The sequence below is a fragment of the Pseudomonas extremorientalis genome (assembly GCF_024584605.1).
In the GTDB taxonomy this organism is placed as follows: Bacteria; Pseudomonadota; Gammaproteobacteria; order Pseudomonadales; family Pseudomonadaceae; genus Aquipseudomonas; species Aquipseudomonas extremorientalis.
In genome coordinates this window covers 4643084-4700408 of record NZ_CP089519.1, presented here as the reverse complement: position 1 = coordinate 4700408, position 57325 = coordinate 4643084, and the positions used below count along the sequence as shown (strand labels likewise).

Sequence of the window (57325 nt, the reverse complement as noted above, 5' to 3'; positions counted from 1 at the left end):
AGGAAGTCAAAGGCACCTACACCGGGCCGAAGAAGGTCAAGGCCTCGGGCAAGGCCGTTGGCGTGAAGAAGAAAAAGACCGACGCCAAGGGCGACAAGAAGAAAACCGGCGCCAAGTCGCCCACCAAGCGCAAGATCGCCAACCGGCCTAAGACCGACAACCTGTCGCTCGTCAGCAAGGACGGCATGGCACCGCTCAAGCGCCGCAAGCCGCAAGCCCCGGCTGCCGAATAAAGGCGCGGGTGATGTGAAAAAACCGGACGATTGTCCGGTTTTTTTATGCCCTCAGTCTTTGGCTTTGGCGGCGGCTTCCTTGAGTTCCTTGAGCCGGGCGTCGATCAACTGGCATTTGTCGGGGAACTCCGCGCTTTGCGTATCCAGGTCCATCTTCTGCAGTTCGTCGTTGATCTCCTTGGCCTTGGTCGGATTTTGTTCGGTCAGCCTGGTCACTTCCTGAGCCAATTGCTCGCGCTTGCTCGTGGCTTCGTCGGGCGTACAGGCCCAGGCGGGCAGGGCGCTCAACAGCGCGGCCGCGACGGCCAGGTTCATCAGGGTTTTCATGGGCACACCTCCTTGGCGGATATGAGCTGTTGAGGCCGCGAACGTCTGGAAAGTTCAGAGAAATGACGTCCGTCTATTCGGCTGAACGGTGACCGACAGGGCGTGTCACACCTTTAGACAGGCTATTTTCCACCCGCCTGCAGGAGGAATCAGGATGACGACTTACAACTGGGATCTGATCGAACGTCTGCTGCATGAAGTGCAGAACGGCGAGGGCAGCTTCGCCCCACGCAAATACGCCGAGCAGGAAGCGGCCGAGAAGGCCACCGCGGGCGAGCCCACCGGTAACCTGGACGCGCTCAAGAAGACCGCGGCAGATTATGAAGCGCTGTTGTTCAAGCGCGGCTTCATCGAGTCGCGCCCTGAAGAGGAGGGCGGCAATGGTGAGAATTTCATCCTGACTCCGCTCGGCGCGCAGCTGTTGGCGCTGATCGACAGTTCGATCCCGGGCAATGATCACCCGCGCCAGGTGCTGGACGAACAGGCGGATGCGCTGGACCCAACGACCTTTGCCGAAGTGGCCTCCAAGGCGCAGATCGCCTGACCCCCTACGCTCCGGCACCGAGTACGGTGCCGGGCGAAACTGTCAGATCGGTAATCTGCCGCTAAGCTGGCTGACAGCCGGCCCTGCCTAATCTGCTGCCATTCAACCCATGGAATTGAATCGGCATGCACTCCACCACTACCCGACGAACCTTCGTCAAAGGCCTGGCCGCCGGCGGCTTGCTCAGCGGGCTAGGGCTCTGGCGCAGCCCGGTCTGGGCGCTCACCAGTCCCGGCCAGCCCACCGTGCTGGCGGGTACCGAATTTGATTTGTTCATCGACCAGATGCCAGTCAACCTCACCGGTCGCAACCGTACCGCGCTGACTATCAACGGCAGCCTGCCTGGCCCCTTGCTGCGCTGGCGCGAAGGCGACACGGTCACCGTGCGCGTGAAGAACCGCCTGGCCGAGCCGACGTCGATCCACTGGCACGGCATTCTCCTGCCGTCGTCCATGGACGGTGTGCCGGGCTTGAGCTTCAAGGGCATCGAGCCGGGTGGGGTGTTTGTCTACCAGTTCACGCTCAAGCAGCACGGCACCTACTGGTACCACAGCCACTCGGGGTTTCAGGAGCAGCAGGGCGTGTATGGCCCGTTGGTGATCGATCCCATGGAGCCCGAGCCCTTCACTTACCAACGTGACTACGTGGTGATGCTGTCGGACTGGACCGATGAAGACCCGGTTGCGCTGATGAAAACCCTCAAGAAACAGTCCGACTACTACAACCTGCACAAACCCACCGTGGGCGATTTCGTGCGGGATGTGGGCAAGCAGGGCTGGTCGGCCACCGCCGCCGATCGCCTGATGTGGGCGCAGATGAAGATGAACCCCACCGACCTGGCCGACGTCAGCGGCGAGACCTACACCTACCTGCTCAACGGCCAGCCACCGGAACGCAACTGGACTGGCCTGTTCCGGGCGGGCGAGACCCTGCGCCTGCGCTTCATCAACGGCTCGGCGATGAGCTATTTCGATGTGCGCATCCCGGGGCTGAAAATGACGGTGATCGCCGCCGATGGCCAGCCGGTGCAGCCAGTGAGTGTCGATGAGTTCCGCATTGCCGTGGCGGAGACCTTTGATGTGCTGGTCGAACCTACCGCAGCCGCCTACACCCTGTTTGCGCAGTCGATGGACCGCAGTGGTTACGCCCGCGGCACGCTGGCCCTTCAAGCGGGAGCAATCGCGTCGGTGCCGGCGCTGGACCCGCGCCCCTGGATCACCATGGACGACATGGGCATGGGCGGCATGGACCACGGCGCCATGGCGGATATGCCGGACATGGCGGGCATGGATCACCGCGCCATGTCGATGCAGGCCCATCCGGCCAGCGAGCAAGGCAACCCGCTGGTGGACATGCAGGCCATGAACCCGGTGCCCAAGCTCGACGACCCCGGCATCGGCCTGCGCAACAACGGCCGGCGTGTCCTGACTTACGCCGACTTGCGCAGCACCTTTGAAGACCCTGACGGCCGCGACCCCAGCCGCACCCTTGAGCTGCACCTCACCGGGCACATGGAGAAGTTCGCCTGGTCGTTCAATGGCGTGAAGTTCTCCGACGCCGAACCCTTGCAATTGACCTATGGCGAGCGGGTCCGGCTGGTGCTGGTCAACGACACCATGATGAGCCATCCCATTCATCTGCATGGCTTGTGGAGTGATCTGGAGGATGAAAACGGCCAGTTCCAGGTGCGCAAGCACACCATCGACATGCCGCCGGGCTCGCGGCGCAGCTACCGGGTAACCGCCGATGCGCTGGGGCGCTGGGCCTATCACTGCCACCTGCTGTACCACATGGAAATGGGCATGTTCCGAGAGGTGCGCGTGCATGAGTAAGGACGCAAGCATGAGCCATCGTGTTTTACTCGCCTTTATCGGGCTGGCGTTCGCTCCGTTGGTGCAGGCCGACGAGTTCCAGGGCATGAGCCCGGCGACACCGGCGCTCACCGAGAGCCGGACACCGATCCCGGCGCTGACCGATGCTGATCGCGCGGCGGTGTACAACGCCCCCGGTGGGCACAGGGTTCATGACAGTGGCGTCAATTCGCTGCTGCTGATCAACCAGTTGGAATGGCAGGGCGGTGACGGTGCAGGCGCGCTGAACTGGGATATCAAAGGCTGGGTTGGCGGCGATATCGACCGTCTGTGGCTGCGCAGTGAAGGCGAGCGCAGTGCCGGCCGCACTGAAAGTGCCGAGGTCCAGGCCCTGTGGGGGCACGCCATCAGCCCGTGGTGGGACCTGGTGGGCGGCGTGCGCCATGACTTCAAACCGGGCGACGGCCAGACCTGGGCGGCGTTCGGCGCCCAGGGCATGGCGCTGTACAACTTCGAAGCCGAAGCCACGTTGTTTGTCGGTGAGGCGGGTCGTACCGCTGCTCGCCTGGAAGGCGACTACGACATCCTGCTGACCAACCGGCTGATCCTGCAGCCCACCGCTGAACTCAACTTATATGGACGCAACGATCCGCCGCGCGGCGTCGGTTCGGGCCTGTCGGACAGTGAGCTGGGTTTGAGGTTGCGTTACGAAGTACGCCGTGAGTTCGCGCCCTATGTGGGCGTCAGCTGGAACCGCAGCTACGGCCAGACCGCGCAATACGCCCGGGATGAGGGCGAAGACATCAGCCAATGGCGCTGGGTGGTCGGTGTGCGTCTGTGGTTCTGACGGTTTACCCATCCTATAACTCACTCGCCGCCATGAGCGGCCTGGAGCCTTGCATGTCATTGTTGAAAACTACTGTGCTGTGCGCCGGACTGATCACCAGCCTGGCGGTATCAGCTCATCCGAAGCTGCTGTCGTCCACACCATCGGATGGGGCCAAGGGGGCGCCACCCGCCGTGATTGAACTGCGTTTCTCGGAAAACCTGCTGACGCAGTTTTCTGGCGCCAAACTGACCATGACCGATATGCCCGGCATGTCTCACTCGCCGATGCCGGTGAAAGCCAGCGTCGCGGCCAGTACCGATCCCAAGGTGATGCTGATCAAGCCGGCGTCCGCGCTGACGGCGGGTACTTATCGGGTGGATTGGCGCGCGGTGTCGTCCGATACGCATCCGATCCTGGGGAATGTGATGTTCAGCGTCCAGCCATGAGTGAGGCGGTCTCGATATTCCTGCGTTTTGCGCTTTATCTGGATTTGATGCTGCTGTTCGGCCTGGGGTTGTTTGGCCTCTATGGCGACCGCCGCCTATTGAATCTGCAGCCGCTGTTGCGACTGGCGGCGTGCCTGGGCGTACTGCTGTCGGTGGCGTCGCTGCTGGTCATGACCCAGGCCATGAGCGGCGCTGAAGATTGGCAAACGCTGTGGCCGCACCTGCAGATGATGCTCTGGCAGACCGAGCTGGGCTGGACCTGGAGCTTGCGAATGGTGGCGTTGGTGCTGGTTGCGCTCAATACCGGACTGGCGCCGCTGTTCGGCGCGATTGCGCTGGTGACGCTGGCGTGGGCTGGACACGGCGTGATGCATGAGGGTACGCAGGGGTTGTGGCACGTCCTCAGCGACAGTGCGCACCTGCTGGCGGCGGCGGGTTGGGTCGGCGCGCTGGCTGCATTCGGGTTGGCGCTGAGGAGTACCTCGTTACCGGCGCTCCAAAGGCTGGCCCACGCGCTGGCGGCGTTCGAGCGGATGGGCATGCTGTTCGTAGCGGTGCTGATCGGCACGGGCGTGGCGAATTATCTGTTTGTGGTCGGGCCGAACCTCGATGGCATCACCGGGGGCACCTACGCGCTCCTGTTGTGCGTCAAGTTGGGCGTGTTCGGTGTGATGCTGGGGCTGGCGGCGCTCAATCGCTCGCACTTCACGCCGTTGCTGCAACGCGCCCTGGCGGCGGGCGCCACTACCGTGGCAGTCAAAGCACTGCGTCGCAGCATTGCGCTGGAGTCTGCCGCAGTGGTGTTGATCCTGGCGCTGGTGGCCTGGCTGGGGACGTTGGCGCCCGGTTAGGACTGCGCGCTCTTCAAGCATTTAAGTGCCTGGAAATCACTGCGGACCTTGTCGATTTTCTGCGTGAGTTTCTGCCGTTGTTGCAGCGTACTTTCGGCCATCACATCGACAATCAGGCTGCGCGCCGCCGCTTCCGTCCGGGCATAGGCCGTTCTGTACTCCGGGGTCCACAGGCTTTCGCGGTCAACCAGCAACTGCTGGATCTTCTGCGGGAAATCGGCACTGCGGCGTTGTTGCACGGCGTCGATAAATTGCGCCTGCCAGCGGGCGCGGTTGCCGATCCATTCCCGGTTCTGCTCGCCCAGGGCGATGGACCACGCGGTTACGCGGTTCTGCTGGCTGGCGCTGAGCGGGCCTATCCAGGCGTCCAGGCGTTTATTCATGCGTTCGGCGCGCTCCTTGATCTGCTGTGCCAGGGGCGGCTTGAGGTATTCGTCCTGGCGTTTGCGCAGGTCCTTGGCCAGCGCGTCGTTCATGTCCTTGACCTGCTGATCATCCAGGCCCTGTAGCAGTTGGATGGCGGAGGGGGTGATCTCGTGGGCGATTTCGTTGATGGCCTGCTTGGCCTCGACGGTACGGGCCTGCAAGGCAGCGTCGGTGACCTGATTGTCATCGGCCATCCGCTGCAGGCGGTCCAGCCAATCCAGGTAACCCGGCAATTGCGTGGTGCAGTGCCAGGCCAGGTGCTGCTTGAGGGTGTCGTTGAACCAGCTCTTCTGCCCGGCGTTCATGTCCAGGTAGTCGTTGAGGGTCCAGGGGATGATCACGTCCAGGTTGCGGTAGGCCAGGCCCACGCGATTGCAGCCGGCGAGCACCAGGCTCAGGCTCAGTAATAGCACCAGTAGTTTGAGCCGACGCAGCATGGGCGGGTCCTTCGCAGAGTGGGTTATCACATGTGAACCCGCGGCGGTTGCAACAGTTCAGCCCATCAATAAAACGACCGCGCAGCCTTCAGCGTCAACAGGCCATCGCATTGCGAATTGTGTCCGGAGTAGGCCGAGCAATCCCCGCCGCTGAGGCTGGAGTCGCTGTAGATCAGGTTCAAGTCAACGCCCATCCACTCCCGGGAGAATTGCACCGACCAGTCGCTGAAGCTGCGAATGGAGCCGCCGTCCACCGAAACCGGAGTGCCCAACTGATGGGTGGTGTATTTCATACTGACGCCGATGCCAAACGGCTGCGTGCCACCGAGGTCGGCGAACAGGGTGCTGTCCTGGCGGTCCGGGTCGTTGCTGAAGGACGCCCCGAAGCGGTTGCCCAACAGGTTCAGGCCGCCGTAGAACTCCTGGCTGTCGAGGGGGCTGAGCTTGGGGTAGCTGTAGTGGATCAGGCCCACTTCGTAACCCAGGGTCTGGTCGAAGGGGTGTTTGAAACCCATGTAGGAATCGACTTCGAGGTTGCTGGACGAAGACAAGCCCATGTTGGGTGAAAACTGACCGAAATACAGGCCACTGTCGTGGCTCAGGTCCAGCCCGCCATGGAACGAGTCGCTGCCGGGGGAGGTGGGCTTGACCAGGCCCTGGGCCATGCTTCGGCTGGGCGTGGTGCCCAATTTCAGGTCGAAATCGCCCAATTCACGCTGGAAGACCTGCGCTTCGGCGAGGGGGCTGGCAACCAGGGCAAAGACCAGGAAGATGCAGGATTTGAACATGCTTCACTCCATGAAAAGCGAGGAGCAGTGACGGATGAAATCGGGCAGATGCCCGTGCTAGACGTGTGCAAGCATACCGGCGAATGGCAGGCGGTGAGGCCCGTTCGTCGATTAGAGGTATAGCGGGGGGACTTGGGGCTCTAGTCCTAGCGCCTTGAGAGTCAAGACGCTTAGGGACCAGGGGTATTGCGCGGTATTACTTTTTACCCAGGCTGATCTGCTTGGACGGGCCGAAAGTCTGGCCGCTTACGCCTTTGGCAATTTGCTGGATTTCGCCGCCGGACTTGAGGAACGCCGCAATCTGGCTGTTGATCGACTCGCTGGTTTCAACGGCGGGAGCTGGCTTTGCTTTGCTGTTGGATGCTTTTACGCGCATGGCGGCCACTAACCTGTAGAAAATTAACTTGGCCAGGCATCGTACAGGAATGACTTGACAATTGCTTGGTAAATATCCCCCGGGAATAAGTGTCGGGTGTGGAAATAGCCAAAGTTTATCTTTGAGATAAGCCTCTAACTTACTGTTTTAACTCGAAACCACGGGGATGGAGGGCGTTCGGCAGCGTGGGAAAATTCAGTCCAGTGATCGGACGAGCGGGGCTGTGCCATTGGAAGGCCACGCCCGCCCGCGATTTTTCAGGCGCGCGCGCGTGGCGAGTGCAACTCGGGTAGAATGCCGCCCACGTAATGAGGGGTTTGGACATGGCTTTAGTCGGGCGCTACAACAGCTTGCAAGTGGTTAAACATACTAACTTCGGTTTGTACCTGGACGGTGCGCAAGATGGCGAAATCCTCTTGCCCAATCGGTATATCCCCAAAGATATTCCCAGTGAAGATGAAGACTGGCTCAACGTTTTCATTTATCTGGACAGCGATGACAAACTTATCGCCACGACTGAAAAACCCAAAGTTCAAGTCGGTGAATTCGCCAGTTTGAAAGTGGTGGAAGTCAACAGTATTGGCGTGTTCCTCGACTGGGGGTTGCCCAAGGATCTGCTGCTGCCGTATTCGGAAGAAAAGCGCCAGCTGACGGCCGGTGAATACTGCGTGGTGCATGTCTATCTCGACAAGCACACCAAGCGCATCACCGCCACCGCGCGCCTGGATCGCTATCTGGACAAGACTCCGGCCAACTACCAGGTGGGCCAGGAAGTCGACCTGCTGGTGGCCGAAGCCACGGACATGGGTTTCAAGGCGATCATCAACAACAAGCACTGGGGCCTGATCCACAAGAACGAAGTGTTCAAGTTCCTGCGCCCGGGCAAGGAAGAAAAAGGCTTTATCAAAGAGATCCGTGCCGACGGTAACATCAGCCTGAGCCTGCAACCGGTTGGCCAGGAAGCGGCCTCCAGCCTGAACTCGAAGATCCTTGCCAAGTTGCGTGAAAACAACGGCACGTTGCCGGTCAGCGACAAGAGCGACCCGGCGGTGATCAGCAACTTGTTCGGCGTGAGCAAGGGCAACTTCAAGAAGGCCATCGGTGCGCTGTATAAGCAGGGCCAGATTGTGATTCATGCCGATCGCATTGAACTAAGCTGAGTGCGTTCTGCTCTTCTGTAGGCGCCCATTGGCGTCTACAGAGGCCGCCTCAATGAATAAGAAAACGCTGTTCGCCTACCTCGGCACGTTGCTCGCCTTCCTGATCCTGGACGGCCTCTGGCTCGGCGTCATCATGGGGCCCACCTATAAGTCCCTGTTGGGTCCACTGATGCTGGATCAACCTCGGCTGTTGCCGGCAACGCTGTTCTATCTCCTTTATGTGCTCGGTTGCGTCGTGTTCGTGGTCTTGCCCAGCGCAAGCTGGCAACGCGCCGGCCGCCTGGGCGCCTTGCTCGGCCTGGTCGCCTACGGCACCTATGACCTGAGCAACTGGGCCACGCTGCAAGGTTGGTCCGCTCGATTGGCGATCATGGACATGGCCTGGGGGACGTTCCTGACCGCCGCATGCTGTACGGTGGGCTACCTGTGTGCACAACGAGTGCAACGCTGATTGTGTACAGGATATCTGTGCACCGTTGCTGAGCGTGGCGCCGCCCTATAGCCCGTTATCAGTCCCTTTGGAGCACCGTGCCAGAGGGATTGCGTTCAATTGGCACGCATTCTGCTGACTATCTCGTATACAAACCATGCCGCCTCCCGTATGCACCCCGTGACGGAAGCGCAGGCCGGTATTTCGAGGAGCCCAGCGATGACCGAACAATTGCCCAAAGGCTACAGCCCACGCCTGTACAACCAGGACTTGGGCCCGCTGCCGCAAAAGTGGAACTGGTACAACATCTTCGCCTTCTGGATGAGCGACGTGCACAGCGTCGGCGGCTACGTGTTCGCCGCCAGCTTGTTCGCCCTGGGGCTGGCCAGTTGGCAGGTGTTGATCGCCTTGCTCGTGGGGATCTGCATTGTGCAGTTGATCGCCAACCTGGTGGCCAAGCCAAGCCAGCAGGCTGCGGTGCCTTATCCGGTGATCTGCCGGCTGGCGTTTGGTGTGTTTGGCGCGAATATTCCGGCGGTGATTCGCGGCCTGATCGCCGTGGCCTGGTACGGGATTCAGACGTACCTGGCGTCGAGTGCCTTGATCATCGTGGTGCTGCGCTTCTTCCCACAGATGGCGGTGTATGCAGAGCCGCATTTTGCAGGCCTGTCCTACCTTGGCTGGTTTGGTTTCCTCAGCCTGTGGGTGTTGCAAGCGGCGGTGTTCTGGGCGGGCATGGAGTCCATCCGCCGTTTTATCGATTGGGCAGGGCCGGTGGTGTACGCGGTGATGTTTGCCCTGGCCGGTTGGATCGTGTGGAAGGCCGGTTGGTCGAACATCAGTTTTACCCTGGCGGAAAAATCCCTGTCGGGCTGGCAGGCGTTTGGCCAGGTCGTTGTGGCGACGGCGCTGGTGGTGTCGTACTTCTCCGGGCCAACATTGAACTTCGGTGACTTCAGCCGTTACTGCCGCAGCATGCAGGACGTACGACGCGGCAACTTCTGGGGGCTGCCGGTGAATTTCCTGGCGTTTTCCCTGGTGACCGTGGTGATTGTCTCGGGCACCTTGCCGGTGTTTGGTGAAATGCTGCATGACCCGATCGCCACCGTGTCGCGCATCGACAACAGCATGGCCGTATTGCTCGGGGCCTTTGCCTTCGTCACCGCGACCATCGGCATCAATATCGTCGCCAACTTCGTGTCCCCGGCGTTTGACTTCGCCAACGTCGCACCGAGCAAGATCAGCTGGCGCGCCGGCGGGATGATCGCTGCCGTGGCGTCGATCTTCATCACCCCGTGGAACCTGTTCAATAACCCGCTGATGATCCACTACACCCTGGACATCCTCGCGGCGTTTATCGGGCCGCTGTTCGGGATCCTGCTGGTGGATTTCTATTTGATCAAAAAACAGCAGATCGACGTGGATGCACTGTTCGATGACAGCCCCAGCGGGCGCTACTACTTCGACGGTGGCGTGAACTGGACGGCGGTCAAGGCATTGGTGCCCGCGACGCTGGTGGGCGTCGCGATCACCTTCACCCCGGCCTTGCAGGGCATGGCCAATTTTGCCTGGTTTACCGGGTGCTTCCTGGGTGGGCTGTTTTTCCTGGTACTGGCGCGGCGTGAACAGGTGCGTGTGCCTGCGCCGCTGGTTGTCGGCTGATCAACACCGAGCCCGCCACCAACAAGCCTGCCCCGGCGACCACCAACGCCGGTTGCAGGCCACCGCTCAGGTGGCTGCTGACCGACGCCAGCAACGGCCCGCTCAATTGGCCGATGGCAAAGCTGGCGGTCAACAGCCCGGTGCTGCGCTGGTAGCCATGGGGCGCGACGTCCCGCAACCGGGCCATCACCAACTGCATGCAGGCCAGGAACGGCCCGCCACACAGCAAGACCCCCAGTGCCAGGCCCCAGCCATTGCCCAGCAAGCAGGCAAACACCCCGGCCGCTTGCAGCCATAGCGTGGTCATCAGCCAGCGGCGTGTGGTGTTCGGGTCCTTGCGGCGCAGGGTCGCCACCACCACACCGATCGCGGCGGCCAGGCCGAAGCACGGCCAGAACAGGTCGGCCTGCCAGGCGCCTTTGAACTGCGCGTTGGCCATCTGTGACAGGAACGTCGCCGGGATGATGTAGCCCAGGCCGAACAGTACGTAGATCCAGCACAAATGCGCGATGCTGCCATTAATGCCTGCGTCGGAGTGGCCGCTAAGGGGGGCGGCGGCAGACGGCTTGGGCAGGAACGGCAGAATCGCCAGCAACATCACCAGCGCCACTGCGCCATACACCAGCCACAACGTTGCGGAGCTTTGCCCCAGCAGATTGGAGCCCAGCGCCAGCAAGCCCGTCAGCAAAATCCCCAGTCCCGGACCGGCAAACACCAAGGCACCCAGGCGCGGACGTCCGGCGGCAATCGCCAGTGGCTGGCTCAGGCTGGTGATCATCACCAATGCCCAGGCACTGGCGACGCCGGTGCCAAAGCGCAGCAACAGGTGTGGCCAAAAGCCATGGGCCCAGTACGACGCCAGGGTCAGCAGCACGCACAGCCATAAGCCGCCATACAACCGGCCACGGACGTGGTGATGGCTGCGCGCGAAGATCGAATCTACCGCGCCGACGAAGTAGCCCAGGTAATTGGCGGCGGCGATCAGGCCCGCACCGGTCAAGTCGATCTGCCCCTCGCTGAGCAGGTGCGGCATTTGCGGGGTGAGGGCGAAGCGGCCAATCCCCATCGCCATCATCAAGGCGACAAAGCTGGCAGTTAAGCGAATCAAGGGAGACATGGTCACATTTCCTGCGGCTAAGCGAATACCTTCAGGCTAAGGTGGATTGACTTTCTGTAGAATTGAATAATAGTGAGCAACTTGTTCAGTTTTGGAGAAAGTCATGGAGTTCAGTCAATTGCGCATTTTCCAGGCCGTGGCGGAAGAGGGCTCCATTACCCGTGCGGCTGATCGCTTGCACCGGGTGCCGTCGAACCTGTCGACGCGCCTCAAGCAAATGGAGGAGCAGCTCGGTGTAGAGCTGTTCGTGCGTGAACGCCAGCGCTTGCAGCTTTCTCCTGCGGGCAAGGTTCTGCTGGACTACAGCACCCGTCTACTGGCCCTGCATGATGAAGCCCATGGCGCCGTGCAAGGTGGGCAACCGGCTGGCGATTTCGTATTGGGCAGCATGTACAGCACGGCCGCGGTGCATTTGCCGAAGCTGTTGGCGGGCTATCACAAGGCTTATCCGATGGTGAACCTTCAGGTGCAATCGGCGCCCAGCGGGGAGTTGCTCGAAGGGTTGATCACCGGTCGCCTGGATGCGGCCTTTGTGGACGGCCCCATCACCATCGCCTCCCTGGACGGCATCGCCCTGTGCGAAGAACGTCTGGTGCTGATTTGCGAAGCCGATCATCCCCCCGTGCGTGGGCCTCAAGATGTAGCGGGGCGCTCGGTGTTCACCTTCCGTCGCAGTTGCGCCTACCGCACCCGCCTGGAGACCTGGTTCTCCCATGAGCGCGTGGCCATGGGCCGGGCGATTGAGATCGAGTCCTACCAAGGCATGCTCGCCTGTGTGATCGCCGGGTCGGGCGTGGCGCTAATGTCCGAATCGATGCTCGACAGCCTGCCTGGCAAGGACAGCGTGTCCGTTCATCCGCTGACAGGGCCTTTTGCCACTGCGACCACCTGGCTGATGTGGCGAAAGGGTATGCTCGGCGCTAACCTCAACGCATGGATCGACCTCCAGCAAGCCGGCAAGGCTGCGGTGGTGCAAGACACGCGCGCCATTGCTTGAGCGATCCGTCAGGATTTTGATGAATTCAGTAATAGTTCGTTGTGGTTTCGTTCAAGCAATACGTAGGACTTAGGGCTACTATCACTGTAGGAAAGGGCGACAGAATTTGCGCCTACTCGCATTACCCTCAAAGGGGGCAACCATGAAAGAGAAAATTCAAAACTGGCTCCATGACCTGGGTGTTGCACTGGGCTTGATCGAGCCTCCGCTGCAGCCGGTGCCGATTCGCACAGATGACGAGCAGCGTCGTCCACGTCGGCGATAAAACGCGACCTGTAAATCGCCTCAGAATCCATGTGGGAGCGGGCTTGCTCGCGAAGGCGGTGTGTCAGTCAACATTTTATGTACTGACACACCGCCTTCGCGAGCAAGCCCGCTCCCACAGTCGTTTTGTACCAGGCCAAAGAAATGTGCGACAGCTAACGTCGCCCCGTTTTAGGGTGAGCATCCGCCTCTCTTCAAGCGTTTTGACTAATGGTCAGAATCGGACTACCTGTCAGTCGGAATCAGCTGGCTTATCTAATTCTAGAAATACCCATAGCTTGAAATTCAAGCGCCTCTTCATAGCGCCCCAACGTTGTTGAGTGCCTCTTTTCGAGGTGTCAGTCAGAGTTGTTGGAGACAAAGCTATGTTGCTCTCTTCAGTTCCTCCGGTCGCCGCGTCACTCATCACCACAACCGATTGTGTTTTACAGGCTGCGCCTGTGTCGAAAAGCTGGAGGGCCGACGCGCCCAGAAACGTCGTGTTTCTTTCGCCGGCATTGACCAGGCAGGCGCTGCTGATACAGATCGCGCTCCTGCGTCCAACAACCATCATTGTTGGAGACCAACCCATCGATGCAGATGTCCTGGAGCAATGGCGTACCTCCCACCCCTTTGGAAACCTCTGTTTGATCCGCAGGGGTACGAGTTTGGACAAGATACGACAGGACCTGTGTGAATCCCACGCCATTCAAGTACTCAACACCCCAGGGGTGAATGCGCCGCATGTGGCCGCCTATATCCTGCGTTGGCTGAGACTGGCTGATGGTTCCATTCCCCGTGACGTGCGTGTACTGGGATACGGCAATGTGGGGAAAGAACTGGTCAACCTGTTGCTTGATCGAGATCCCGATGTTCGGATCAGAGTGCTGGTCCGGCCAGGTCGAGCGTCGGATACTCTCGGTAATGCCGCCTCCGACAGTCGAGTGTCATTTGTCGTGGACTGGTTCGAGGCCTTGGAGGGCGCCGCCGCTGTCGCTGTATGCGTATCCCTCAATGACGAGTCCGTTCATCGCCTCGATCGGGTCCTCATTCAGTGCCTGCACCGACAAGCCCGCCTGATCTGTGTCGCCAAGCCGGACGTCTTCAGCGACGGTGCGTTGCACGCCCTGGCCGAGGCTGAACATATTCAGCTGGTATTGGACTATGGGCCTGCGACACTGGATGAGTTCCGACAACGCACACAGAGGCTCGGCTGTGAGGTCTTCACTTGGTACCGGCCTGCGACGCTGACCACCCAGGCGTCAACTACCGAGGCCTGCCACCGCGACCTTGACTATGCCGTTTCAATACAACTGAGTTTGATGGCCTTGCGCGGTCTGGTGAGGCGTAAACTTGCACAGTCATTGACGCTCCCTTCTCTGCCCGCAGCGGCCAGTGCGCCGCGTGTTTCAATCATCGGCAGAGGCATTAATGGCCTGTTCCAGGCCGTGATGCTCCGGTTGGCGAATTATCAGGTCACGGTGTATGGGGGAAATCAGAAGAGCGATGGCGCCAGTCATAAGCCTGTAAACATGCGCCATATGTCGGCAACGGAGACGACTGCAAAGCCACTGCATAACGACTATCTACTTCCCGCCAATCAATATTTGGCTGTTGAGTGCAACCGTGCAGGTATCGAGCTGTTTGAAAAGTTTCTGGCTGACAACCCAACGCTGGCACCATTCGCGCGGGCTCGGGTAGTACGCGCTTATATGGACGACGCCAGCGGGGTAGAGACTGCGATACGCGAGCAACGCGATATAGAAAACAGACCTTGGCCGAGTGGCAAGCCAGGAGGTGAGCTCACAGAAATCAGTCAGCAGACGTTCTTGGAGACTTTTGGCGTTCCCGGGGTCGGTCGCGCTATTGAGGTGTCGGGCTACGATTTGGATTTTATCGATTTAAAGCATGAAATAGAGGTGCTGTTGCTGAACTCTGGAGTTCAGTTCATGCCCGGGCACCTGACTCCGATGCAAATTGGTGAGCTAAGCAGAGAACACTTCGTTGTTACTGCTATGGGGGTCGAGGAGTCAGAGATAATCGCCATCACTGGTTGGTTTTTCAAGCTGCGCGCAGTGGGTCATGAAGGCGCCGGGATACGCGGGCTCAAACTGCAGTACGATTTACCAATCGGGGTTATGAATTGCCGATTGGACGGAGACTGCATTCTTGTTTCCGGCGGGCAGGTTCCTCCTGATTCGGCGCCAGAACGCAAAGAGCAGATATTGGGGGCATGCTTGGCGGCTGTTTCTCGGCACTTTCCACAGTCCTACCGAAGGGCAATCGAACGTGGTGATTTACAAGTTATCGAATGTGCCAGGCCCGGCACCTCGGATGGGCTTTCGATAGTGCATTGGTCGGCCCACCACCACATCGCAGCCGGAGGAGCCTACGCCGCCGGCACAACGCAAGGACTGTTATGGGCCTCCCTGGTCCAGGAGATCATCCAGGCAAACCAGAACCTGGCGGTTGAATGAAAAAAACGGGCGCGACATCCGACGTCGCGCCCGCTGAAGAAACCCCTCTAAACCCCGCTGTCTCTCAAACCGCGCTGGCCGCCACGCCCTCTGGTCGACGCGACAACAAACTCACCACCACAAAGCTCACCAGCCCCACCGCCAGGCTGTAATAGATCGGCGTGTTCGAATCCAGCCCATCCTTGATCATGAATACCAGCGCGGTCACAAAGCCCAGCGTCATGGAAGTAATTGCCCCGGAGGTGGTGGCGCGCTTCCAGAAGATCGCGCCGATCAGCGGGATCAACATGCCGCCCACCAGCAGGTTATAGGCCAGGGTCAGGGCGCTGATCACATCGCTGACTACCAGTGCGATGCCGAGCACGGCAACACCGGTCAGCATCGTGAACAGGCGGTTGACGGCCAGGCTCGACTGTTTGCCGCCACGCAGGCGCGGCAGCAGGTCTTCGGTCAGTACGGTGGAGGCAGCGAGCAGGCCGGCGCTGGCGGTGGACATCATCGCCGCCAGTGCTGCGGCAATCACCAGGCCACGGATGCCATCTGGCAGCGAGGCTTTCACGATAGCGGCAAACGCATTGTTGACGTTGTCCAGGTCCGGGATCAGCACGTGCGCGGCCATACCGATCAGCGCACAGGCCAGGCCGTAGAGGATGCAGTAGAAACCGGCGAAGGTGCCGGCGTACTGGGCGACCTTTTCATCACGGGCGGTGAACACCCGCTGCCAGATGTCCTGGCCGATCAGGATGCCGAAGAAGTAGATCATGAAGTAGGTGATGATCGTGTCCCAGCCGATGGCGGTGAAGCTGAAGCTCGACGCCGGCAGCTTCGCGACCAACTCATCCCAGCCGCCGACGCGGTACAGGCAGATCGGTAGCAGGATAAACATCAGGCCGACGGTCTTGATCACGAACTGCACGATGTCGGTCAGGGTCAGCGACCACATGCCGCCGATGGTCGAGTACACCACCACCACGCCACCGCCGAGCAGCACCGAGATCCAGAACGGCAAGCCGAACAACACCTGCAACACAGTGCCGATGGCCAGGATCGACGTCACGCCGATCATCAGTGCATAAGCCAGCATAATCACAGCGCTGGCCTGGCGGGCCATGGGGTTGTAGCGTTTTTCCAGGACCTGGGTCACGGTGAAGATCTTCAGCTTCAACAGCGGCTTGGCCAGGAACAGGTTCAGCGCAATGATGCCCATGCCCAGCGCGGCACACAGCCAGAAGCCGGAAATGCCATGCACATAACCCAGGCGCACGGTGCCGACGGTGGATGCACCGCCCAATACCGTGGCGGCCATGGTGCCCATGTACAGCGACGGGCCCAGGTTGCGCCCGGCCACCAGGTAGTCTTCGTGGGTCTTGGCGCGGCGCATGCCGTAGTAGCCGAGCACGAGCATGCCGGCGGCGTAGATGAGTACGACGAATAAATCCAAAGCCATGACGGCGGTTCTCCGATTATCTTTTTTATGGGCGATCAGGCGGCGGGTTGCAGCGCCGGTTTAACGCGCGCATCCGTGCGCTTGCTGCGAGGGTCGGCGGGCCCGTAGACGGCCGCCGGTTCCGGGAACACACGCAGCAAGGTCAGGTACACCACCGAGGCCAGTCCCAGCGTCACCGGCAGGCTGATATCGATGCCGTCGGCCAGGTTGCCCAGCGGCCCGACAAACTGCCCCGGCAGGTTGACAAAGCACAGACCCACCAGCGCACTCGGAATCCACGCCCCCAGCCCGCGCCAGTTCCAGCCATGGCTGAACCAGTAGCGACCGCCGGTTTCTCCACGGGTAAACACCTGCAAGTCATCCGGGCAGTAAAAGCCGCGACGCACGATCAGTCCGATGATCATCATCACCATCCACGGCGTGGTGCAGGTGATGATCAGCACGGCGAAGGTCGACACGCTCTGCACCAGGTTGGCGGCGAAACGTCCGATAAAGATGAAGGCAATCGACATCACCCCAATCAGCAAGGTGGCCTTGACCCGTGACAGCAGGCGCGGGAACACACTGGACATGTCCAACCCGGTGCCATACAGCGAGGTGGTGCCGGTGGACATGCCGCCGATCACCGCGATCAGGCACACCGGCAGGAAAAACCAGGTCGGTGCCACTGCAAGCAAACCGCCGACGTAGTTATTCGCCGCGATGTAGTCCGGTGCCTTGATCGCCACGATGGTCGCGGTGGCCAGGCCAAACAGGAACGGGATCAACGTCGCGATTTGTGCCAGGACCACTGCCAGCATGATGCGCATTTTCGGCGTTTCACGCGGGATGTAGCGCGACCAGTCGCCGAGGAACGCGCCGAAGGAAATCGGGTTGCTCATGGCGACCAGCGCGGCGCCGATGAAGGCGGCCCAGAAGCCGGTCTGCCCCAGCGCGACGGTGCCTGCGAAGTGGCTGTCGAAAGCCGGCGCGAAGGCGAAGATACCCAGCAGGAACAACAGGCTCGCCGCCCACACCGCAATGCGGTTGACCCACAGCATGAAGCGAAAGCCGTAGATGCACACCGTCAGCACCAGAATGGCGAACACCCCGTAGGCCAGCCCCAGGGTCAGGTCGGTTTCCGGCAGGCCGATCAGACGTTTCGCACCGCCCACCAGCGCATCACCCGAACTCCACACCGACAGTGAGAAGAAGGCAATCGCCGTCAGCAGCGACAGAAACGAGCCGACGATCCGCCCGTGCACACCAAAGTGCGCACCGGAAGACACAGCGTTGTTGGTGCCATTGATCGGCCCGAACAGGCCCATGGGCGCCAGGATCAGCGCACCCACCAGCACGCCCAGCACAATCGCCCAGACGCCGGCCTGGAATGACAGGCCAAACAGCACGGGGAAGGAGCCCAGCACGGCGGTGGCAAAGGTATTGGCACCGCCGAAGATCAGTCGGAACAGATCCTTGGGGCCGGCGGTACGTTCGTGGTCCGGGATCTGCTCGACCCCGTTGGTTTCTATTTTTCGAATACTTTTATCGTTGTTTTTATTATTCATGATCAGCTCCGATCACATTGGCTAAGGGGGCGGCAGCCCTTCCGGCATAGCGGACAAATGTTCGTGACAGGCCAGCCACCGGCCTTGTTTTTGTTGTGCGCCAGATCCTTGCCGTGTGAAGACAATGGTCTCGCGTTCCTGGCTTTTGAATTGCTCCCCGTTCATGCGCAGCTCGGTGGCCACGTCATGGATAAATATCGCCACGTCGCCCTGCAGGCTGACCACGGCGTTGCTCGAGGTGCACGACAGCACCTCGAACCCCTCGTCCCGACGCCAGCTGTCCCACAACGCCTGGTAGGCATCGCGGCTGAGCAGCGGCTGGGGGAGGGTGTAGAACACAAAGCTGGCATCGGCCGTGAACGCGCCGAAGTAGGCGGCGCGGTCATTGCGGGCGAAGGCCGCCACCAACTCGGCGGCGGCTTGCAGCACCTCGTGCGTGCTCATCAGCGGTGCGCCACGCCCGGCAATACGCAGAGCATTTCGTACAGCAGGTTGGCGCCCAGCAACGAGGTGTTGCCGGTGGTGTCATAGGGCGGCGAAACTTCTACCAGATCACAACCAATCAGGTCGAGGCCCTGGCAGCCACGGATGATCTCGATGGCCTGGATGGTGGTCAGCCCGCCGATTTCCGGGGTGCCGGTGCCCGGTGCCCAGGCTGGGTCGATGCCGTCGATGTCGAAGCTCAGGTACACCGGGCCGCCGCCGACCTTTTCACGCACTTCGGCCATCAGCGGTGCGAGGGAGTGGTGCCAGCATTCTTCAGCCTGGACCACGCGGAAGCCTTGCTTGCGGCTCCAGTTGAAGTCTTCGGCGGTGTAGCCCTGGGCACGCAGGCCGATCTGTACCACACGGTCGCAGTCCAGCAAGCCTTCTTCCACGGCGCGGCGGAAGGTGGTGCCGTGGGCGATTTTCTCGCCGAACATATGGTCGTTCACATCGGCGTGGGCATCGATATGCACCAGCCCGACCTTGCCGTGTTTCTTGTGGATCGCCCGCAGGATCGGCAGGGTGATGGTGTGGTCGCCACCCAGGGTCATCGGGATCACGTCGTGTTCGAGGATCTCGTCGTAGGCTTCTTCGATGATGCGCACGGCGTCGAGCAGGTTGAAGGTGTTGATCGCCACGTCGCCGATGTCCGCCACCGACAGCGAGTCGAACGGTGCGGCGCCGGTGGCCATGTTGTACGGGCGGATCATCACCGATTCGGCGCGGATTTCACGCGGCCCGAAGCGGGTGCCGGCGCGCAGCGAGGTGCCGATGTCCAGGGGCACGCCGATGAAGGCAGCGTCCAGGCCCTTGGCGGTTTGCAGGTGGGGAAGTCGCATCATGGTGGCGATGCCGGCAAAGCGCGGCATTTCGTTGCCGCCCAGTGGTTGGTGGAAAATCTTGTCCACGGGAGTGCCTCATCGTTGTTTTGTTTATTAGGGGGCGATTCTGCGAAATACAGGGAAACGAAAGAATCGGCAGGGGCAAATACTTAGTTCAGATTTTTCTAAACTAATGCCTGGGGTAAACTGCGTTTAAATGTGGGAAGGGGCTTGCCCCCGATGGTGGTGGGTCAGTCAATGTTGTGCCGACTGACACGCCCTCATCGGGGGCAAGCCCCCTCCCACAGGATTTTGTGTGTGCCTCTGGAGCCGCCCATGGCCAACGCCTTGCCCGACCTGAAACTCCTGCGCATCTTCGTCAGCGTCGTGCGTCACCAGGGGTTCGCCAATGCCCAGCACGAACTCAACCTGTCCACCTCGGCCATCAGCACCTACATGAGCCAGCTGGAGTCGGCGTTGGGCCTGGTGCTGTGCCATCGCGGCCGCGGCGGGTTCAGCCTCACCAGCAAGGGCGAGCTGTTCCATCAGGAAACCCTGCGCCTGCTCGGTGAGCTGGAAGGCTTCGAGCAATATGCTGCCGCGTTGAAGGGCGAGTTGCGCGGCACCCTCAAGCTCGGCGTGCTCGATTCCACCGTCAGCGACAAGGCGCTGCCGTTCGCCGAGGTGATCGGCGCCTACAGCCTGGAGCACCCGGCGGTGCATTTGCACTTATCGGTGATGAGCCCCTACGAGCTGCAACTGGGCGTGCAGGACAACCGCCTGGACCTGGCCATCGGCGCCTTCTCCAACCGCATGAGCGGGCTGATCTACATGCCGCTGTACCGCGAACAGCACTGGCTGTATTGCAGCACCCGGCATCCTTTATTCAATGAACGACGTATCCCGGAACAAGTGATTACCCAGCAACGCATGGTCGGACGCGGCTACTGGAGCCAGGCCGAACTGGCGCGCCATGGCTTCAAGCACAGCGCGGCGACAGTGGAAAGTATGGAGGCGCAACTGATCCTGGTGTTGTCCGGTGCCTATATCGGGTACTTGCCCGAACACTATGCCCAGGCCTGGGCCGACAAGGGCGATTTGCGTGTGTTGCTGCCGGCGACCTTCGGCTACCAGGCGCCGTTTTCGATGATCATGCGCCGTGGTCGCAGCCGTGAACCGCTGATCCAGACCTTTCGCGACCTCCTCAAAGCCCAGCTCAACCAGGCCTGAAAATCATGTCCAGACCCCAATGCTCCCGTTGTCTCAGGCCTGCCACCCACTGCCTGTGCCCGTTGATCCCCAGCCTGGAAAGCCGCACCCGCGTCTTGCTGTTGCAGCATCCGAGTGAGGTCAACCACGCGCTGAATACCGCAAGGCTGGCCGCGCTGGGTTTGAACAACGCGCAGTTGGTGGTGGGGGAGGTGTTCGACGATCTGGCGACATTGTTGAACCCACCCGGTTATCAGGCGCGGCTGTTGTTTCCGTCGGACGATGCGCAACCCTTGCAACGCTATGCGCCGGACGAACAGCCGATGTTGCTCGTGGTTCCCGACGGCACCTGGCGCAAGGCGCGCAAATTGCTGCACCTCAACCCTTTGCTGGCGGCGTTGCCGCGAGTGACCTTGATGGGCGACGCCGTATCACGCTATCGATTGCGCAAGGCGCCCGGGCCCGGTGCGTTGTCCACCGTCGAAGCGATTGCGCAGGCCCTGCAAGTATTGGAAGCGCCTGCCTCCTTCGAGCCATTGCTGCGCCCGTTCGACGCACTGATCGAGCGGCAGATTGCAGCGATGGGCGCAGCGGTCTTCGAGAAGAACCATGGCTGAATCAACGCGCTACATAGTTACCGGAGCCGTCGACAAGTAGTGGATAGGCTGATCATTTCAAGGAGTGTGAAATGATCGAGCCGTTAGCGACACACCAGCAGGCAGACCCGTTGGCCACGTTCATGACGGAGCAGCGAGCGAGGCTGCCCCTGGTCTCAGGCGACGAGTGGGCGACCCTGCAAACCGTGGACGCCTTGCGTGAGAAGTTCGCGGCCTTCCTCGGTGGGCTCGAAGAAGGTGAGCGGCGTGAGTATGTGCGCGCGCAGCGGGCCTTGATCGAGATTCAGACGACGGTGTCGCGAGATGTAAGTCAACTGGTGGCGCAGTTTGAACGCCAAGGCCTGGAGCGTTTGCGCAAAGGCCTCAAAGACCTGGTCGGCAAGGATATCGACCCGAAGGCCGAGCATATCACCACGGTGTATTCCTTGCGGTCTGGTCGTTATCGTCGCGCGCCTTCGGGGCCTCCCTCTCACGGACAACTTCACCTGACACTCTGGGTGGCCGCGTGCATGAATTACGACGGCCTGACCAGTTGGGAGCGCCCAGGCGAGCCCGGGGTGGCGAAATCCAGCAGGCTGAGTGTTGATATCAGCCCTGAGGATTTCATTGCGTTGGTGCGTAAACTCAACCTCGGCGGTCAACTCCGCACTCTGCTCGACGACCGCCTGGGCAAGGATAAGCCGTTGGGTGTCGCGATTGCGAGCCTGGGGCGCCTGGAATTTGAGTTCGCCCTGATCGAGGCCCTGAGAGACTCGAAAACCACCCGGGTTGATCGGGAAAAATATCGGTATATCAAGCAAGCGTTGGAGCAAGAGGGACGCTGGGGGCACTGCGAAGAAATGCAACTGTTCATCCCCGATGGCAAAGATAAAGACGTCATCGGTTGGGTGCCTCAGTTTGTCGGGTATATCGGGCAGATCCTTAGCAGGCCACCCGGTGACACCCTGGAGATTTCTCACCTGGTATTTGCCGTTAACGGTTGCAAAGGCGCTTTCAGTTACTTCCCCGGAAGGCCAGGCGGAGGCGATTTGCGTCATTACGACAGTCACCGGGAAGCCTGCCAGGAGTTCTATGTCGTGTTCAGCGCTTTCTACAGGCAGGGTAAGGTGGCGTGGCTTTACACGGTCATGGCATACCCTGACCAAGAGCGCTTGACGAGACTCAGGCGAGGTTACGCTCGTGAAGAAGGCCTTTATGAATATGCCAGAATACTACAGGACTTTGTCCATCGCACGTTCGAGTCTCGGTTGGAGGACAGGACCGGGTATGACCGCAAGACTGTGACCCAAGCGCCCCCCGTCAGTCTGGGAGACCTCCACCTGACGCGTATCCGCACCAACCTGAAATGCCTGGCTAATGAGACTCCCGGGCTTCTGCAGACTATTACCGGTGTTGCTCGGGTGGTGTTGAGTGAGGTGCTGGAAATATTGCTGCTGCCGGTGCCTGGTGCGCTAAAAGGGCTGGCGCGCATACGGGTTGTTGCATTGTTTGCGGCACTCGGTGAAGGGCTGCTCAATGGTGTTTCCAGGATGTTGGAGGGGCACGCCGGCGAATTGGTCCTGGCCTTTGCCGACTTGGCCGACTTGCTTATCAGCGGGCGGCTGCACTCCCGACTGGCAATCAGTGTACGGCGGCGTCATCACGCGTTGTATAGACGCCTGTCGCAACTGCCTGAAGCCACCCGCGCTCAGGAAACCAAAGACCTGAGCGACTCCCAGTGGGTGGAGCGCATGCTGCTGCCCGCTCAGGCACCGGCGCGTGAAATACAGGCGCTGCTCGACACCAGCGGTACCTCACGGGCTGACCTTGAGCGTGTGTGGGCGGGTGAGAAACCGTCGGCTTCGCTGGTCGAGGCTACCGTACGGTTCAATGCCGACCGCCTGATTGACTGGGTTGCCGATCCCGCCGGCGCAGGCGGGCCGGCGCCTGTCGATAGTTTTGCCGTGGCGGGCCCGCTGCTCGTGCAGTTGCCCGCATGGCCGGTGGACACCACGCTGCGTATCGTGAATGCGCAGGGCCTGGAGCTGCGGCGCTACAGCAAGGATGCCGACCATCCGACGACCGCGGTGGTCACGGTGACAGCGCTGGAAAACTATCAGTTTGGCTACGCAATCCCTCAGCGCATCACGATGGACCTGACCCAGGCGGTCATGCGGCTATTACCCAATCGTTTTGCCGACGAGCACGCGGTTCGTCGGCAACTGTCAGCCCAGGCCCAGGCGTCGCGGTTCGATCTGTTCGAAGCCCTGACCCGGTTTGCCGATATCCATCGGTCGGCCGCTATCCGCGCGTCGGTGTCCGTGCGCAAGTGGTTGCCCGACAGCGTTGGGCATGACTACCCGGTACCCGAGGTGATCGAGGTGCTGCGCGCTTTGCATCCCGACGTCAGCCTGCCGAGATTGTTGGAGGTGCTGGATCAGCATCCGCTGTCGGCTGATCAGCAAGCCCGTCTGCTTGAGGTCCGACAACAACCCGAGGGACTGTACGATGGGCTCAAGGCCGCCGCGCAGATGGCGCGCGCCGACGCCCTCATTGACCGGATCTACCACCGCCGCAGGTTTGACCCGCAAACCCAGGCGTGGGTCCAGGCGTTCGCCCGCAGTGCCTTGGGCACTCTCGGCAAACGCCTGATTGTCGGCCCTCCAACCTATGTGCCCCTGGACCGTGACAGACATGCCGTGTTGGTCCTCGACCACGGCGAGGGAGAATTTTCGCCCTACGATCCGGATAGCCAGAGTGCCGGTGTGCAGCAGGGTGGCGCGGATGCGTTTTTCCGGGTGATGCTGAGCCAACTCTCCGAGCATGATCGCGCCAGGTTCGGCGCCGATATTCCGGCAGCCATCACCGGGTTTCGTCATCAGGTGGCGCAGGCCATGCTGCGCAATCGTGCACCGCAAGGCACGTTTTACCCCGTGCTGCGCGAGATCACCCAGTATGCGAGCCACGTCGACGCCACGCGTATGGCCTCCGAGCCTGATGCGATGGGTGTGTACCGTTTGGAGTCGGACCGCTATTTGTTTATCGACAGCCAATATTTCAAAGTGACCCAAGCGGATCAGACCCAACCCTGGCGTATCCGCCATCCTTCCCTGGACGACGCGTATGCGCCGGTATTGAGCCATAACGGTGCGGGCGCCTGGCGCCATGAATGGGAGAACCCGCTGACGTGGGATGGGCAGAAACCCTTTTACCGCCTAGGGCCCAGGTTTCGCGCATTGACCCCTGATGCCATCGACAAGGTTCAGCAGATCAGCGGCGTGACGCCGGACATGCTGCGCAAGGTGCATGTGCGCGGCGATCCGCCGCCGGTGCTGCTGGTGGAGACGTTCGAGCGGCTGAATATTTTTGAACGGGTCAAGCAAGGGCTGGAGGCTGGGTCGGAATTTATCGTCCAGGTGCTCGATGAAATAACGCCCGACAACGCTGATGTGTTGGTAGGCCTGCCTGGAGCTGCCCGTGAAGACCAGGTCACGGCGTTGGAAGCCAAGGTGAATATGGACAAACTGCAGATGCATGCACGGTTTTTCGATGTGCTGCGTCGCAAGAACCAGCGTTCCGACGACCCTTTGGTACAGGTGATATTGCGCCAGTATCCCGGCTTGACACTGGGTATCGCGCAAGACTGGGTGCAACACGCCTCTGCATCGGAGTTGGAGCGCCTCAGGGCGGGGCGTGTACCGAACTCTCTGGCGCAAGAGGCGCGTTGGTGGATCCGTTGGTTACGGGTCTGTGGCGCCCTGGAAGGCGTCTACCTGTCCCCGTTGGCGAATGACGACAGTTCACGGCTGATGCTCCATGAGCTGGCCGGTCTCGAGGGTTGGCCGACATCGCTGCGGGTTGAACTCTGGGACGCCCATCGCGTGATCGACAGTGTCGGTCCTGATGATGCGGATCTTCGGCGGGTCTTGAAACCAAGCGTCGGGCAGTACCTGGCTTACGTCCAACGGGCAGATGGCACCTTGCAGGCGGTGGGCGCGCGCGCGCCGTTCCTGGAGGCTTTGTTCGGCGCATTGCCCCCGGCCGAGCGCCAGTCGTTGGGCTATACCCACGCCGGCGCATTGGAGGAATTGCGCGCCGACATGGGCGCCCGCCTGGGGCAGGATTGGTCGGGAATCCAAGCGACACTCAACATGCGGCAAATGCCATTGAGGCTTGGGCCATTCCGGCTGATCAATGGTCGCAAAGGCTATCCATTCAGTGGTGGAACTGAGTTTGGGCCGACAGAGCGTGATCAGATCTCACGCATGCGCGAGCTGTACCCCTCTAAAACGGATGCCGAGGTTTGGGCGATGCTGGCGGAGGCGGGTGACACGGTCAGAGAGCGCGAAGACTTGATCAACTATCAGGTCAGGGAGCGTGATCGGCTGTACAGGGATTTGCAGGCGTGGCGGGATCAGGCGTCGACAGTCCAGCCGGACAGCGTATCGGCCCGTTCGCGGGCCTTGGCGGCCGAGCGGATTCAGCGTTGCTGGGCCAAGGAAGGGTTCACTCCGGGAGTGGCCGAGGAACTCAACCTGGACGATTTGGATTTGGCAAGTTTACCCACCCTGGGCGCGTACTTTGGTCATGTGACGATGTTGAGCGTGAGAAACAACCGATTGACGGCGTTGCCGGAGCGCTTTCTGTTCAACTTTCCGGCCCTGCGCATTCTTTATCTCAATGGTAACCAACTCACTCATCTTCCCAATCTGGATGTCCACGCTCACCTGGCAGTGCTCAATTTGTCGAACAACCACTTGCGGTTCAACTACATAGACGAGGAACGGTTGGCTGAGCTTACCCGACTCAGAAGCCTCGATTTGTCGGGAAACCCGCTTGGGCAGGGCCGACGCTTGAATGTCTATAAGTTGAAGAGCCTGCGGGAGCTGAACCTGCGCAATTGCGAGTTGAAGCAATTGCCGCGCGGTGCCGTGAGCCTCCCTACCTTGAGCAGCCTTGACCTGCGTGACAATCAACTACAGGAATTGGCCGAGACGGACTTGTTCATTTATCCCGATGTCCATCGAGGGATGAACCTGAGAGGTAATCCGCTTTCCGCCGAGGCACGGCAGTTGTTACGCCGAGTGGGCGAGCGTCGGGGACCACCCGGTATTGATTTCGGACTATGGGAACCGACGGTTCCTCTTGATCAGCGTCCCGACCGCTGGTTGGCGCTGCTCCCTCCTGGAGAAGTACAAGCGCGCCAACTCGATTGGGCGTACTTGCAAAACCAGCCAATGGCGGATTATTTCTTTGAGTTGCTGGCAAGCATTGCCGAATACCCGCAGTTCATTGACCCTCACCACCGTGTAATGAGAGAGATCATTTCACACCGAGTCTGGGGGGTGATTGACGATGCGATGTCCCATGAGGGCATAGAGCGAATTGCTTACTTACCGTGTTATCGCACCCTTCGCGGAGGGATTGATGGTTGCCTGTTGTGCTTGCATCAACTTGAGTTGCAAATAGTTCCTTTACGGATACTCGATGCCGGCGTCCAAACGGCAGGGCCAAATCTGTTGCATTACTACCGGGCACGGCGTCGCCTTGAATACATAGATCAGTATCTTTCCAGGCACTTTGAGTCCCAGGGCATGGCATTCGCTTGCACGCGGGTCCTGAGTTATCGCATCGCCCTGGCATCGAGCCTGAATTTGCCGCAAGTACTTCCCCAGCGTTTTGAGGCGGCTGTGCCGGATGCCCATTCAGTCAATACCGTGCGCACGGCTGTACTGAATAATGAGACGGGAACGAACTGGCCTGAGTTGTTACAGAATGAGCCTTTCTGGGTGCATTTTATTCAACATAAATATGCCGCAGATCTCGAATTCAAACTCCGCCGTTTCCAGAGGCTATTGGAGGTTGCTGATCAACAACTGGCGAGCGGCTTGATCAGTGAAGGGCAGTACGTGAATCGTCTCAATGGCGTGCGGGACGCAAGGGCATCAGCCGAAAACAAGCGGATTCGGGAACTTACCCGCCAGGAGTGGACGGCGTTCGTGGTCGGATGATTTTTCGTGCTTATATCCTAACGCAATAAGCACCACACTTTGCGTGATATGGCCCGCCGGCCTTTCCCGGTATGATGTGCGCCCCGCAGTCTGGATTGCGAATACGCCATGACCTTGCAGTACCCTACAATCGCCGATTGCGTCGGCAACACGCCCCTGGTCCGCTTGCAACGCATGGCGGGTGAAACCAGCAATACCCTGCTGCTCAAGCTCGAAGGGAACAACCCGGCCGGTTCCGTGAAGGACCGTCCGGCGCTGTCGATGATCACCCGCGCCGAGTTGCGCGGGCAGATCAAGCCCGGCGACACTCTGATCGAAGCCACCTCGGGTAACACCGGTATCGCCCTGGCCATGGCCGCCGCGATCAAGGGCTACAAGATGATCCTGATCATGCCCGACAACGGCAGTGCCGAGCGCAAGGCGGCGATGACTGCCTATGGCGCGCAGTTGGTGCTGGTTACCCAGGAAGAAGGCATGGAGGGCGCGCGCGACCTCGCCGAGCGCATGGCCGCCGAAGGCCGTGGCCTGGTGCTTGACCAGTTCGCCAATGGCGACAACCCCGAGGCGCACTACACCAGCACCGGCCCGGAAATCTGGCGCCAGACCCAGGGCACCATCACCCATTTCGTCAGCTCCATGGGCACCACCGGCACCATCATGGGCAACTCGCGCTACCTCAAGGAGCAGAACCCGGCGATCCAGATCGTTGGCCTGCAACCGATGGAAGGCGCGGCCATCCCGGGTATCCGCCGTTGGCCCGAAGAGTATCTGCCGAAGATCTACAACGCCACGCGCGTGGACCGCATCATCGACATGGCCCAGCGCGAGGCCGAAGACACCACTCGCCGCCTGGCCCGTGAAGAAGGCATCTTCTGCGGCGTATCCTCCGGCGGCGCCGTGGCCGGTATGTTGCGCCTGTCCAAGGAGGTGGAAAACGCGGTGATCGTCGCGATCATCTGTGACCGAGGCGACCGCTACCTGTCGACCGGCATCTTCGACGAACCCAACTGATGGCCAGGCACGAGAGAGGCCTGCGCTTCCAACCGACGGGCGGCAGCCGCGCCCCGCAGATTCCGGTGGGCAAGAAACAACGCCTGACCATCGAGCGCCTGGCCAATGACGGCCGTGGCATCGTGTTCTTCGAAGGGCGCACCTGGTTTGTGAACGGCGCGCTGGCCGGCGAAGAAGTCGAAGCGCGGGTGCTGGGTGCCCACGGCAAAATCGTCGAGGCGCGCACCGAGCGCGTCTTCAAGGCCAGCGAGCTGCGCCGCCCGGCGCCTTGTGCGCACGTCGGTCGTTGCGGCGGTTGCAGCGTGCAGCATTTGCCCCATGCCGAACAGCTTGCCCTGAAACAGCGCATGCTCGCCGAGCAACTGTCCCGCGTGGCGGGCGTGGAACCGCAAGAGTGGGCCGCACCGTTGAGCGGGCCGGAATTCGGCTACCGTCGCCGCGCCCGCGTGGCCGTGCGTTGGGATGCCAAGGCGAAACACCTGGACGTCGGTTTTCGCGCCGTGGCCAGCCAGGAGATCGTCGCCATCGATGATTGCCCGGTGCTGGTACAGGCCTTGCAACCGATCATGCAGCGCCTGCCGAACATGCTGCGCCGCCTGAGCAAACCGCAGGCCCTGGGGCATGTGGAATTGTTCAGCGGTACGTCCATTGCGGTGTTGCTGCGGCATATGGCGCCGCTGTCCGAAGCGGACCTGCAGGTATTGAACGAATTCTGCGCTTTCCACGAGGCCCAGTTGTGGCTGCAGGGCGAGGGCCAGCCGGCGCCGGTCGACACCGATGCTGTGTTGGGCTTTCCACTGGAACAGTGGAATCTGGAACTGGCTTACCGGCCAGGCGACTTTGTGCAGGTCAACGCCGGCGTCAATGCCGCGATGGTTGCCCAGGCCCTGGAATGGCTGGCGCCACAACCCGACGAACGGGTGTTGGACCTGTTTTGTGGCCTGGGCAATTTTGCCTTGCCACTGGCACGCCAGGTACGCGAAGTGGTGGCGGTGGAAGGTGTGCAGACCATGGTGGACCGGGCGGCCGTGAATGCTGTCAGCAACGATTTGCACAATGCGCAGTTTTTTCAAGCCGATTTGTCCCAGCCTTTGATTGACGCAGAATGGGCCAAACAGGGCTTTTCTGCGGTACTCTTGGACCCACCCCGTGACGGTGCCCTGGAGGTTGTGCGCAAGCTTGCGACCTTGGGTGCCAAGCGTCTGGTGTATGTGTCCTGCAACCCGGCCACGCTGGCGCGGGACACGGTTGAGTTGGTCAGGCAAGGCTACCGGCTAAAACGTGCCGGGATCCTCGACATGTTTCCGCAAACCGCGCATGTCGAGGCCATGGCGTTATTTGAAGCGGGCTAGGATGCCTGTTTAATCCGACTGGCCTGCGTTCTCCAGGGCCTCTGATCTGCCAGGGAGTCCGCAGTAAACGTCGGCGATGATTTTGGCGCATCGAAGGTGCGTCGTAGGGAAGGTAAGCAAGATGGTACAGGTGAGAGCACACCAGCCGATCAACACCGACGGCAGTATCAATCTCGAGGCATGGCTGGACCATGCCATCAGTGTCGATCCGGCACTGGACCGTGAAGCCTTGAAAGCAGCCTGCGAGTTCGCTCGTGAGTCTGAGCAGCAAGACAATGCGGCCAAGAACCTATGGGCCGAAGGCACTTCCAGCTTTCGCACCGGGTTGGAAATCGCTGAGATCCTCGCCGATCTCAAGCTGGACCAGGATTCGTTGATTGCCGCCGTGCTCTATCGCGGCGTGCGTGAAGGGCATATCCCGTTGCCCACCGTCAGCCAGCGTTTCGGCACCGTGGTGGCCAAGCTGATCGACGGCGTGCTGCGCATGGCGGCGATCAGTGCCAGCCTGAGCCCGCGCCAGTCCATGGTGCTGGGCACCCAGGGCCAGGTCGAGAACCTGCGCAAGATGCTGGTGGCGATGGTCGATGACGTGCGCGTCGCCCTGATCAAGCTGGCCGAGCGTACCTGCGCGATCCGTGCGGTGAAGACCGCCGACGACGAAAAACGCAACCGTGTTGCCCGCGAAGTCTTCGACATCTATGCGCCGTTGGCGCATCGCCTGGGCATCGGCCATATCAAGTGGGAGCTGGAGGACTTGTCCTTCCGCTACCTCGAACCCGATCAATACAAACAGATTGCCACGTTGCTGCATGAGCGGCGGCTGGACCGTGAGCGCTTCATTACCGATGTGATGAACCAGTTGCGCTCCGAGTTGCAGGCCACTGGCGTCGAAGCCGACATCAGCGGCCGCGCCAAACACATCTATTCCATCTGGCGCAAAATGCAGCGCAAGGGCCTGGCCTTCAGCCAGATCTACGACGTGCGTGCGGTGCGCGTGCTGGTGCCGGAAATGCGCGACTGCTACACCGCGCTGGGGATCGTCCACACCCTGTGGCGGCACATTCCCAAGGAGTTCGACGACTACATCGCCAACCCCAAGGAAAACGGCTATCGCTCGTTGCACACGGCGGTGATCGGCCCCGAGGGCAAGGTGCTGGAAGTGCAGATCCGCACCCACGCCATGCACGAAGAGGCGGAACTTGGGGTATGCGCGCACTGGCGCTACAAGGGCACCGACGTCAAGGCCGGGTCCAACCAGTACGAAGAGAAAATCTCCTGGCTGCGCCAGGTGTTGGAATGGCACGAAGAACTCGGCGACATCGGCGGCCTGGCCGAACAGCTGCGCGTGGATATCGAGCCGGACCGGGTCTACATCTTCACCCCAGACGGCCACGCCATCGACCTGCCCAAGGGTGCCACGCCGCTGGACTTCGCCTACCGCGTGCACACCGAGATCGGCCACAACTGCCGGGGCGCCAAGATCAACGGGCGCATTGTGCCGCTCAACTACAGCCTGCAGACCGGTGAACAGGTCGAGATCATCACCAGCAAGCACGGTACGCCGAGCCGCGACTGGCTGAACCCGAACCTGGGCTACATCACCACGTCGCGGGCGCGGGCGAAGATCGTCCACTGGTTCAAACTGCAGGCGCGCGACCAGAACGTCGCTGCCGGTAAAACCTTGCTCGAGCGCGAACTGGCACGCCTGGGCCTGCCTCAGGTGGACTTCGACAAGCTGGCCGAAAAGGCCAACATGAAGATCGCCGAAGACATGTTCGCCGCCCTCGGTGCCGGCGATCTGCGCCTCGCCCAACTGGTCAACCTGGCCCAGCAACTGGTCGAGCCGGAACGCGGCAGCGAACAGCTGGAACTGATCCCGCGCAAGGCCACCGGCTACAAGCCTGGCAAGCGTGGCGATATCCAGATCCAGGGCGTGGGCAACCTGATGACTCAAATCGCCGGCTGCTGCCAGCCGCTGCCGGGGGATGCCATCGTCGGCTATATCACCCAGGGCCGCGGTGTAAGCATTCACCGCCAGGATTGCGCCTCGGTGCTGCAACTGGGCGGGCGTGAGCCGGAGCGGATCATCCAGGTCAGCTGGGGGCCGGTGCCGGTGCTCACTTACCCGGTGGACATCGTCATCCGTGCCTACGACCGTTCCGGGTTGCTGCGTGATGTGTCGCAGGTGCTGCTCAATGAGCGGATCAACGTACTGGCGGTCAACACCCGCTCGAACAAAGAGGACAACACCGCGCTGATGTCCCTGACCATCGAGATTCCGGGGCTGGACGCACTGGGACGGTTGCTGGGGAGGATTTCCCAGTTGCCGAATATCATCGAGACGCGGCGTAACCGTACCCCATGATGTATACGCTCGAAGACCTGCTGCACCTGATGAGTCGCCTGCGGGACCCGCAATATGGGTGCCCGTGGGACATCAGGCAAACCTACGCCACCATCGTCCCGCACACGTTGGAAGAGGCCTACGAAGTCGCCGACGCCATCGAGCGCGGCGACTTCGATCATCTGCAAGGTGAGTTGGGCGACCTGCTGTTCCAGGTGGTGTACTACAGCCAGTTGGCCCGGGAAGAAGGGCGCTTCGAATTTGCCGGGGTGATCGACAGCATCACGCGCAAGCTGATCCGTCGCCATCCCCATGTGTTCCCCACCGGCGACCTGTATGCGCCGCTGGATATCCCGCAGTTGAGCGAAGAACAGGTCAAGGAACGCTGGGAGCAGATCAAGGCCGAGGAGCGCGCGCAGAAGTCCGACGCGCCGGAGCAGCTTTCCCTGCTGGACGATGTACCCACCGCGTTGCCGTCCCTTTCCCGTGCCGCCAAATTGCAGAAGCGCGCCAGCCAGGTCGGGTTCGACTGGCCCTGCGCCTTGCCGGTGGTGGATAACGTGCGCGAAGAGCTGGATGAAGTGCTCGAAGCCATGGCCGATAACGACCCGGCGGCGATTGCCGATGAGGTCGGCGACCTGCTGTTTGCGGCGGTCAACCTGGCCCGTCACCTCAAGGTCGACCCGGAAACCGCGCTACGGGGCGCCAATGCCAAGTTCGAACGACGCTTCCGATTTATCGAACAGGCATTGCGCGATACCCGCCGTCCCATAGAAGATTGCACCCTCGAAGAGTTGGACGCCCTGTGGGGCGAAGCCAAACGTCAGGAAAAGAATGTGTCCAGCTGCGGTTGAGCAGTTGCCTAAGTGAGTAAGCACCATGAGCCTTTCCCTTCGCGACCAGTTGCTCAAAGCAGGTCTGGTCAATCAAAAGCAGGCCAAGCAGGTCGGCAAAGAGAAACAGAAACAGCAGCGCCTGGTCCATAAAGGCCAGATCGAGGCCGACGACACCCAGGCCCGCCTGGCGGCCGAGGCGCACGCCGAGAAGGTCAAGCGCGACCAGGAGCTGAACCGCCAGCAGCAGGAAAAAGCCGAGGCCAAGGCCCGCACGGCCCAGGTCAAGCAACTGATCGAGACCTCGCGCCTGCCCAAGCTGACCACCGAGGACTACTACAACTTCGTGGACGACAAGAAGGTCAAGCGCCTGTCGGTCAACACGCTGATGCGCAACAAGCTGAGCAACGGCTCCCTGGCGATCGTGCACCACGGTGGCGGTTATGAGGTGATCCCGCGTGAAGCGGCGCTGAAGATCCAGGAGCGCGCACCGGAGCGTATCGTGCAGCTCAATATCCTTACCGAAAGCCAGGTGCCGGATGAAGATGATCCCTACGCCGCCTACCAGATCCCGGATGATCTGATGTGGTAAGGCTGCAAGCCTCAATTGTGGTGAGCAGGCTTGCCTGTGGTGAGCGGGCTTGCCCCGCATTGGGCCGCGAAGCGGCCCCAAAACACAAACCCCGCTCAAAAGGCGGGGTTTGTGCTTTCAGCGCCGCGTGTTACCAGTCCACGGCATAACTCACGCTGAAGGTCCGACCTTCGGCATTCGGGTACGGTGCTCGCGCGTTGGCCTGGGCAAACATGTTCTGGTAATTGCGGTTGCTGAGGTTGTAGATCGCCCCCTCCAGGCGACCCACAGGCAAGCGTACCGAACCCAGCAGGTCGACCAGGGTGTAGCCCTGGATATCGCGGCCGTTGTTGTCCTTGAACGCGGCGTCATAGTCGGCCAGGCGCATGGCTTGCAGGCGCAGGCTGTAGTCGTCGTGGTCATAGCCGACAAAGGCGGTGGTCTTGGCGGGGGAGATGCGCGTGGCCGGCAAGTCGATCCATTTGCCGTTTTGGCGGGTCTCGCCTTTGGCATACGCGTAAGTACCGCCGACCGACCACTGGTCAGTGACGTTGTACGTCAGGCTGGTTTCAATGCCGCGCACGCGTTCTTTCTGGTTGATCAGGCGCAGCACGCGATCATTGGCGTCATAGAACTGGGTGACATCCGAAGTGTTTTCATACGCCGTGACGTTGGCCAGCCATTTGTCCCAGTTGCCACGCCAGCCCAGCTCATAGCTGTCGACCTTGAGGGCTTGGGCATTGAGCTTCTGAATGTCGTACTGGCTGTTGACGTCCCGCAGGAAACGTTGGATGTCCGGCAGGGAAAAGCCCTGGCTGTAGTTGACGAATACATCCTGGTTTTCGCTCAGGTGATACACCGCCCCGAGGTTATAGAGGGTGTCGTCATATTTGAGGGTGCCGCCCGGCAGGGTAGCGCGGTTACCGGTCTGAACGATTTCGCCATAGGCAATGCTGTCGTCGATCCGGCTCTCGATCCACTCGCGGCGCACACCGCCACGCAAGGTCCAGTCGTCGATGTCGTAGGACAGTTGGCCAAAAATCGCCTTGGTGGTAGTGGTGATGTCCGGCCCCATCTCGAACGTGGTGCCGGTCTTGGTGTAGGTCAGGCCATTGACCCGGTACTGGTCGCCGCGCTGGCGTGAGGTTTCGTGATCATAGTCAGCGCCCCAGACCAGGTTGCCGGTCGCCGGGCCGATATCCGGCATTTGCGTGTCGATGGCTGCGCGCACGCCATAGACGTCCTGCACGCTGTTGTTGTCGGAAACCCCTGCGCGACCGCGGGAAAGGTCCGGGAAAAACAGCGCGTCGGCCCGGCGCCAGTAGCTTTCGACCTGCAAGCCCTGTCCGAAGAACGCTTTGTCGGAGTAGTTGAGGTTGACCGCCTGGTTGTGTGTGAACGGTTGATCGTCCAGGTCCAGGCCTTTGACCGCAACGGCGGTGGTGGTGATGCGTGGGTTCTTGGTGTAACGGGTGTCCTGTTCGTCTTTGTAATCTTGCAGGGACAGGCTGATCTTCTTGTCGTCATCCAGCGTGTAGCCGAAGCGACCTTGCAGGTCGTAGGTCTGGGTATCCATGTTGCTGCCCTGGGACGTGTCCTGGGGAATGCGCTTGCCGTTGCCGTCGAACTGGTCGTTGCGCTGCACGCCGTTCGCCGATACGTACCAGTCCACCGGGCCCTTGCGCCCAGTGGCGCTTTGGAACGCCTCGTAGGCAAAGCCCTTGTGACTGAAGTTATTGCCGCTGGTCATGCCGATCTTGCTGCTGAGGGCGAGGTCTTCACCTTGGTTACGCTTGGTGATGATATTGATGATGCCGCCTGAGGCGCCCGCGCCATAAACGCTGCTCGCTCCGGAGATCACTTCGATGCGCTCGATGCTTTCCGGCGCAACGCTGTTGAGCTGGCGGAAGTTGTCGCGTGTGGCGTTCTGGGACACGCCGTCGATCAGGATCAGCGTATTGCGTCCGCGCAGGGTCTGGCCGAAGTTGCTCATGCCACCGCTGGAAGGGGCAATGCCTGGCACCAATTGCCCGAGAATATCCGCAACCCGGCGCCCTGCGGCTGTTTGCTGGCGGATCTGGGTTTCGTCGATGACCTGTACGGAGCCTGGAATCGCGGCAATGCTGGTTTCACTGCGCGTGGCCGAGACGACGGTGGCCTGCAATTGCAGGTTGGTGGGCTCGGCCTCGGACTGATCGGCCCAGGTCGGTGCGCTTATCGATCCCATCAGTGGCAGCAGCGCTGCCCATTGCGACTTTCTCATGATCTTGCCTTTCAATTATTAGACGTATTGACAGAAAAAACAGGCATAGCGGGTGTTCGGGTGAACGAGCGGATGATGCGGATACCCAGGGCGGCCAAGGCGTACGTGAGTGCAACCAGCCAGAAGCTGTGTGCCAGGCCTACCATCCCCATGCCGATACCACCGAGCAAGGCACCCCCTAGCGCTCCCGCCTTGGCGGCGCTGTTGCCGATGCCCAGGGCAAACCCCTGTTGGGCGGGCGCAACGGTATTGGCGATCAACGTATAGGCGACCGGCAGCAAGGCGCCTTGCCACATGCCCCACAGCAGCCGGCTGGCGATGAAGCCCAGCCATTCGTTGGCCAGTGCTGTGCAGGCCAGGGTCAAGGCGCAGGCCCAGGTGACCCATTCGATGATGCGCAGCGTGTGTGCGGGCGAGTGTCGGTCGAACAGGCGACCCCAGAGCGGTGCGGACAGGGCCAGGGTCAGTGCGCTGGCGGCATAGCTGGCACCGATCAACCAGCCTGGCGCATGCAGGACGTCCGCGACGTATAGGGCGTAAAACGGCTGGGGCATCATTTTGGCAGCCTGGATCAGTACGATGATCCCCAACATTGCGCCGAGCCAGCCTTTGGGCAGGGCGGTGGGCGTGGTGGCATGAGTCTTTCGCAGGCGCTGGGTGTCGCTGGGCAAGAACAGGCTGACCAGCGCGCATACCAGGCAGACGGCGGTAGCGCTGTAGCACAGCAGGGCGAATCCGGAGATATCCATCAGCCAGCCACCCAACACCGGACCGGCCAGCGAACCCACGGCGGTGGCGGATTGCAGGCGGGCCATTATGTGTCCGCGCCCACTGTCGCCGCAGCACGCCAGCGCATAGGCTTGGGCGGCCGCGATAAAACCCGCCAGTGCACCTTGTGCCACGCGGATCGCGACCAGCAGCCAGGGATCGAAGGTCAGGGCGGCCAGCGCCTGACAGGCCGCCAGCGCCAGCAGCGCCCGAATGATCATCGGCTTGTGCCCGGTTCGGTCGCCCAGGCGACCCCACAGGGGCGTCAGGATCATCGCTGCCATCATCGGTCCGGCGTATACCAGCGACGACAGCAGGCCGGTGTAATGGGCGCCGGCATCGCCAAGCAGCCTCTGGATCTGCAAAGGCCAGAAGGGGCCGCTCATTTCCATGGCACCCATCGACACCAACTGGATGACCACCAACAAACGCAGTGCAGTGCTGTTAGCCGGCATGTGCGGCGCCGCTCAGCGGGTTCGGCAGGCGCCCGACGATATCGGCGTGACTGTCCAGCAGCCGCATCCGCATGAACGACTTGGCTGGCCACGGCTGCTCCAGCAGCGCTGCACGTTCGGTTTCCCAGCGTTGGGGAGCGACTTCGTTGCGCATGCGATCAAAGCACTGGCTGACTTGGGTCGCGAGTTCGTTCCACAGTTGCGCCTGGGGAATATCGAAGTAGCGGGCACTGAGCAGCACCAGTTCGCCCAGGTGGCACATGAATACCGTGTGCAGCAGCTTGTCACGGACAAAACCGGCATCGTCGTAAAGGGTCATCTTGGGGTCATGCAGTTCGATGTCCAGCCCGTGGGCATGCAAGGTCTGGCGGTCGATGCGAATATCGCCAAAATCACGCAACAGCAGGCGGCTCAACTGCCCGTCTGCGGCCATGACCATGAAGGCGTTCTGCTGATGGGCCTCGAACGCCACACCGTAGCGCAGGTACATCCCCAGCAGGGCCGGCACAGTGATCGCTGCATAGTCTCGAAAGAACGCGAGCATGGCCGGTGCATTGTCCTGGCCTTTACTCAAACGTACCCACTGTCTCAGCAAAGGCTGCCCGTGTTGGTCGATGGCAAACAGGCTACCTACCGGAACGGCCATTTCCCCCGGTTGTAGCAGGCTCTGGGGGTTGTCGCGGTAGAGCACGGCCAGGTGGCGGGCGTGTTCGTCATTTACCGGTTGGGGGTTGAAATGCACGCCGATGCGCTCGGGGACGATGTTCAGGAGTTTCTGGATCGCGGGTTCGCGCGCGAGGATCGTTTGCAGCAAGTGACTGATCCGCGGCCCCATGCGCGCCGAGCGTGGCGATACCGTGCGCTGTACGCTGGTCAGGCGCAGTGAGACCGGGAGCTTGACCATGGGCGCACCGCCCTGGCCATCAGGCAATACGGTCCGGAAGGACATGGTGGGGTGGGCGGTAAACGCGACGATGTCGGTCAGCACCAGCAGTCGGTCGCCGATTTCGTTGGCGAACAACCGGGGCAGTTCCTGTTGGGCTTGCCAAGGGTGCGCAGGCAGCGGCAGATACTCACTGGCTTCCAGGCCCTGGGCCGTCAGCGCTGCGGTCAATTGCTGTGCAGCACGTGGAAAGTGGGCTTGCCACCATTGCCAGTAATCAGCGGTATCGGCCAGCGTTTCCACGTGGGCGTACTGGTGGTGCAGCGCGCACAGCAACACCGGGAAGCGCGCTTCGAACTCCGGTGAGAAGTCGATGACCTGGTGGGTGTCCAGACCCAGTTTGGTTTTGTAGTTGGGGTGCCAGGGGTGGCCCAGCGTGCCCCACTGCTCAAGCACGGAAGTCGGGTTGGTAACGCTTGGCTCATCCTTGAGGTGACTCAGCAGGTTGTCCTGATGGGACGGGCCCATCGAGGCGTGCAGCCTTAGGCTCCATTGCTCGTGGAAGGCCAGGCAGAGCGTATCGTTGACAAAACTGTCGTCGATCTCGCTGTTCAGGCGGCTCAATACCTGCGGGGCGGCAGGTGTTTCGAGGGTGTCGTTGAGCAGCGTCAGCAACTGCGATGGGAATTGGATCTTCCGTGCGGCCTGTCCAGTTTGCACAAGCGTCACCGCGCCACGCAGGTCCCAGCTGGCCATGCGCCCGGCACGCAGGTGGTCGAAACGCAGGCAGGCGTGATCGGACAGCGGTAGGTGGTGGCGGCCTTGTTCGTCTTGGGTGAGTGTATCGGGTGCCAGCAGGCCTTCACGGAACAGGGCCTGGATCAGGCGTTGAAAGCTGCGTTCGGCGGCGGGTGCGAGGGTGTCGATCAGGGCTTCGAGGGTGACGTTGTGAGTCTGGAACTGGGGCGTAACCAGTGCTTCACCCCAGCGTTTGAGCAATTGTTGGTCTGGCGTATTGCTGCATCCGTTCGTCATGATGAATTCCGTTTTCATGGGCGTGCTGAAAGGTGGTGGATATTATCGAGAATCATTTCCAATTGTCTATTTGCTGATACAATTTTACTGAATCGTTTATGCCCGCCGTGCAGTTTGCCAAAACGAAAAACCCCGCTCGAAGGCGGGGTCGTCGGGGGTAGGCCCTCCAGCTGCGTGGGGCTGGGGCCTACGAGATTTCAGGTGTTCAGGAGCTTTGTGTCTGGCGTCTCATCTCAAGGGCTTCGAGCTCGTTCTTATAATTATGAGCGTCGCTCTCGTTGTGAAACATGCCGACCAACAGGTCTTGCTGGTGTACATCCCAGATGTGAATCCCATGGCCCAGTGCTTCGTGGGACATATGTTCGTCGTCGCGTTCAGTTACTTTTACAGTCATCTGCTTGCTCCAATCTCTGGTGGATCTGCGGCAAGTCGTCGCAGGCCTTTGTTATATGTTTTGTTAGCTTGCTAAGTAAACCGACTTTTCGCGCAACAAATCATTGCAGCAAACGCAACAGTGCTGCAGGCCGCGTAAACCGCGACATTACGCCGCAGGGTGCTGAGTTTTATGACGAAAGTTTCATGTTCAAGTCAGGCATTGAACCCTTTGTTGGCCCGGCTATCGCTATCGGGGGCAAGCCCCCTCCCACATTTTGATCGGTGAACACAACCAAGTGTGGGAGGGGGCTTGCCCCCGATAGCGGTAGAGGTTTGAACACCAAATCCATAGGCGAAAAAAAGCCCCGCATTCGCGAGGCTCGTTGTTCCAGCTACCGATCAGCTACCTTTGACAGCCTTACCGTCAACAGTACCGTCCTGCAGCATGATGTTGTATTCCTTGCCATCGGTTTCTACCTGGCGCAGGGCAACCAGAATACCGCCCTGATCCTTGGCGAACCACATCTGGGTGATGCGCTTGCTTTGCGTCGGGTCACGCACGCGCTCGACCTTGATCGCGTCGATGGAGCCGACCTTGGTCTGGACTTTTTCCGGGCCGATCACGCGGAAGTCGTAGGTGTCGACGTCGGTGCCTTCGACCACGTTGTAGCTCATGCTTTTCTTGCCGGCGGCCACATCGCGTTGCAAGGCCAACTGGTAGGTCGACTTGTCGAGCATGCCGCTTTGCAGGGACACGTTGACCGGGTCTTTGTTTTCAAAGCCGGTGACTTTCTTGGCGGTCTGGTCGAAGTCCAGATTGATTTTCTTCGCCTTGCCCAGGCCGCCGCGTTCGAAGGTGTAGCTCTTCGGTTGCAGGGTGTCCTTGTCAAACAGGATCACGCTGGTTTCGGTGAGGCTGGCGATCATCATGGAAGCCTTGAAATTCAAGGTCCAGGAGCCGTCGCCGTTCTTGGCCAGGCTGCGTTCGGCCGAACCACTCATGGGCAACTGTTTCCAGTCGGCGGTGTAGCTGACGGAGAAGGGGTGAAGGTCTGCTGCTTGCACGGCTGGCAAGGCGAACAGCGCAAAAGCGAAGAGCAAGGCGCGACGCATAAAATCTCCTAGGTTCGAATCAAGTGGCCGCTGGCCGCGAGTAACTGACCGTCCAATAATGCACCCTGGTCACCAAGAATCAACCGCCCCTCGGCAAACCAGCGAACGGCCAGCGGGTAAATCCTGTGTTCCTGGGCGTGAACCCGTTGCGCAAGCGTCTGCGCCGAGTCGTCAGACTCTACCGGAACCACTGCCTGTACGACCAGAGGCCCGCCATCGAGTTCCTCGGTGACAAAGTGCACACTGCAGCCATGCTCGCTGTCGCCGGCCTCGAGCGCACGCTGGTGCGTGTGCATGCCTTTGTACTTGGGCAGCAGGGAAGGGTGGATATTCAACAAGCGCCCGGCGTAATGCCGCACGAAGTCAGCGCTGAGGATGCGCATGAAGCCGGCGAGTACTACGAGCTTGGGGTTGAAGGCGTCGATCAGTTCGATCAAGGCGCGGTCGAAGGCCTCGCGACCGTCGAACGCCTTGTGATCCAGCGAGCGGGTGTCGATACCCGCGTCCCTGGCGCGTTGCAGGCCGTAGGCGTCGCTGCGGTTGGAGATCACCGCAGCAATGCGCACCGGGTTGTCGCCGGTGCGCATGCTGTCGATCAGGGCCTGCAAGTTACTGCCGGTGCCGGAGAGCAGCACCACGACATCACAGGTCTGAGACATTAATGAGCCTTGAGGTTCTTCAGCTCAACCTGAGCCGCGCCTTCGGCAGCGGTGGCGATCTGGCCGATGACCCAAGGCTGCTCGCCGGCTTCGCGCAGTACGTTCAGCGCGGTTTCAACGTGCTCCTGAGCCACGCAGATGACCATGCCGACGCCGCAGTTCAGCACGCGGTGCATCTCGGTTTCGTCGACGTTGCCTTTCTCTTGCAGCCAGTCGAATACTGCCGGACGCTGCCAGCTGGCCACGTCAACGATGGCCTGGGCGCCTTTTGGCAGCACGCGCGGGATGTTGTCCAGCAGGCCACCGCCGGTGATGTGGGCCATGGCCTTGACGGCGCCAGTGTCCTTGATCAGCTTGAGCAACGGCTTGACGTAGATGCGGGTCGGGGCCATCAGCAGGTCCGTCAGCGGCTTGCCGTCGAGCTGGGTGTTCTCGATCTCGGCGCCGGACACTTCGATGATCTTGCGGATCAGCGAGTAACCGTTGGAGTGCGGGCCGGAGGATGGAAGGGCGAGCAGGGCATCGCCGGCGGCAACCTTGGAGCCGTCGATGATCTCGGCTTTTTCCACGACGCCGACGCAGAAGCCGGCCAGGTCGTAGTCTTCACCTTCGTACATGCCTGGCATTTCAGCGGTTTCGCCGCCGACCAGTGAGCAACCCGACAGTTCGCAGCCGGCGCCGATGCCGGTGACCACTTGGGCCGCGGTGTCCACGTTCAGCTTGCCGGTGGCGTAGTAGTCGAGGAAGAACAACGGCTCGGCGCCGCACACCACCAGGTCATTGACGCACATGGCGACCAGGTCGATGCCGATGGTGTCGTGCTTGTTCAGGTTCAGCGCCAGGCGCAGCTTGGTGCCCACGCCGTCGGTGCCGGACACCAGTACAGGCTGCTTGTAGCCGGCCGGGATCTCGCAGAGGGCGCCAAAACCGCCCAGGCCGCCCATGACTTCAGGGCGCGCAGTGCGCTTGGCGACGCTCTTGATGCGTTCGACCAATGCTTCACCGGCGTCGATGTCTACACCGGCGTCCTTGTAGCTCAGGGAGGGTTGCTTGCTCATGATCCAGGCCTTTAGGGGGGATTTCTGGGTAACGACCGAGCGGGCGGGGGCTTTTATAAAGGCCACGCCGTTGACGGTCTGCGAAGGCGCGCGATTTTATCAGGCTTGAGGGGCAGCGGCCATCCTCGGGCCGACGGGCAGGGGCATATGGCGTTAAAAAAATGCTAATCGGGTCTGCTTTGGCGCGTATTAAGGTATAGCCTTTACTGCGCTAGCGTTGTGACAGTACGAAAACTTACCAAGACCCTGTGAATGTTTTATCGGTCGCCGTGGTCACAGCCTTGGCAAACCGAGTTCACGCGGTCTGTTCCAGCCGCTAAATTTGTCGTTCGGGAATCTTCCATGCGTCTGTGTAAATTCTTCTTTGTGGGCTGCTTGTCGTTGGTCAGCCTGGCGAGTCATGCCGAAACCCTTAATGGCCTTTATCAAGTACTCGAACCCGTCAGCAGTCAGTCGCCGCAAGAGCGTGACCAGGCGACCCAGCGCGCCGTGCAGACCCTGGTGATCCGCCTGACCGGCGACGCCAAGGCCGCCGAGGGGCCGGGTCTGGCGGCCGTTCGCAAGGATCCGCAACAAATCATCAGCCAGTACGGCTACGACGCCGGCCCGCCGGAAAGCCTGCAAGTGGATTTCGACCCGGTGAGCACCGATCGCGTGCTGCGTGAAGCCGGTCTGTCGATCTGGGGCAGCAATCGGCCGTCGATCCTTGGCTGGTGGCTGAACGACTCCACCGAAGGCAGCAGCCTGGTGGGTGATGGCCAGACCGTCGCCCAGGCGCTGCGCCGTGCCGCGCAACACCGTGGCTTGCCGCTGCGCCTGCCGCTGGGCGACCTGGATGAGCAGGTGGTCGCCACCGCACCGAACCTGGAAAGTGCTGACGCCACACCGTTGCGCGCCGCTTCCGAACGTTACGGCGCCGACGCTTTGCTGGCCGTGCATGCGCGTCAGGAAGGCAACCAATGGCAAGCCAAATGGCGCCTGTGGCTGGGCGACAAGAGCGAGCAGGGCACCGCGCAAGGGGCCGACACCGGCGCTGTAGCCGACGCGGTGATGCTGGCGGTCAGCCAAAAGCTCGCGCCACGCTTTGCGGTCAAACCCGGCGTGAGCACCGAACAATTGCTGGAAGTGCAGGGCATGACCCTTGAGCGTTATGCCGCGCTGGGTCACCTGCTGGAGCCTTTCGGTGGCCAGCCGCAGTTAGTGGATGGCAATCGCATCGTATACCGCGTCAATGGCAGTGCCGATCAGTTGCGTACCCAGTTGAGCCTGGCCAAGTTGCAGGAGATTCCTGCGGGTGAGGCACCGGTCCCGCAACCGGTGGCGGAGGGTGCGCAGCCGGCTGCTGCACCAGAACCTCAGGCGCAAATGCGTTTTCGCTGGTAGCAGTTTTCTTCTTTATATAGATGGAGTGGTTTATGGCGGATACGCGTCGTTGGGTGTGGCTTGGCGGGTTTGTCCTGCTGTGCGTTTTTGTGTTCCTGCTGCATTCGATCCTGACGCCATTCCTGGTCGCGTTGCTGCTGGCTTACCTGTTCGATCCGGTGGTGGATCGCCTGGAAAAAGCCGGGTTGTCGCGGACCTGGGGCGTGGTGACGGTGTTCGCCCTGTTTACCTTGATCATCACGGCGTTGGTGCTGGTGCTGGTGCCGATGCTGGCCAAGCAGTTGTTCCGCTTGTATGAGCTGGCGCCGCAGATGCTCGATTGGCTGCAGCACACGGCGATGCCGTGGGCCCAGGCCAAGTTGGGGTTGGCGGATGGTTTCTGGAAGTTCGACAAGGTCAAGGCGGCCATCAGCGAACATATGGGCCAGACCACCGATATTGTCGGGGTCATCCTCAGCCAGGCGACGGCGTCCAGCCTGGCGTTGATCGGCTGGCTGACCAACCTGGTGCTGATCCCGGTGGTGGCGTTCTACCTGCTGCGCGACTGGGACATCATGATGGCCAAGATCCGCAGCCTGCTGCCGCGCAACCGTGAGGAGCGCATTGTTTCGCTGGCTGAGGAATGCCATGAGGTGCTCGGCGCCTTCGTGCGCGGGCAGTTGCTGGTGATGCTGGCCCTGGGGATCATCTACGCGGCCGGCTTGATGGCTATCGGCCTGGAGCTGGGTCTGTTGATCGGCCTGATCGCCGGCCTGGCCGCAATCGTGCCTTATATGGGGTTTGTGATTGGGATCGGCGCGGCGCTGGTCGCGGGCTTGTTCCAGTTTGGCGGGGACTTGTACCCGATGCTGGGTATCGTGGCCGTCTTCATGGTCGGCCAGGCGTTGGAAGGCATGGTGCTCACGCCGTTGTTGGTCGGGGATCGGATTGGTCTGCATCCGGTGGCGGTGATCTTTGCGATTCTGGCGGGTGGTGAGTTGTTTGGCTTCACGGGCATCCTGCTGGCGTTGCCGGTGGCTGCAGTGATCATGGTGCTGGTGCGCCATGTGCACGATCTGTACAAGGATTCGGATGCTTATACGGGGGTTGAAGATCCCGACCTGTAACTCTATCTTCACAAACCCGGCCAAGGCCGGGTTTGTCTTTTCTGGGGGCGGTCCGTCAAACAATCTGCATAAATCCAACAAGTTAACGCAAACCTTTGATTTTGCTTGGGGTCTGTTGCATTGTGCGCCCGGCGTCACGGGTATAAACTTTGCAAACTTTACACAGAGGCCACTAACGGTTCGTTCGGAGCCGTTCAGTCAGCATGAAACCGATTCAGCTGCCCTTGGGTGTGCGTCTGCGTGACGACGCCACCTTCATCAACTACTACCCAGGCGCCAATGCCGCTGCACTCGGCTATGTCGAGCGGCTCTGCGAAGCCGACGCCGGGTGGACTGAAAGCCTGATCTATCTGTGGGGCAAGCACGGCGTAGGGCGTACCCACCTGTTGCAGGCTGCGTGCCTGCGGTTCGAGCAGATGGGCGAACCGGCGGTGTACCTGCCGTTGGCCGAGTTGATGGATCGCGGTATCGGCATCTTCGATCACCTTGAGCAATACGAACTGGTGTGCCTGGATGACTTGCAGGCGATCGCCGGCAAGGCGGATTGGGAAGAAGCGCTGTTTCACCTGTTCAATCGCTTGCGTGACAGCGGTCGGCGCCTGCTGATTGCCGCGTCGACTTCGCCACGCGAGTTGCCGATCAAGCTGGCCGACCTCAAGTCGCGCATGACCCTGGCGCTGATCTTCCAGATGCGCCCGCTGTCCGACGAAGACAAATTGCGTGCCCTGCAATTGCGGGCCTCCCGTCGCGGCCTGCACCTCACCGACGAAGTCGGGCACTTTATCCTTACTCGAGGCACCCGCAGCATGAGTGCGCTGTTCGATTTGCTCGAGCAGCTCGATCAGGCGTCCTTGCAGGCGCAAAGAAAATTGACGATCCCTTTTCTCAAGGAAACGTTGGGCTGGTAACTCATTGAATTTGCGTGGTTCGCCATTTTACGGGCGCCAGAAAACCTGCGTTTCTGCCGGCTGGGCTTCGCATTCGAACCGATAAATGGAATTACGGCTTAGATGTCATAGTCCAATCGCGAAGTCACATAGAGCACGATTGAATTTGCAAATCGATGTGATAGAAGGCATAGTCTCGACTTCTTTACATATCAGCCACGGTCGTGCCCATGCTAAATCGCTTCGCACCCCTCGTGCCCCTCGCACTCGTTACCCTGTTGTTTGGTTGCGCCTCCCACCCTCAGCAGGTGGCAGATCAGCAGAAACCACAGGTTCAAAATCAGGCAAAATTCGTTGCTGCACAATCTGCCTCTGTTTATGAGGAAGAAGTCGCAACGGAAAAGGAACTGGCCGACTTCGCCGGCAACAAGCCTTATCAGCTTCCAGTCCTGGCCGACAGCATCCTCGAACGCGGCATGTCCCTGATCGGTACCCGTTACCGTTTCGGTGGTACCTCTGAAGCCGGTTTCGACTGCAGCGGTTTCATCGGCTACCTGTTTCGTGAAGAGGCCGGCATGAATCTGCCGCGCTCCACCCGCGAAATGATCAACGTGAATGCACCGTTGGTCGCACGCAACAACCTCAAGCCTGGTGATCTGCTTTTCTTCAGTACGGCAGGCCGTGGTCGTGTGAGCCACGCCGGTATCTACCTGGGCGATAACCAGTTTATCCACTCCAGCAGCCGTCGCAGTGGCGGTGTCCGGGTCGATAACCTGGGTGACAGCTACTGGAGCAAAACCTTCATCGAAGCCAAGCGCGCACTCGCCATGGCCCCGACGACGGTTACCGCTAGCAAGTAAACTTAAAGTGATACTTGAAGTTTGACGTGTAAGCGCTAGAATCCCTGGACATTGTTGTAATCCGTTCGCGCGAGCTTTGCTTGCGCGTTCTGGTTTTCAGCGTTCGGCAGCGAAAGCCGCATCCAGACCAGGATTGTTCTGCACATGTCGACCTCGGCCCGCCTGATTCTCATTGTTTGCGCCGCGCTGCTCAGCGCCTGCGCAAGCCGCACACCGCCGCCCGCTCCCGTAGCGGTGAAGCCCAAGCCGGTGTTCAACTATTCCACCCAGAATTTCTCGCCCGCAGCTGAAGACGTACTCTTCCGCGCGCTGGGCCTGGTCGGCACGCCTTACCGTTGGGGCGGCAACACGCCGGACTCCGGGTTTGATTGCAGCGGCCTGATCGGGTTTGTCTTCCGCGATGCCGCCGGGATTTCCCTGCCGCGTACCACCCGCGAGTTGATCGTAATGCGCGCGCAGGACGTCAGCGAGCAGAACCTGCAGACCGGCGACCTGCTGTTCTTCGCCACCGGTGGCGGTTCCCAGGTCAGCCACGCCGGAATCTACGTGGGTGAAGGGCGCTTTGTGCATGCGCCACAAACCGGCGGTACGGTGAAGCTGGACACGTTGTCCAAGGCCTATTGGCAGAATGCCTATTTGAGCGCCAAGCGCGTGTTGCCGGGCAACCTGGCACGCAATCCTTAGCGCCAGACTCGAATCGAAATGTGGGAGGGGGCTTGCCCCCGATAGCGGTGTGTCAGCTAAAGATAACTGGGCTGATCCACCGCCATCGGGGGCAAGCCCCCTCCCACAGTTGTTTTGTGTCGACTTCAAGTTGCTTTAATTGACGCTCCACCCCCAACCTACTACCCTTCGCCGCTTGTTCCAGGTGCTCTGTGACCCACGGGTCGACAGAGTGAAACAGGGAAGCCGGTGAGTGAGCGCACTTCTACACAGTGCCGCCGCGATTCCGGCGCTGCCCCCGCAACGGTAAATGAGTCAAGACGCTGCCTTTTGCCACTGTATCGCCTGCGATATGGGAAGGCGCAGCGTTGGCCTGCCTTCAGCCAGCACGCCACTCATGAGCCCGGAGACCGGCCTGCAACATCCAACAGCATCACGGTGGGCGATGCTTGGCTGTCTGCTTTTCTTTTTTCCTGCCCGCCGTTTTTGTCCAGCCCCAACGGAGAGCTGCCATGACCGATTCCCCCGACCGCGACGAACGCCACCTGGCGCGCATGCTGCGCAAAAAAGCCGTGATCGACGAGCGCATCGCCAACTCCCCCAACGAATGCGGTCTGCTGCTGGTGCTGACCGGCAACGGCAAAGGTAAAAGCAGCTCCGCGTTCGGCATGTTGGCCCGTGCCATGGGCCACGGCATGCAGTGCGGTGTGGTGCAGTTCATCAAGGGGCGCAACAGCACTGGAGAAGAATTGTTCTTCCGTCGCTTCCCCGAGCAAGTGCGCTTCCATGTAATGGGCGAAGGCTTCACCTGGGAAACCCAGGACCGCCAGCGCGACATCGCCGCCGCCGAGGCCGCCTGGGCGGTCTCCCGCGAATTGCTGCAAGACCCCTCCATCGGCCTGGTGGTGCTGGACGAGCTGAACATCGCGCTCAAGCACGGCTACCTCGACCTGGACCAGGTCCTCAGCGACCTGCAAGCCCGTCCACCGATGCAACACGTGGTGGTCACCGGCCGCGGCGCCAAGCCCGAGTTGATCGAAATGGGCGACACCGTCACCGAAATGGGCATGCTCAAGCACGCGTTCCAGGCGGGTATCAAGGCACAGAAGGGCGTCGAACTTTGAATCAGCCCCGTCATTGCCCTGCCGTTTTGATCGCCGCTCCGGCGTCCGGCCAGGGCAAAACCACCGTCACCGCCGCGCTCGCCCGTTTGCACCGCAACCTGGGGCGCAAGGTGCGCGTGTTCAAATGCGGCCCGGACTTTCTCGACCCGATGATCCACGAACGCGCCAGCGGTGCGCCGGTGTATCAGTTGGATATGTGGATGGTGGGCGAGCAGGAAAGTCGTCGTTTGCTGTGGGAAGCGGCGGGGGAGGCAGACCTGATCCTGATCGAAGGCGTGATGGGCCTGTTCGACGGCACACCCTCCAGCGCCGACCTGGCGCGACACTTCGGCGTGCCGGTGCTGGGGGTGATCGACGGCACGGCCATGGCGCAGACCTTCGGCGCGTTGGCATTGGGCCTGGCGCGCTATCAGCCGGATCTGCCATTCGCCGGCGTATTGGCCAACCGTGTCGGCACCCTGCGTCATGCGCAACTGCTCGAAGGCAGCCTCACCGAGGGCCTGCGCTGGTATGGCGCATTGTCACGCGAGACCGGTATCGAACTGCCCAGTCGCCACCTCGGCCTGGTGCAAGCGAGCGAACTGAATGACCTCGATGTACGCCTGGACGCCGCCGCCCAAGCGTTGGGCAGCAGTTGCGAAGTCGCCTTGCCGCCGCCGGTGACGTTCGCTGCGCCCCAAGTGATCGAGGCTGAGCCGTTGCTCAAGGGCGTGCGCATTGCCGTGGCCCGCGATGAGGCCTTCGCCTTTACCTACGGCGCGAGTCTCGACCTGCTGCGCGCAATGGGCGCTGAGCTGAAGTTTTTTTCGCCGATTCACGATCGCCAATTGCCCGATGCCGACAGCCTCTACCTGCCCGGTGGTTACCCCGAATTGCACCACCAGGCGCTGTCGGAAAACATCCCGATGCTCGACGCCATTCGCGCTCACCACGCGGCCGGCAAACCCTTGCTTGCCGAATGCGGCGGCATGCTCTACCTGCTGGACTCGCTGACCGATGTCGACGGCATCCGCGCTGAACTGCTCGGCCTGTTGCAGGGCGACGCGGTGATGCAAAAGAAACTGGCGGCCCTGGCCCTGCAAAGCGTCGAATTGCCGGAAGGCACCCTGCGTGGCCATACCTATCACCATTCCCTGACCACCACTGAATGGCAACCGATTGCCCGTGGCCTGAGCCCCAATGGCGGGCGCGGTGCCGAGGCGGTGTATCGGCAGGGGCGGATGACGGCGTCCTACGTACACTTCTATTTCCCATCCAATCCCCAGGCGGTGGCCGCATTGTTCGCGCCCGATCCAGCACTATGAGCGACAACGCTTTTCCCCAGGCCGACCGCGACGCCGTCTACCGCGCCATCGCCGAACGCCGCGACATGCGCCACTTCAGCGGCGGCACTGTCGCCCCCGAGCTGCTCCACCGCTTGCTCCAGGCCGCACACCAGGCGCCCAGCGTCGGCCTGATGCAGCCCTGGCGCTTTATTCGCATCAGCGATCGCCAGTTGCGTGGGCAGATTCAACAGGTGGTGGAAGAAGAACGCTTACGCACCGCCGAAGCCCTGGGCGAGCGTTCCGATGAGTTCATGAAGCTCAAGGTCGAAGGCATTCACGACTGTGCCGAAGTGTTGGTGGCGGCGTTGATGGATGATCGCGAGCGGCACATCTTCGGGCGTCGCACCCTGCCGGAAATGGACATGGCGTCATTGTCCTGTGCTATCCAGAATTTGTGGCTGGCGGCGCGGGTCGAAGGCCTGGGCATGGGCTGGGTCTCGTTGTTCGAACCCCAGGCGCTGGCCGATCTGCTGGGTTTGCCGCCCGGTGCGAAACCCCTGGCCGTGTTGTGCCTGGGGCCGGTAGCCGAGTTCTACCCGGCACCGATGTTGCAGCTCGAAGGCTGGACCGAGCCTCGGCCCTTGAGTGACATGTTGTATGAAAATGCGTGGGGAGTGAGTCAATGAGTGTGGCCTTGCTGTGTGTCGCTGCAGTCGCGCTGGATGCGCTGCTGGGCGAACCCAGGCGCTGGCATCCGCTGGTGGCGTTCGGCGATTTTGCCGGGCGCATCGAGCAACGTTTCAATACCGGTGGCCGTGGCTGGCGCAGCCATGGCGTGACCGCGTGGTTTATCGCCGTGGTGCCGCTGACGCTGCTGGCTACGGCCTTGTCGTGGGCGCCTTACATTGGCTGGGTACTGGAGATCTTGGCGTTGTACTGCGCCCTTGGCATGCGCAGCCTTGGCGAGCATGTGATCCCGGTGGCCCAGGCCCTGCGCAGTGATGACTTGGAGGCGGCGCGCAAACGCGTGAGCTACCTGGTCAGCCGCCAGACCAGCGAGCTGGACCGCACCGAAGTCGCCCGTGCCGCCACCGAATCGGTGCTGGAGAACGGCAGCGATGCGGTGTTCGCTGCGATTTTCTGGTTTGTGGTGGCCGGTGTGCCGGGCGTGGTGCTTTACCGCCTGAGCAACACCCTCGACGCCATGTGGGGTTATCGCAACGAGCGTTTTGAGCGCTTCGGTTGGGCGGCGGCAAAAATCGACGATGTGCTGAACTACATTCCCGCACGCCTGGTGGCGTTGACCTACGCGTTGCTGGGCAAGACCCGGCTGGCGCTCAAATGCTGGCGCACCCAGGGCCCGACCTGGGACAGCCCCAACGCCGGCCCGGTCATGGCCGCTGGTGCGGGCGCCCTGGGCGTGGAGCTGGGCGGTGCCGCGATCTATCACGGCGAAGTGCACCATCGTCCGCAACTGGGCGAAGGCCCGGCGGCGGATGCCGATTCCATCGATCGGGGCTGGCAACTGGTGCAGCGCGGCGTATGGTTGTGGCTGTTGATCCTGTGCGCGGGGGCGCAATTCTATGCTTGAGCATGGTGGCCGGCTGCGCAAGGCAGCGATTCAGTACGGGATAGCCGAAGCCGACTGGCTCGACCTGTCCAGCGGGCTCGCGCCCTGGCCCTGGCCGATCCCCGAGATTCCCCTGCGTGCCTGGGCGCGCCTGCCGGAAACCGACGACGGCCTGGAGCAGGCCGCCAGCGAATACTACGGCGCTGCGCATCTATTGCCGGTGCCGGGTTCCCAGGCGGCGATCCAGTTGTTGCCGCGACTGCGTCGTGCCGGCAAGGTCGGCGTGCTGTCGCCGTGCTATGCCGAACACGCCGAAGCCTGGCGCCGTGCCGGTTACGTGGTGCGCGAAGTGCAGGAACAGGAAGTCGACTTCTTTCTTGATGGCCTCGACGTGCTGGTGGTGGTCAACCCCAATAACCCCACCGGCCTGAGCCTGAGCCCGCAACGCCTGCTGGATTGGCACTCGCGGCTGGCCCAGCGCGGCGGCTGGCTGGTGGTGGATGAAGCCTTCATGGACGTCACCCCGCAACTGAGCCTGGCCGGCCAGGCGCATCAGGTCGGTTTGATCGTGCTGCGTTCGTTCGGCAAGTTCTTCGGCCTGGCCGGCGTGCGGCTGGGCTTTGTGTTGGCCGAGCGCAAGTTGCTCAAGTTGCTCGCCGAGCAGGTCGGCCCCTGGGCGGTCAGCGGACCGACGCGGGTGCTGGGCCAAGGGTGCCTGCGCGACACCGCCGGGCATGCGCGGCAACGCACGCGTTGCATAGAGGCGGGCCAGCGCTTGTTCGCGTTGCTGGTGCGCCACGGCTTTCCACCTCAGGGCGGCTGTGCCTTGTTCCAATGGCTGATCACGCCCCATGCCGAACGTGTGCACGAATTCATGGCCCAGCGCGGCATTCTGCTGCGCCTGTTCGTCCACGACAGCAGCCTGCGTTTCGGCCTGCCCGACACTGAGGCCGACTGGCAGCGCCTCGACGACGCCCTGGCCGCCTATAAGGACGCAACATGAGTACGCTGATGGTGCAGGGCACCACCTCCGATGCCGGCAAAAGTACGTTAGTGACCGCGTTGTGCCGCTGGCTGGTGCGCCAGGGTGTGGCCGTGGCGCCGTTCAAGCCGCAGAACATGGCGCTCAACAGCGCCGTGACCGCCGAAGGTGGTGAAATCGGCCGCGCCCAGGCGGTGCAGGCCCAGGCCGCCAACCTGGCGCCTCATACCGACATGAACCCGGTGCTGCTCAAACCCAACAGCGACACCGGCTCCCAAGTGATCATCCACGGCCGTGCCGTGACCACCATGAACGCCGTGGCCTATCACGACTACAAAGCCATTGCGATGCAGGCGGTGCTGGCCTCCCACGCCCGGTTGAGCCAGGCCTATCCCGTGGTCATGGTGGAAGGCGCTGGCTCCCCGGCGGAAATCAACCTGCGCGCCAACGACATCGCCAACATGGGCTTCGCCGAGGCGGTGGATTGCCCGGTGTTGCTGATTGCCGATATCAATCGCGGCGGGGTATTCGCCCACCTGGTCGGCACCCTGGAGCTGCTGTCACCCACGGAACAGGCGCGGGTCAAAGGCTTCATCATCAACCGTTTTCGCGGTGACATCGCGCTGTTGCAACCCGGCCTGGACTGGCTGGAAACACGCACCGGCAAACCGGTGGTGGGCGTTCTGCCTTACGTGATGGACCTGCACCTGGAAGCCGAGGACGGCATCGACCAACGCCAGATCGACAAGGCGGCCCAGGTGCTCAAGGTGGTGGTCCCGGTGTTGCCGCGCATCAGCAACCATACGGATTTCGACCCGCTGCGCTTGCACCCCCAGGTGGATTTGCAATTCATCGGGCCAGGCCAGCCGATCCCGGCCGCCGACCTGATCATCCTGCCCGGCTCGAAAAGTGTGCGCAGCGACCTGGCCTATCTGCGTGCCAACGGTTGGGACGCCGCCGTGGCGCGTCACTTGCGTTATGGCGGCAAGGTGCTCGGCATTTGCGGCGGCTTGCAGATGCTCGGCGAGCAAGTGCACGACCCGTTGGGCCTGGAAGGGCCTGCCGGTTCCAGCGATGGCCTGGGGCTGCTGGCGTTCAGTACCACGCTGGAAGAAGAGAAGCAGTTGCGCAACGTGCGTGGGCGTTTGTTGTTGGAGAATGCCGAGGTCAGCGGTTATGAGATCCATGCGGGCGTGACCTGCGGTGATGCTTTGTCGAATGCCGCCGTGTTGCTGGAGGATGGCCGCAGCGATGGCGCACAAAGTGCCGATGGGCAGATCCTTGGCACCTACTTGCATGGCTTGTTCGAAAGCCCGGCCGCGTGCAGCGCCTTGTTGCGCTGGGCCGGTTTGCAGGACGTGCAGGAAGTGGATTACCACGCCCTGCGCGAGCGCGATATCGAGCGCCTGGCAGACTTGGTAGAGAACCACCTGGATACCGATTTGTTGCGCAGTTTGTGTGGAGTCACCCCATGCTCCAGCTGATCCTCGGTGGTGCCCGGTCCGGCAAAAGCCGCCTCGCCGAAAAGCTTGCCAGCGACAGTGGCTTGCCCGTCACGTACATCGCCACCAGCCAACCGCTGGATGGCGAGATGAGCGCGCGTGTCGCCCTGCATCGCCAGCGTCGCCCCGACCATTGGGGGCTGATCGAAGAACCCGTTGAACTGGCGCGGGTACTGCGCGACAACGCGGCAACCGAGCGCTGCCTGCTGGTGGATTGCCTGACCTTGTGGCTCACCAATCTGCTGATGCTTGAGGATTCGCATCGTCTGGCCGCCGAGCGCGATCAACTGCTGGAAACCCTGGCCGGGCTGCCGGGTGAAATCATTTTTGTCAGCAACGAGACCGGTCTGGGTGTCGTGCCGCTGGGCGAATTGACTCGCCGCTATGTGGATGAAGCCGGTTGGCTGCATCAAGCCTTGGCCGAGCGATGTCAGCGTGTTGTCCTGACCGTCGCCGGCCTGCCCCTGACTTTGAAAGGTACTGCGTTATGACTGACACCTGGTGGCTCAACCCGTGTAAGGCGATTGACACTCAAGCCTACGAACACGCTCTGGCACGCCAACAGCAACTGACCAAACCGGCCGGCTCCCTCGGCCAGTTGGAAGCGCTGGCGGTGCAATTGGCCGGCTTGCAGGGCCAGGTCAAACCGTCGGTGGACGCGCTGTGGATCGCCATCTTCGCCGGTGACCATGGCGTGGTCGCGGAAGGTGTGTCGGCGTTTCCCCAGGAGGTCACCGGGCAGATGCTGCACAACTTCGTCAGCGGGGGGGCGGCTATCAGCGTCTTGGCGCGGCAGCTGGAAGCACAGTTGGAAGTGGTCGACCTGGGCACGGTGACCCCGTCCCTGGACCTGCCCGGTGTGCGTCACCTGAACATCGGCGCGGGCACCGCCAATTTTGTCAACGGCCCGGCCATGACCGAGGCCCAGGGGCAACGTGCCCTGCAAGCCGGTCGCGACAGTGCGCGGCGTGCGCTGGCTAGCGGTGCACAGCTGTTTATCGGCGGCGAGATGGGCATTGGCAACACCACCGCCGCCAGTGCCCTGGCGTGTGCCTTGCTCGACTGCCAGGTCAGTGACCTGACGGGGCCGGGCACCGGCTTGAATGCCCAGGGCGTGAGCCACAAGGTGGCCGTGATCGAGCGCGCACTGGCGGTGCATGCCGCCCAACGCGGCGATGTCTTGCAGACCCTGTTCAATCTCGGCGGCTTCGAGATCGCCGCGCTGGTCGGTGCATACCTGGCGTGTGCCCAGGAAGGCATCGTGGTGTTGGTGGATGGGTTCATCTGCACCGTCGCGGCACTGGTCGCCACGCGCCTGAACCCGGCATGCCGCGAGTGGCTGGTGTTCGGCCATCGTGGCGCCGAGCCTGGCCATCGTCATGTGCTGCAACACCTCGACGCGCAGCCGTTGCTGGAACTGGGCCTGCGCCTGGGCGAAGGCAGTGGTGCGGCGCTGGCAGTGCCGTTGTTGCGCCTTGCCTGTGCATTGCACGGGCAAATGGCGACCTTCGCCGAAGCCGCCGTGGCGGACCGCCCGGCATGATCTTGCACCTCGACCTGCTGCGCCACGGCGAAACCGAGCTGGGTGGCGGCCTGCGCGGCAGCCTGGACGATGCACTCACCGCCAATGGCTGGGTGCAGATGCGCGAGGCTGTGGTGGCGCGGGGGCCGTGGGACCGCCTGATCAGTTCGCCGCTGCAACGCTGTGCGCGATTTGCCGAAGAATTGGGCGCCCGGCTCAAGCTGCCGGTGACGCTGGAGAAGGACCTGCAAGAGCTGCACTTCGGTGCGTGGGAAGGGCAGAGTGCGGCGACCTTGATGGAGACCGACGCCGGAGGGCTGGGGCTGTTCTGGGCCGATCCTTATAGCTTTACACCGCCGGACGGGGAGGCGGTCAGCGCCTTTTCCGAACGGGTTCTGGGGGCTGTCTCACGTTTGCATCAGGCATATGCCGGTGAACGAGTGTTGTTGATCAGTCACGGCGGCGTGATGCGCCTGTTACTGGCGCAGGCGCGTGGCTTGCCCCGGGAGCAGTTGTTGAACGTCGAGGTCGGTCATGGTGGGCTGTTCAGCCTGCAGGTTGCGGCTGACGGAACTCTGAAGGAAGGGGCGTAGACGTGCTGCCATTCTGGATCGCCCTGCAATTTCTCAGCAGCCTGCCGATTCGCCTGCCGGGCATGCCGCAGCCTCAGGAACTGGGGCGTTCGCTGCTGTTTTATCCGGTGGTAGGCCTGTTGTTCGGCGTGCTGTTGTGGGCGCTGAACAGCGTATTGATGGGCGCGCCATTGCTGCTGCATGCCGCACTGTTACTGACTGCCTGGGTATTGCTCAGCGGCGGCTTGCACCTGGATGGCCTGGCGGACAGCGCCGATGCCTGGCTGGGCGGCTTCGGTGACCGCGAGCGCACGCTCACGATCATGAAGGACCCGCGCAGCGGGCCGATTGCCGTGGTGACGCTGGGGTTGGTGCTGTTGCTCAAGTTCACTGCGCTGGTGGCTTTGATCGAGCAACACAATGGCGCCGCGCTGATCCTGGCGCCGCTGATCGGCCGCGCATCGATGCTGGCGCTGTTTCTCACCACGCGCTATGTGCGTGCAGGGGGACTGGGCCAGGCTCTGTCGGATCATTTACCGAGGATTGTCGGTCAACAGGTACTGATCCTCAGTGGTCTTGCCTGCATCCTGATTGGCGGCTTCAGCGGCGGGGTTGCGGTATTGCTCGCGGCGATCTGCTTTCTGGGGCTGCGCCAACTGATGGTCAATCGCCTGGGCGGCACCACCGGTGACACCGCAGGGGCCTTGCTGGAGCTGCTGGAAGTCGTGGTGTTGGTCGGCCTGGCGCTGTAACACTTTCTTGCATTTCCTTAATCGCGGGTATATACACGTTCCATGCTTGCCTCCCAATGTTTATGTACCAACCTGCGACGTGCCGCCCGTGGCGTCAGCAGGCATTACGACGGCGCTCTCGACGGCTTCGGGATCAACGTCGCCCAGTATTCTTTGCTGTGCAACCTGCAACGACTCGACCAGCCGAGCATTTCCAGCCTGGCGGACGCCATGGGCCTGGATCGCAGCACCTTGGGCCGCAACCTGCGGGTGCTGGAAGGCGAGGGCCTGGTGCAACTGGTGGAAGGCGACGACCTGCGCAATCGCCTGGTGATCTTGACCCGGGAGGGTGAGGCGCGACTCGCCGCCGCATTACCCGCCTGGGAAGCGGCGCAGCAGAAATTGATCGATCAACTCGGCGCGGAAAAACGCGAAACCTTGTTGGCCTTGCTGGACGAACTCGCCTGAATGGGAGTTTGTTCGAATACAAGCGGGTATATACCCGCGAGCGGAGAATAAGAAATGACCTCGATGTGGCGCACCAGTGGCTGGATTCTTGTGGGGAGTGCGCTGATCCTGGCGTTGTCGTTGGGCGTGCGCCACGGTTTCGGCCTGTTCCTGGCGCCGATGAGCAGCGAGTTTGGCTGGGGCCGCGAGACCTTCGCCTTCGCCATCGCCCTGCAGAACCTGATCTGGGGTCTGGCGCAGCCGTTCACCGGCGCCCTGGCCGACCGTTTTGGTGCCACCAAAGCGGTATTTGTCGGCGGTGTTCTGTACGCCGTTGGCCTGGTGTTGATGGGCATGTCCGATTCGGCGTGGTCGTTGTCCCTCAGTGCGGGCTTGTTGATTGGTATCGGCCTGTCCGGCACCTCGTTCTCAGTGATTCTGGGTGTGGTCGGCCGCGCGGTGGCGCCGGAAAAACGCAGCATGGCGATGGGGATCGCCAGTGCGGCCGGTTCGTTCGGCCAGTTTGCGATGGTACCGGGCACGCTGGGTTTGATCAGTTGGCTGGGCTGGTCGACGGCATTGCTCGCACTGGGCTTGATGGTGGCGCTGATCCTGCCGCTGGTCGCCATGCTCAAGGACCGGCCTCTACCAGCGCTGGCCGGCCAGCAGACCCTGCGTGAAGCCTTGAAGGAAGCCTGCTCCCATTCCGGCTTCTGGCTG

General features: G+C 61.4%; 52 protein-coding genes, 1 pseudogene and 1 riboswitch (2 of these 54 cut by a window edge). Of the genes and pseudogenes, 37 read left to right on the top strand and 16 right to left on the bottom strand.

The window, feature by feature from the left end:
• Positions 1-233, top strand: the 3' portion of a protein-coding gene (locus tag LUU92_RS21075; RefSeq protein ID WP_071491541.1) for a DEAD/DEAH box helicase. Its footprint begins 1114 nt before the window's first position; 233 of the gene's 1347 nt are visible here — the last part of the coding sequence; the start codon falls outside the window, past its left edge; its stop codon occupies positions 231-233.
• A 51-nt stretch (positions 234-284) separates the two neighbouring features.
• Here the strand turns inward: LUU92_RS21075 and LUU92_RS21070 are convergent, their stop codons facing one another.
• Positions 285-560 carry a hypothetical protein gene (locus LUU92_RS21070; RefSeq protein ID WP_071491345.1) on the bottom strand — a complete coding sequence of 92 codons (276 nt, stop codon included), beginning with the start codon at positions 558-560 and terminating at the stop codon, positions 285-287.
• Between the two features lie 154 nt (positions 561-714).
• On the opposite strand from LUU92_RS21070, the gene LUU92_RS21065 reads away from it, so the two are divergent.
• The 5 genes from LUU92_RS21065 (at position 715) to copD (ending at position 5041) form a co-directional block, all read left to right on the top strand.
• Positions 715-1104: a transcriptional regulator gene (locus LUU92_RS21065; protein WP_071491344.1), complete on the top strand. Its 390-nt coding sequence runs from the start codon at positions 715-717 to the stop codon at positions 1102-1104.
• Positions 1105-1229: 125 nt separating this feature from the next.
• The gene (locus tag LUU92_RS21060; protein ID WP_257102593.1) at positions 1230-2936 is read left to right on the top strand and encodes a copper resistance system multicopper oxidase; all 1707 of its coding nucleotides are present in this window, start codon (positions 1230-1232) and stop codon (positions 2934-2936) included.
• 10 nt (positions 2937-2946) lie between these two features.
• Positions 2947-3762, top strand: coding sequence for a copper resistance protein B (locus LUU92_RS21055; protein WP_257102592.1), 816 nt, complete (start codon positions 2947-2949; stop codon positions 3760-3762).
• 53 nt (positions 3763-3815) lie between these two features.
• Positions 3816-4190: a copper homeostasis periplasmic binding protein CopC gene (copC, locus tag LUU92_RS21050; protein ID WP_092242886.1), complete on the top strand. Its 375-nt coding sequence runs from the start codon at positions 3816-3818 to the stop codon at positions 4188-4190.
• The gene (gene copD, locus LUU92_RS21045) at positions 4187-5041 is read left to right on the top strand and encodes a copper homeostasis membrane protein CopD (RefSeq protein ID WP_257102591.1); all 855 of its coding nucleotides are present in this window, start codon (positions 4187-4189) and stop codon (positions 5039-5041) included. The genes copC and copD overlap by 4 nt, the downstream gene beginning before the upstream one ends.
• Here copD and LUU92_RS21040 read toward each other — a convergent pair.
• From LUU92_RS21040 to LUU92_RS21030, 3 genes are all read right to left on the bottom strand, one after another.
• Entirely contained in the window at positions 5038-5904 is an 867-nt protein-coding gene (locus LUU92_RS21040) for a DUF6279 family lipoprotein (RefSeq protein WP_222540216.1), read from the bottom strand. The two genes, copD and LUU92_RS21040, sit on opposite strands and share 4 nt — an antisense overlap.
• Before the next feature lie 65 nt (positions 5905-5969).
• Entirely contained in the window at positions 5970-6692 is a 723-nt protein-coding gene (locus LUU92_RS21035; protein ID WP_071491338.1) for a TorF family putative porin, read from the bottom strand.
• Between the two features lie 196 nt (positions 6693-6888).
• Positions 6889-7068 carry a PFL_1563 family small protein gene (locus tag LUU92_RS21030; protein ID WP_003193095.1) on the bottom strand — a complete coding sequence of 60 codons (180 nt, stop codon included), beginning with the start codon at positions 7066-7068 and terminating at the stop codon, positions 6889-6891.
• Between the two features lie 323 nt (positions 7069-7391).
• Here LUU92_RS21030 and LUU92_RS21025 point away from each other — a divergent pair, with 323 nt between their 5' ends.
• From LUU92_RS21025 to LUU92_RS21015, 3 genes are all read left to right on the top strand, one after another.
• Positions 7392-8228: a CvfB family protein gene (locus tag LUU92_RS21025; protein WP_017134857.1), complete on the top strand. Its 837-nt coding sequence runs from the start codon at positions 7392-7394 to the stop codon at positions 8226-8228.
• Positions 8229-8280: 52 nt separating this feature from the next.
• Positions 8281-8679 carry a DUF2177 family protein gene (locus tag LUU92_RS21020; RefSeq protein WP_071491337.1) on the top strand — a complete coding sequence of 133 codons (399 nt, stop codon included), beginning with the start codon at positions 8281-8283 and terminating at the stop codon, positions 8677-8679.
• Positions 8680-8877: 198 nt separating this feature from the next.
• Entirely contained in the window at positions 8878-10320 is a 1443-nt protein-coding gene (locus LUU92_RS21015; protein ID WP_071491336.1) for an NCS1 family nucleobase:cation symporter-1, read from the top strand.
• Here LUU92_RS21015 and LUU92_RS21010 read toward each other — a convergent pair.
• A complete protein-coding gene (locus LUU92_RS21010) occupies positions 10232-11437 on the bottom strand; it encodes an MFS transporter (RefSeq protein WP_071491335.1) in 1206 nt (401 codons plus the stop codon). The genes LUU92_RS21015 and LUU92_RS21010 overlap by 89 nt on opposite strands.
• Positions 11438-11540: 103 nt before the next feature.
• On the opposite strand from LUU92_RS21010, the gene ptrR reads away from it, so the two are divergent.
• The 3 genes from ptrR to LUU92_RS20995 all read left to right on the top strand — a co-directional run bounded on the left by ptrR (position 11541) and on the right by LUU92_RS20995 (position 15154).
• Entirely contained in the window at positions 11541-12434 is an 894-nt protein-coding gene (gene ptrR / locus LUU92_RS21005) for a putrescine utilization regulator PtrR (RefSeq protein WP_071491334.1), read from the top strand.
• A gap of 142 nt (positions 12435-12576) precedes the next feature.
• Complete coding sequence (locus LUU92_RS21000; protein WP_003193089.1) at positions 12577-12699, top strand: PA1414 family protein; 123 nt, start codon at positions 12577-12579, stop codon at positions 12697-12699.
• A 364-nt stretch (positions 12700-13063) separates the two neighbouring features.
• Positions 13064-15154: an FAD-dependent oxidoreductase gene (locus LUU92_RS20995; RefSeq protein WP_257102590.1), complete on the top strand. Its 2091-nt coding sequence runs from the start codon at positions 13064-13066 to the stop codon at positions 15152-15154.
• 64 nt (positions 15155-15218) lie between these two features.
• On the opposite strand, the gene LUU92_RS20990 is transcribed toward LUU92_RS20995, so the two are convergent.
• The 4 genes from LUU92_RS20990 to speB are packed head-to-tail and all read right to left on the bottom strand — an operon-like array spanning position 15219 to position 19542.
• The gene (locus LUU92_RS20990) at positions 15219-16601 is read right to left on the bottom strand and encodes a sodium:solute symporter family protein (protein WP_071491332.1); all 1383 of its coding nucleotides are present in this window, start codon (positions 16599-16601) and stop codon (positions 15219-15221) included.
• Positions 16602-16636: 35 nt separating this feature from the next.
• The gene (locus LUU92_RS20985; RefSeq protein WP_071491331.1) at positions 16637-18148 is read right to left on the bottom strand and encodes a purine-cytosine permease family protein; all 1512 of its coding nucleotides are present in this window, start codon (positions 18146-18148) and stop codon (positions 16637-16639) included.
• 21 nt (positions 18149-18169) lie between these two features.
• A complete protein-coding gene (locus LUU92_RS20980; RefSeq protein ID WP_071491330.1) occupies positions 18170-18592 on the bottom strand; it encodes a YybH family protein in 423 nt (140 codons plus the stop codon).
• Positions 18592-19542 carry an agmatinase gene (gene speB / locus LUU92_RS20975; RefSeq protein WP_033900672.1) on the bottom strand — a complete coding sequence of 317 codons (951 nt, stop codon included), beginning with the start codon at positions 19540-19542 and terminating at the stop codon, positions 18592-18594. The genes LUU92_RS20980 and speB overlap by 1 nt, the downstream gene beginning before the upstream one ends.
• Before the next feature lie 249 nt (positions 19543-19791).
• Between speB and LUU92_RS20970 the strand changes: the two genes are divergently transcribed.
• From LUU92_RS20970 to LUU92_RS20935, 8 genes are all read left to right on the top strand, one after another.
• Positions 19792-20685: a LysR family transcriptional regulator gene (locus tag LUU92_RS20970; protein ID WP_017134867.1), complete on the top strand. Its 894-nt coding sequence runs from the start codon at positions 19792-19794 to the stop codon at positions 20683-20685.
• Positions 20686-20690: 5 nt separating this feature from the next.
• Positions 20691-21281, top strand: coding sequence for a tRNA-uridine aminocarboxypropyltransferase (locus LUU92_RS20965; protein ID WP_071491329.1), 591 nt, complete (start codon positions 20691-20693; stop codon positions 21279-21281).
• 71 nt (positions 21282-21352) lie between these two features.
• A complete protein-coding gene (locus LUU92_RS20960; protein WP_257102589.1) occupies positions 21353-27271 on the top strand; it encodes an NEL-type E3 ubiquitin ligase domain-containing protein in 5919 nt (1972 codons plus the stop codon).
• Positions 27272-27379: 108 nt separating this feature from the next.
• Positions 27380-28282: a cysteine synthase CysM gene (gene cysM / locus LUU92_RS20955; RefSeq protein ID WP_058425337.1), complete on the top strand. Its 903-nt coding sequence runs from the start codon at positions 27380-27382 to the stop codon at positions 28280-28282.
• Positions 28282-29634: a 23S rRNA (uracil(1939)-C(5))-methyltransferase RlmD gene (rlmD, locus tag LUU92_RS20950; RefSeq protein ID WP_257102588.1), complete on the top strand. Its 1353-nt coding sequence runs from the start codon at positions 28282-28284 to the stop codon at positions 29632-29634. The genes cysM and rlmD overlap by 1 nt, the downstream gene beginning before the upstream one ends.
• 121 nt (positions 29635-29755) lie before the next feature.
• The gene (gene relA, locus LUU92_RS20945; RefSeq protein WP_071491326.1) at positions 29756-31999 is read left to right on the top strand and encodes a GTP diphosphokinase; all 2244 of its coding nucleotides are present in this window, start codon (positions 29756-29758) and stop codon (positions 31997-31999) included.
• Positions 31999-32832 (top strand): nucleoside triphosphate pyrophosphohydrolase, encoded by an 834-nt coding sequence (mazG, locus tag LUU92_RS20940; RefSeq protein ID WP_071491325.1) that lies wholly within the window; start codon positions 31999-32001, stop codon positions 32830-32832. The genes relA and mazG overlap by 1 nt, the downstream gene beginning before the upstream one ends.
• 25 nt (positions 32833-32857) lie before the next feature.
• Positions 32858-33403 (top strand): DUF2058 domain-containing protein, encoded by a 546-nt coding sequence (locus tag LUU92_RS20935; protein ID WP_028617375.1) that lies wholly within the window; start codon positions 32858-32860, stop codon positions 33401-33403.
• Between the two features lie 130 nt (positions 33404-33533).
• On the opposite strand, the gene LUU92_RS20930 is transcribed toward LUU92_RS20935, so the two are convergent.
• The 7 genes from LUU92_RS20930 to purM form a co-directional block, all read right to left on the bottom strand.
• Positions 33534-35645, bottom strand: a complete 2112-nt coding sequence (locus LUU92_RS20930) for a TonB-dependent receptor (protein ID WP_257102587.1) — start codon at positions 35643-35645, stop codon at positions 33534-33536.
• Between the two features lie 11 nt (positions 35646-35656).
• Entirely contained in the window at positions 35657-36868 is a 1212-nt protein-coding gene (locus LUU92_RS20925; protein WP_071491323.1) for an MFS transporter, read from the bottom strand.
• A complete protein-coding gene (locus LUU92_RS20920) occupies positions 36858-38786 on the bottom strand; it encodes an IucA/IucC family protein (protein WP_257102586.1) in 1929 nt (642 codons plus the stop codon). Before LUU92_RS20920 ends, LUU92_RS20925 begins: the two co-directional genes overlap by 11 nt.
• A gap of 205 nt (positions 38787-38991) precedes the next feature.
• Positions 38992-39180 (bottom strand): hypothetical protein, encoded by a 189-nt coding sequence (locus LUU92_RS20915; RefSeq protein WP_071491322.1) that lies wholly within the window; start codon positions 39178-39180, stop codon positions 38992-38994.
• A 380-nt stretch (positions 39181-39560) separates the two neighbouring features.
• Complete coding sequence (locus tag LUU92_RS20910) at positions 39561-40274, bottom strand: DUF3108 domain-containing protein (RefSeq protein ID WP_257102585.1); 714 nt, start codon at positions 40272-40274, stop codon at positions 39561-39563.
• Positions 40275-40282: 8 nt separating this feature from the next.
• Positions 40283-40933, bottom strand: coding sequence for a phosphoribosylglycinamide formyltransferase (purN, locus tag LUU92_RS20905; protein ID WP_257102584.1), 651 nt, complete (start codon positions 40931-40933; stop codon positions 40283-40285).
• On the bottom strand, positions 40933-41991 hold the full coding sequence (gene purM / locus LUU92_RS20900) for a phosphoribosylformylglycinamidine cyclo-ligase (RefSeq protein WP_016976515.1): 1059 nt from the start codon (positions 41989-41991) through the stop codon (positions 40933-40935). Before purM ends, purN begins: the two co-directional genes overlap by 1 nt.
• 342 nt (positions 41992-42333) lie before the next feature.
• Here purM and LUU92_RS20895 point away from each other — a divergent pair, with 342 nt between their 5' ends.
• The 17 genes and pseudogenes from LUU92_RS20895 to LUU92_RS20815 form a co-directional block, all read left to right on the top strand.
• The gene (locus LUU92_RS20895; RefSeq protein WP_257102583.1) at positions 42334-43374 is read left to right on the top strand and encodes a DUF2066 domain-containing protein; all 1041 of its coding nucleotides are present in this window, start codon (positions 42334-42336) and stop codon (positions 43372-43374) included.
• Positions 43375-43406: 32 nt separating this feature from the next.
• A complete protein-coding gene (locus LUU92_RS20890; RefSeq protein WP_071491319.1) occupies positions 43407-44480 on the top strand; it encodes an AI-2E family transporter in 1074 nt (357 codons plus the stop codon).
• A 203-nt stretch (positions 44481-44683) separates the two neighbouring features.
• Positions 44684-45388 (top strand): DnaA regulatory inactivator Hda, encoded by a 705-nt coding sequence (gene hda / locus LUU92_RS20885; protein ID WP_058424954.1) that lies wholly within the window; start codon positions 44684-44686, stop codon positions 45386-45388.
• A 209-nt stretch (positions 45389-45597) separates the two neighbouring features.
• The gene (locus tag LUU92_RS20880) at positions 45598-46227 is read left to right on the top strand and encodes a C40 family peptidase (protein WP_058424953.1); all 630 of its coding nucleotides are present in this window, start codon (positions 45598-45600) and stop codon (positions 46225-46227) included.
• A 144-nt stretch (positions 46228-46371) separates the two neighbouring features.
• On the top strand, positions 46372-46911 hold the full coding sequence (locus LUU92_RS20875) for a C40 family peptidase (RefSeq protein ID WP_071491318.1): 540 nt from the start codon (positions 46372-46374) through the stop codon (positions 46909-46911).
• A 165-nt stretch (positions 46912-47076) separates the two neighbouring features.
• Positions 47077-47323, top strand: a riboswitch (cobalamin riboswitch).
• Positions 47324-47402: 79 nt separating this feature from the next.
• Positions 47403-48014, top strand: a complete 612-nt coding sequence (cobO, locus tag LUU92_RS20870) for a cob(I)yrinic acid a,c-diamide adenosyltransferase (protein WP_010208674.1) — start codon at positions 47403-47405, stop codon at positions 48012-48014.
• Positions 48011-49318: a cobyrinic acid a,c-diamide synthase CobB gene (locus LUU92_RS20865; protein WP_071491317.1), complete on the top strand. Its 1308-nt coding sequence runs from the start codon at positions 48011-48013 to the stop codon at positions 49316-49318. The genes cobO and LUU92_RS20865 overlap by 4 nt, the downstream gene beginning before the upstream one ends.
• On the top strand, positions 49315-49965 hold the full coding sequence (gene bluB / locus LUU92_RS20860) for a 5,6-dimethylbenzimidazole synthase (RefSeq protein ID WP_257102582.1): 651 nt from the start codon (positions 49315-49317) through the stop codon (positions 49963-49965). Before LUU92_RS20865 ends, bluB begins: the two co-directional genes overlap by 4 nt.
• Entirely contained in the window at positions 49962-50870 is a 909-nt protein-coding gene (gene cbiB / locus LUU92_RS20855; RefSeq protein ID WP_071491315.1) for an adenosylcobinamide-phosphate synthase CbiB, read from the top strand. The genes bluB and cbiB overlap by 4 nt, the downstream gene beginning before the upstream one ends.
• Positions 50863-51852, top strand: a complete 990-nt coding sequence (gene cobD / locus LUU92_RS20850; RefSeq protein ID WP_257102581.1) for a threonine-phosphate decarboxylase CobD — start codon at positions 50863-50865, stop codon at positions 51850-51852. Before cbiB ends, cobD begins: the two co-directional genes overlap by 8 nt.
• A pseudogene (locus LUU92_RS20845) lies at positions 51849-53307 on the top strand (cobyric acid synthase); the annotation flags it as partial. The gene cobD and the pseudogene LUU92_RS20845, both read left to right, overlap by 4 nt.
• The gene (cobU, locus tag LUU92_RS20840; RefSeq protein ID WP_257102580.1) at positions 53303-53824 is read left to right on the top strand and encodes a bifunctional adenosylcobinamide kinase/adenosylcobinamide-phosphate guanylyltransferase; all 522 of its coding nucleotides are present in this window, start codon (positions 53303-53305) and stop codon (positions 53822-53824) included. The pseudogene LUU92_RS20845 and the gene cobU, both read left to right, overlap by 5 nt.
• Positions 53821-54876: a nicotinate-nucleotide--dimethylbenzimidazole phosphoribosyltransferase gene (cobT, locus tag LUU92_RS20835; RefSeq protein ID WP_071491311.1), complete on the top strand. Its 1056-nt coding sequence runs from the start codon at positions 53821-53823 to the stop codon at positions 54874-54876. The genes cobU and cobT overlap by 4 nt, the downstream gene beginning before the upstream one ends.
• A complete protein-coding gene (gene cobC, locus LUU92_RS20830; protein WP_257102579.1) occupies positions 54873-55448 on the top strand; it encodes an alpha-ribazole phosphatase family protein in 576 nt (191 codons plus the stop codon). Before cobT ends, cobC begins: the two co-directional genes overlap by 4 nt.
• Before the next feature lie 2 nt (positions 55449-55450).
• The gene (locus LUU92_RS20825) at positions 55451-56179 is read left to right on the top strand and encodes an adenosylcobinamide-GDP ribazoletransferase (protein WP_071491309.1); all 729 of its coding nucleotides are present in this window, start codon (positions 55451-55453) and stop codon (positions 56177-56179) included.
• Between the two features lie 42 nt (positions 56180-56221).
• Positions 56222-56626, top strand: a complete 405-nt coding sequence (locus LUU92_RS20820) for a MarR family winged helix-turn-helix transcriptional regulator (RefSeq protein WP_071491308.1) — start codon at positions 56222-56224, stop codon at positions 56624-56626.
• A gap of 63 nt (positions 56627-56689) precedes the next feature.
• Positions 56690-57325: the 5' portion of an MFS transporter gene (locus LUU92_RS20815; RefSeq protein ID WP_162276405.1), read on the top strand. The gene runs 564 nt beyond the window's last position; 636 of the gene's 1200 nt are visible here — the first part of the coding sequence; its start codon is at positions 56690-56692; the stop codon falls past the right edge of the window.

Bases quoted from the DNA above. Each gene is read 5' to 3' on its own strand.
- LUU92_RS21070 (WP_071491345.1), bottom strand. From the start codon at position 560: ATGAAAACCCTGATGAACCTGGCCGTCGCGGCCGCGCTGTTGAGCGCC.
- LUU92_RS21065 (WP_071491344.1), top strand. From the start codon at position 715: ATGACGACTTACAACTGGGATCTGATCGAACGTCTGCTGCATGAAGTG.
- LUU92_RS21060 (WP_257102593.1), top strand. From the start codon at position 1,230: ATGCACTCCACCACTACCCGACGAACCTTCGTCAAAGGCCTGGCCGCC.
- LUU92_RS21055 (WP_257102592.1), top strand. From the start codon at position 2,947: ATGAGCCATCGTGTTTTACTCGCCTTTATCGGGCTGGCGTTCGCTCCG.
- copC (WP_092242886.1), top strand. From the start codon at position 3,816: ATGTCATTGTTGAAAACTACTGTGCTGTGCGCCGGACTGATCACCAGC.
- copD (WP_257102591.1), top strand. From the start codon at position 4,187: ATGAGTGAGGCGGTCTCGATATTCCTGCGTTTTGCGCTTTATCTGGAT.
- LUU92_RS21040 (WP_222540216.1), bottom strand. From the start codon at position 5,904: ATGCTGCGTCGGCTCAAACTACTGGTGCTATTACTGAGCCTGAGCCTG.
- LUU92_RS21035 (WP_071491338.1), bottom strand. From the start codon at position 6,692: ATGTTCAAATCCTGCATCTTCCTGGTCTTTGCCCTGGTTGCCAGCCCC.
- LUU92_RS21030 (WP_003193095.1), bottom strand. From the start codon at position 7,068: ATGCGCGTAAAAGCATCCAACAGCAAAGCAAAGCCAGCTCCCGCCGTT.
- LUU92_RS21025 (WP_017134857.1), top strand. From the start codon at position 7,392: ATGGCTTTAGTCGGGCGCTACAACAGCTTGCAAGTGGTTAAACATACT.
- LUU92_RS21020 (WP_071491337.1), top strand. From the start codon at position 8,281: ATGAATAAGAAAACGCTGTTCGCCTACCTCGGCACGTTGCTCGCCTTC.
- LUU92_RS21015 (WP_071491336.1), top strand. From the start codon at position 8,878: ATGACCGAACAATTGCCCAAAGGCTACAGCCCACGCCTGTACAACCAG.
- LUU92_RS21010 (WP_071491335.1), bottom strand. From the start codon at position 11,437: ATGTCTCCCTTGATTCGCTTAACTGCCAGCTTTGTCGCCTTGATGATG.
- ptrR (WP_071491334.1), top strand. From the start codon at position 11,541: ATGGAGTTCAGTCAATTGCGCATTTTCCAGGCCGTGGCGGAAGAGGGC.
- LUU92_RS21000 (WP_003193089.1), top strand. From the start codon at position 12,577: ATGAAAGAGAAAATTCAAAACTGGCTCCATGACCTGGGTGTTGCACTG.
- LUU92_RS20995 (WP_257102590.1), top strand. From the start codon at position 13,064: ATGTTGCTCTCTTCAGTTCCTCCGGTCGCCGCGTCACTCATCACCACA.
- LUU92_RS20990 (WP_071491332.1), bottom strand. From the start codon at position 16,601: ATGGCTTTGGATTTATTCGTCGTACTCATCTACGCCGCCGGCATGCTC.
- LUU92_RS20985 (WP_071491331.1), bottom strand. From the start codon at position 18,148: ATGAATAATAAAAACAACGATAAAAGTATTCGAAAAATAGAAACCAAC.
- LUU92_RS20980 (WP_071491330.1), bottom strand. From the start codon at position 18,592: ATGAGCACGCACGAGGTGCTGCAAGCCGCCGCCGAGTTGGTGGCGGCC.
- LUU92_RS20970 (WP_017134867.1), top strand. From the start codon at position 19,792: ATGGCCAACGCCTTGCCCGACCTGAAACTCCTGCGCATCTTCGTCAGC.
- LUU92_RS20965 (WP_071491329.1), top strand. From the start codon at position 20,691: ATGTCCAGACCCCAATGCTCCCGTTGTCTCAGGCCTGCCACCCACTGC.
- LUU92_RS20960 (WP_257102589.1), top strand. From the start codon at position 21,353: ATGATCGAGCCGTTAGCGACACACCAGCAGGCAGACCCGTTGGCCACG.
- cysM (WP_058425337.1), top strand. From the start codon at position 27,380: ATGACCTTGCAGTACCCTACAATCGCCGATTGCGTCGGCAACACGCCC.
- rlmD (WP_257102588.1), top strand. From the start codon at position 28,282: ATGGCCAGGCACGAGAGAGGCCTGCGCTTCCAACCGACGGGCGGCAGC.
- relA (WP_071491326.1), top strand. From the start codon at position 29,756: ATGGTACAGGTGAGAGCACACCAGCCGATCAACACCGACGGCAGTATC.
- mazG (WP_071491325.1), top strand. From the start codon at position 31,999: ATGTATACGCTCGAAGACCTGCTGCACCTGATGAGTCGCCTGCGGGAC.
- LUU92_RS20935 (WP_028617375.1), top strand. From the start codon at position 32,858: ATGAGCCTTTCCCTTCGCGACCAGTTGCTCAAAGCAGGTCTGGTCAAT.
- LUU92_RS20930 (WP_257102587.1), bottom strand. From the start codon at position 35,645: ATGAGAAAGTCGCAATGGGCAGCGCTGCTGCCACTGATGGGATCGATA.
- LUU92_RS20925 (WP_071491323.1), bottom strand. From the start codon at position 36,868: ATGCCGGCTAACAGCACTGCACTGCGTTTGTTGGTGGTCATCCAGTTG.
- LUU92_RS20920 (WP_257102586.1), bottom strand. From the start codon at position 38,786: ATGACGAACGGATGCAGCAATACGCCAGACCAACAATTGCTCAAACGC.
- LUU92_RS20915 (WP_071491322.1), bottom strand. From the start codon at position 39,180: ATGACTGTAAAAGTAACTGAACGCGACGACGAACATATGTCCCACGAA.
- LUU92_RS20910 (WP_257102585.1), bottom strand. From the start codon at position 40,274: ATGCGTCGCGCCTTGCTCTTCGCTTTTGCGCTGTTCGCCTTGCCAGCC.
- purN (WP_257102584.1), bottom strand. From the start codon at position 40,933: ATGTCTCAGACCTGTGATGTCGTGGTGCTGCTCTCCGGCACCGGCAGT.
- purM (WP_016976515.1), bottom strand. From the start codon at position 41,991: ATGAGCAAGCAACCCTCCCTGAGCTACAAGGACGCCGGTGTAGACATC.
- LUU92_RS20895 (WP_257102583.1), top strand. From the start codon at position 42,334: ATGCGTCTGTGTAAATTCTTCTTTGTGGGCTGCTTGTCGTTGGTCAGC.
- LUU92_RS20890 (WP_071491319.1), top strand. From the start codon at position 43,407: ATGGCGGATACGCGTCGTTGGGTGTGGCTTGGCGGGTTTGTCCTGCTG.
- hda (WP_058424954.1), top strand. From the start codon at position 44,684: ATGAAACCGATTCAGCTGCCCTTGGGTGTGCGTCTGCGTGACGACGCC.
- LUU92_RS20880 (WP_058424953.1), top strand. From the start codon at position 45,598: ATGCTAAATCGCTTCGCACCCCTCGTGCCCCTCGCACTCGTTACCCTG.
- LUU92_RS20875 (WP_071491318.1), top strand. From the start codon at position 46,372: ATGTCGACCTCGGCCCGCCTGATTCTCATTGTTTGCGCCGCGCTGCTC.
- cobO (WP_010208674.1), top strand. From the start codon at position 47,403: ATGACCGATTCCCCCGACCGCGACGAACGCCACCTGGCGCGCATGCTG.
- bluB (WP_257102582.1), top strand. From the start codon at position 49,315: ATGAGCGACAACGCTTTTCCCCAGGCCGACCGCGACGCCGTCTACCGC.
- cbiB (WP_071491315.1), top strand. From the start codon at position 49,962: ATGAGTGTGGCCTTGCTGTGTGTCGCTGCAGTCGCGCTGGATGCGCTG.
- cobD (WP_257102581.1), top strand. From the start codon at position 50,863: ATGCTTGAGCATGGTGGCCGGCTGCGCAAGGCAGCGATTCAGTACGGG.
- cobU (WP_257102580.1), top strand. From the start codon at position 53,303: ATGCTCCAGCTGATCCTCGGTGGTGCCCGGTCCGGCAAAAGCCGCCTC.
- cobT (WP_071491311.1), top strand. From the start codon at position 53,821: ATGACTGACACCTGGTGGCTCAACCCGTGTAAGGCGATTGACACTCAA.
- cobC (WP_257102579.1), top strand. From the start codon at position 54,873: ATGATCTTGCACCTCGACCTGCTGCGCCACGGCGAAACCGAGCTGGGT.
- LUU92_RS20820 (WP_071491308.1), top strand. From the start codon at position 56,222: ATGCTTGCCTCCCAATGTTTATGTACCAACCTGCGACGTGCCGCCCGT.